Raw genomic sequence first — 57671 nt, 5'->3', positions numbered from 1 at the left:
CCAGCACTGCCGCGCGGTCGAGGCTTGGCCTATTTTCTAAAAGTGTGGTCATTGGTTGGCTTTCTGTTCTTTCTCATACTGTTCGGCCAGACGACGCTGCATTTCCGTTTTCGAGATGCCCATTAAGAGACCGAGCTTGCTCGCTTCGCTTAGGTGCTGACGCATTTCGCGCTCTTGCATAGATGCTTGCAGGCCAGGCTTCTCGGCGACCACGGACCCTTTCCCCTGTCGCGTAACAATCACACCCTCGCGCTCCAGTTCCAGATAGGCCCGCTTGATCGTGATCACGCTGACCTTCAGTTCGGCAGCCAACTCGCGAATCGAGGGCAACTCCGTGCCAGGTGGCAAATCGCCAACCGCCACGCGCCGTTTGATCTGCTCTATCACCTGCAGATACAACGCCCGTGGATCGTTGAGCGAGATGGTGATCCAACTGTGTATTGTCATATACACAGTATACACAGAGACTAAGTACCGGCAAGAGCGCGTTTTGGGAAATTTGAGAGTAAGGGCTTCAATTTAAAACGCAGAGACGCAGAGCCTCGCAGAGAAAACCAGTTGGTATCCTCTGCGATCCTCCGCGTCTCTCTGCGTTTTTAATTTGCTCCGGACTAGCTGAGTATCAAAATTCCCAACTACCTTTGCACGCTGCGCCATCCAGAGGCGTGAGGTCGGTCGATAATTGGGTTAGCAGGTGCTGAGCGGCTGGGGACAGCCGCTCTACATGTCAATGCGTAAACTCGGACATGTCGACCGGTTCGGCTGCTGGCTCTTTGGGTTCGAACCAGCGGTAGATGGTCGGCAGCACCAGCAAGGTCAGCGCCGTCGAGGTGAACAGGCCGCCAATGACCACTGTGGCTAGGGGTTGTTGAACCTCGGCCCCGGAACTCGTCGACAAAGCCATCGGAGTAAAGCCCAACGCGCCACAAGCCGCTGTCATGAGCACCGGCCGTAGACGATCCATCGCTCCACTAACAACCGCGTTTCGCTGACTATCGCCAGAGTGCCTGAGGTGCCGCACATGTTCGATCAACACCACGCCATTCATCACGGCAATACCGAAGAGCGCAATAAAGCCTACGCCGGCAGAGATGGAAAAAGGCATGTCACGAAACCATAGCAGCATGATGCCGCCAGTGGCGGCGATCGGTACGTTCAGGTAGATCAACAGCGCTAGCTTCACTGAGTTGAACGTCATATACAGCAGGGCGAAGATTAGGATAAGCGCAACGGGTACAGCTATGGCCAGGCGTTTACTGGCTTGTTGCAAGTTTTCGAACTGGCCTCCCCAGCGCAGCGAGTAACCAGCGGCCAGTTTGACATCGCGTTCTACTACTTCCTGTGCTTCGGCGACGAAGCCGGCCAGATCGCGACCATTCACATTGCACTGCACCAGAATGCGCCGACGAATGGAATCACGGCTGATTTCTACCGGGCCTTCTTCTACGAAGATCTTGGCCAACTGGGAGAGCGGGATTTGCCGCCCCTCGGGATCTTCGACTTTCAGTTCCTTGATTTGTTCAGCTTCCTCGCGCCACTGGGATTTCAAGCGCACTTGTAACGGAAAGCGGCGTTGGCCTTCGAACACTTGCCCTACTGGCATACCACCCACAACTGAGACAGCATCCAGGACTTGCCGCGCGTTGATGCCATACAAGGCCACTGCATCTCGATCTACCACGATACGCAGGTATGGCAGACCGGCGATCTGCTGAGCCTGCACATCCGCCGCCCCAGGAACCTTGTTTAACGCCGCTACCAATTCGTCGCCTTTGCGTTTGAGTTCATCCAAATCATCTCCATACAAGCTCAAGCCAATATCCGAACGCACGCCTGCGACTAACTCTTGTACACGCAGTTCAATCGGCTGAGTGAAGCTGTACGCATTGGCCGCAACCTGCTCAGTCAAGCTGGAGCGCATCTGCTTGACCAACTCTGATTTGGTGAGCCCCGACTTCCACTCATCGACGGGTTTTAGACGCACAATGATGTCCGTTTGGTAAACTCCCATCGGGTCGTTGGCAATCTCTGGACGTCCGGTTTTCGATACAACTGTCTCCACTTCCTCGAATTCCATCAGGCAGCGCTCGATGGCTTTGGTCATCTCGATCGAGGTTTCCAGCGAAACGCTCGGCAAGCGAGTGGCCTGAATGGCAATGTCGCCTTCGTCCAGTTTCGGTACAAACTCGACTCCAAAACGAGACGCTGCCACCATGCTCAGTGCAAACATGATGACCGATAGGCTCAGCATCAACGCAGGCCGAGCCATGGCAAATGCCAACATGGGTCGATAAGCCAGTTTGATCCAGCGGACTAGAAACGTCTCGTGCTCTTTAATGCGCCGTGCCAGAAACAGCGAGGCCATGACGGGCATGACTGTCACCGCCAGAACCAAAGCCGCAGAAAGTGCAGTCATGAATACGAAGGCCATCGGGCGAAACATTTTGCCTTCCATGCCTTGCAAGCTGAGAATCGGAATGAAGACGATGATCACGATCAGTCCGGCGAAGAGAATTGGTTTGCCAACCTCTTTGGCTGACTCGCGATACACGCCCAGGGGTACGTGATCTTGCTGATGCGTTTTGCGATAGTGCGCAGCCCGCCGTACACAGTTTTCAATCATCACGACGGCACCATCGACGATGACGCCAAAGTCCACTGCGCCCATGCTCATCAAATTGGCAGACACTCCCGCATAACGCATGGCAATCAAGGTCGCCATCGCGGATAGCGGAATAGCTGCTGCCACAATCAGCCCCGCGCGCACGTCGCCCAAGAGCAAAAAGAGCATAATCACGACCAGCAGGACGCCCAGTCCAATATTCTCGGCTACCGTGTGAATCGTCTTCTCCACCAATTCAGTTCGGTCATAGAAGGTTTCGATAACCACACCTTCAGGCAACGACTTTTGAATTTCGGCGATCTTGTGCTTCACATCTTCTACGACTTGCCGCGAGTTGCCTCCCATGATCATCATGACCATCCCGATCACTGCCTCGCGCTCCCCATCCCGCGTAACGGCACCTTGACGCAGCATGGGCGCGAACTGCACATCTGCCACATCGCGCACGCGGACTGGCACCCCGTCGTTATTGGCCAGAATGATCGAACTGACATCGGACAATGAACCAATCAAGCCTTCGCCACGGATCAAGCGTTGTTCGGCACCATGCACGATATAACCACCGCCAGCGTTTCCATTGTTCTCTTGCAGCGCTTGGAATACATCGCTCAGCGACAGGTTGTAGTCCTGCAACTTGATAGGGTCGAGTTGCACTTCGTAGGTTTTGAGTTCGCCACCGAAAGTATTAACTTCAATTACCCCGGGCACGCTACGCAGCTGAAAAGCGAGTTGCCAATCGAGAATCGTGCGCAAGTCCTTCAGCGAGTGATCAAAACCTGGCTCGGCGCGGACCTCGAACTGATAGATCTCGCTCATCCCGGTAGCAATTGGACCAAGCTCGGGCGTTCCCATTCCCGGCGGGATCTCCTCCTTGGCTCGCAGCAGACGTTGACTGACGATATTGCGCGCCCAGTAGATGTCTGTTCCATCATGAAAACTAACCGTCACCGCGCTCAGTCCGAAACGACTGATCGAGCGGATCTCGTCGACGTCCGGTACGCCGCTCATGGCGTTTTCAACCGGGAAGGTAATGAACTGTTCGACCTCAATGGGTCCAAGTGCCGGCGCATTGGTGAGTATCTGCACTTGCACGTTGGTGAGATCGGGCACTGCATCCAGTGGAATGGTGCTGGCAGCAAACGCACCCATACCCAACGTAACGATGGCCAGCAACATGACTATAAAGCGATTGTTCAACGACCATTCTATGATGTGGTTAACCATGATTCTTATTCCTCACCCAGCAGGCCTTCGAGCATCTTCGACTTAAGGATGAACCCGCCGGTGGTCACTACGGAGTCCGTCTCGTCTAGCCCCATCTCAATGACGGTTCTACTTGCGTTCTTAGGACCGAGTCGAACGTCGCGTCGTTCGAATTGATTGTCGCCCAGAGATAAAAAGACGAACTGTTGACCTTCGTGCTCCATGACGGCATCGTTGGGGACTTGTAGAACCAGTTCGTCACTCGGGCCCGATTCGAATTCAACTTGAACGAACATGCCTGGTTTCAATAGACTGTCGACGTTAGGCGCCACGGCCCGCAAGGAGACGGTGCGCGTCTTCTCGTCCATGATTTCACCCGTGTAAAAAATCTTGGCTGCGAATTGACGATTCGGCCAAATTGCATTCCGAACTTTCAGAGTCTGGTCTTTCAGCGCGTCGAGAAGCGGTAGATCTTTCTCGTAGATGTTGGCTTCGATCCAAACGGTCGATAAATCGGCGATGGCCATGATCTGCGTATCAGGACGCAGTTGTTCACCCAACACAACATCTTTGCTGATCACGGTGCCCTTAAAAGGCGCGCGAATCAGATAGTCCGACACGGCTTGCTTTTGTTGCTTGGGGTCAATGTCGGCGATGTCTTCTTCGCGACAGCCCATGATGCTCAAGTTTGTGGTGCTGACTGCGACCCGCGTCTCTGCTTCCCTGACTAGCTGCGAGGCTTGCAGTAGAGACGTCTTGATCTCATATTCGACTTGTTCAATTCGTGCCAAGAAAGTGGCCAGGTCAGCATTGCGGGTCGACTGCGCCCAGACCAACTGCTTTGATGAAATAGCGCCTGAGTCGGCGATACCCGAGAGCCGCTGGACATCGGCTTCGGACTTCACATAGCTCGCATAGGCTTGCAACAGCTTTTCACGATAGTCACCCATCGACCGTCCGGAGAATTGCGTCTGAATTTCCGCAATCTCTTCTCTTTTCCGCAGTGCATCGAGCAGTGCTTTGGTGTTGCCACCCAATTCTTCTTGCAACTTGAATTTCAGCGTGGCTAGCTCGAGAGCCAGCTTAGCTTGAAACAGATCTAGTTTGGCTGTGCCCACTTCTCGACTGTGCACAGCCACCAGCAAGTCACCTTCGTTGACCACGTCGCCCAGTGCAACTTTTACACTTTCTACCTGCCCGCTAACGATAGGATAAATGTGTGCCAGCTTCTCTTCATTGAGAGAAACTCGCCCGGTCAGGCTGATCTGAATCGCGAACTTGTCTTTGATGGGCTTGCCAGTTTGAATGCCTGATCTTTTGATCTGTAGCGGGGAGACGGTGAGCTTGGGCATCGGAGTCGGCAGAGCCTCAGACGGCTGTGATGGCTCGCCCGGAGCCTGGCCCACAGCGGCCTGTAAGCCGATTGCTACCGACATCAACCACATCATCACGAACATGATCTGTCGGGTACTAAGCCTATCGGTCGAGAGAGAGTCAAAATTGCGCTGAAGTGCATGCATGATTCGTTGAGCTTGCAAGAGAGTGAAAGTAATGCTTAGAGAGATTCGCCGTAGCGGAAACCGTCAAGGCTTTCGTTAGCGACAAGTTTGATCCGTAGCGGAAGCCGTCAAGGCTTTCGTGGGCGACACGTTTGATCCGTAGCGGAAGCCGTCAAGGCTTTCGTGAAATCAGGTGTCCGAAATGCTTGACGCATTCCGCTACCCTGGAGGCGAAGATCAACACGTCCAAACGCAGAAGCGAATGCGTTGGCAGATTCCAGGGAAGAGATTGAAGTTTGGTGAGCCCTGCAACTGGCCGATTGATCGGTCTTCTTCCAGTACTTCGTGCGGGCTGAGGCCAGGCGTCGCAGGCAAGTCCGCTTGGCAAGTCGTCGTTGGCCACGAGGACGACTGAGGAGATGACTGAGAAAGCGCCAAGTCATCGCAGCCATCGATCGGCGAGGAACTCGAAGGCCGAGGTACGAGTGTCCAGTGGATATGGGGTTGGTCAAATGCGACCTCAGCCTGAAGGTCGGTGTGCTGAGCAAGCATATGTCGCGCGAGCACGTCGGCACTCACGCCGGCTTGTCCCAGCTCAGCATGCGAGTGAACCAGCGGTCGCGGGAACGGGCACGCAACAATCCACAGCAGTAGCCAGCCAAGCCAAGGCATCTGTCGTCCGCGCTGGTGCGATCGAAAGATCATTTGACTTGTGTGCCCCTTTGGTGTGAAACTATTCTGAAAACCTGGACTCAAACCCTCAGCTTACTTCAATACCCGTGCAATGTCGAGCGCCACCTCGCCTGGCGGCTAACTCGTTTAACCCGCAGCCGAAGGCGAGGCAATCGCAGGAGTTCACGTCCACGACCAAGTAACCACCTTAAGCCACCAGATGCTCAGGTAGATGCAGAATTGGTTAGAGGGTGCGGCCTCGCCTGGCGGCTAACTCGTTTAACCCGCAGCCGAAGGCGAGGCAATCGCAGGAGTTCACGTCTACGACCAAGTAACCACCTTAAGCCACCGGATACCGAGGTAAACGCAGTGTTGGGTTAGAGGGTGCGGCCTCGCCTGGCGGCTACGGGTTAAACGAGTTACGCCGAAGGCGAGGCGAGCGCAGGAGTTCACGTCTACGACCAAGTGACCACCTTAAGCCACCGGATACTGAGGTAAACGCAGTGTTGGGTTAGAGGGTGCGGCCTCGCCTGGCGGCTACGGGTTAAACGAGTTACGCCGAAGGCGAGGCGAGCGCAGGAGTTCACGTCCACGACCAAGTGACCACCTTAAGCCACCGGATACTGAGGTAAACGCAGTGTTGAGTTAGAGGGTGCGGCCTCGCCTGGCGGCTAACTCGTTTAACCCGCAGCCGAAGGCGAGGCGAGCGCAGGAGTTCACGTCTACGACCAAGTGACCGCCTTAAGCCACCAGACGCTCAGGTAGATGCAGAATTGGTTAGAGGGTGCGGCCTCGCCTGGCGGCTACGGGTTAAACGAGTCACGCCGAAGGCGAGGCGAGCGCAGGAGTTCACGTCCACGACCAAGTGACCGCCTTAAGCCACCAGACGCTCAGGTAGATGCAGAATTGGTTAGAGGGTGCGGCCTCGCCTGGCGGCTAACTCGTTTAACCCGCAGCCGAAGGCGAGGCGAGCGCAGGAGTTCACGTCTACGACCAAGTGACCGCCTTAAGCCACCAGACGCTCAGGTAGATGCAGAATTGGTTAGAGGGTGCGGCCTCGCCTGGCGGCTACGGGTTAAACGAGTTACGCCGAAGGCGAGGCGAGCGCAGGAGTTCACGTCCACGACCAAGTGACCACCTTCAGCCGCCAGATACTGAGGTAAATGCAGTGTTGGGTTAGAGGGTGCGGCCTCGCCTGGCGGCTACGGGTTAAACGAAGTTATTCCATCGCACTTAGTTCGAGCCAGCGTTGTTCGGCCAGGCCAAGATCCATTTCGACGGCTTTCAGTTCGTTGTGCAAGCGTAGAGCTTCTTGGGGATCGGTGGCTTGCATCAGTTGATCGTTGATCTCGCGGCGCTGCGCGTCGAGGCTCTGCACTGACTTTTCCAGTGCCTTCAGTTCCTTTTGGAGTTTCTTATTTTCGGCTGCGGATCGTTCGGGTGGACCACTGTTTTTTCCATCGCTGGGTGGCTTGGTCTTAACTGGGCCGCGTTCACGTTCGCCGTCGTCGATCTCTTTGTTAACGTAGTACAAGTAAGCTGCATAGTCGCCATTGTAATTGCGAGCACAGCCGTCGCGAACTTCCACAATGCTCGTGGCCACGCGCTGCATGAAGTGTCGATCGTGACTGGTAAAGATAACTGTACCTTTGTATTCCAGCAGCGACTCAGCCAGCGATTCAACCGTTTCCACATCCAAGTGGTTACCAGGTTCATCCAGAACCAAGACGTTGTAGGACCCCAGTAACAAACCCGCCATGCACAGTCGAGCTCGCTCACCGCCAGAGAGCACTTGAACTTTCTTGCGTATATGGTCCCCGCGAAACAGGAGCGAGCCAGCCACGGCCAAGATCATTTGATTGGTGGTGCCGACAATCGCTTTGGATTCCAGGTATTCGAGCACCGTTTGTTTCGGCTCTAACGAACTGTATACGTGCTGCGCATAAACACCAACTTCGCAACCATGGCCCCAGCGCACTGTACCGGATAATGGAGTCAACGAACCGACTAGCGTGCGCAACAGGGTGGTCTTACCTTGGCCATTGTCGCCCACGATCGCCGCGCGTTGACCATGCTCGATTTCAATGGTGATATCATTGGCCACGGTTCGATCGGGGTAACCAATGGCGACATCAATCGTACGTACCGCGGGACCTTTGCGTGGAGCAACGATCGGGGCGCGAATGGCCGCCGTTGGCAAGTCAGCTTCGATCTCGACGGTCTGCAGTTTGTCGAGCATGCGGCTCTTCGATTTCGCGCGACTGGCCGTACTGGCGCGGGCGCGGTTCTTGTCGATGAATTTCTGCAGCGCCTTCTGCTTGGTCTGGATCGTGGCATTCTCGCGCTCGTCGTGCATGCGACGTTCGGCTTGAAACACCAAGAACTCTTCGATCTTGCCGGGATACATGGTCAAGCGCCCGCGAGTCAAATCTAGCGTGTGATCGCAAGTGGCTTGCAGAAAAGCGCGATCGTGCGACACGATCAAGGCGGCTTTGTTGAAACCTCGCAAAAAATGCTCGAGCAGAATCTGGGTGCGCAAATCTAAGAAGTTGGTCGGTTCATCCAACAGCAACAAATTCGGTTCGTGCAGCAGCAACGCAGCCAGCTTGACGCGTGTTTGCCAACCACCCGACAACTCCGCGATCGGCCCGTTGAGATACTTGCCCTTCAGTTCGAACTGTCCCGCTACTTCGCCGCACTTCCACTCCGGTTTCTGGCTGTCGCGGATGAGAAAGTCCAGCGCCGACTCACCTGGCAAGAACGGGTCATGCTGCCGCAGATAGCCGACCTGCAGTTGAGGGTGACGGATAACTTCACCCTTTTCTAACTCTTCTTCACCTAGCAAGACACGCAACAACGTCGATTTGCCCGCCCCATTGCGGCCGACAAAACCAACTTTGACATTGTCGGTTATGGTAGCGTCGGCATCGTCCAGCAAAACTTGATCGCCGTAGCTCTTCTCGGCCCCTTGAATCTGTAAGAGTATGCCCATGGATGTCGTTGTTCGCTGTTCATTCGAGTGGCTGAGCCGCTGCCGGCGTAAATACGTGAAGTGGTATTTTAACGTCGATCGAATTTCTCAGAAGGGCAGTAGATTTGCCTCCACTGACCTCGCGTCAGTGGAGGCACGACTCGTTGGCTAGGGACAGCTCCTGCCCAATGCCCCGCGCCCTTGCGCTTACGCCAGGGTTGCGGCTGGGCGAAAACCATTTTCAGGGTTTGCCGAACCAATTGCCGTATGGAATTTTGGGCGAGACTCCTCGCCGCCTCTGCGCGTCCCCAGGGATCGCTCGCGGTACCACACCCTGAAGACTACCTGGCTCTGCATCCCACACTCATTCCGATTTCGACGGCGAACTGATCTGGCATTACGGTCTGTTTGCTTCAAAAAACGGCCCCTAAGCTCGCAGACAGTCTTTCGATTCAAACCCTTCTCGCTGAAGCGATTCGCCATGGACCTTGATCCCCGCGACGAAAACTTTATTGGTGAAGCAATTCACAGTGAAGAAGCAGCTCTGCGGTATCTCAAGACAAACTGTCTCTCGGCTGCACAAACACAGCGAGCGTATCTGCGGAAAAAACTGGCCGAACGATGCTGGAGTCTTAAGGCCTGTGCCAATTCCTTAAACTGTCGGACCAGCGAATTCGTATTGCAGCTTGAAAACGCCGGCTTTGGTTACTTGGTTCATCAACTTGTGCTCGTTTTTCCCAAGAGTTGCCAATCAGAAAAACCACTGTTTATACGCCAACGCAATAATCACTCCGCAGCTTGGATGCAGTACAGCATGCTGCCTGAGCGGATGATCAGCCGGTTTTCCACGACTGCGGCTGCGTATAACACTTGTCCAGTCGGGGCGCTGTCGCCGGCGGCTTCCGTGGGCAGAGGCCAAAGGACGTTATCTGCAAGCGACTTGCCGGTTGAAAGTGAAACTACGGAAGTCGTACCTTTCTGACCAAACAGATACACGTGGTCGCTCGATACGATGGGTGTCGCCCAAATGCTGCCCGACTTGACACGCTCGGCCGATAGTTCTTCTCCAGAACTGGCATCCAGTTGATAGAGTACGCCAGCCCGATTGACAAAGATGGCGCGACCGTCAGCGACTACCGGACTACCGAAGCTGCAGCTCGCTTTCTTGGCCTGCCACACATAGGCAGCTTCGAATTTATTGTCCGCGTTCAAGGTGACTTTGATCACACCGTTCGATGCTATTGATTTTCCGGCCGATGCTTCGCCACGCCCTTCCGAAGCCCCGATCAGAAAACGATCTTCACCCAGTGGTATCGGCGTGCAGGCAGTGTTGTTGGCAATTCCTGTAAACTCCCAAAGCCTGTTTCCAGTTGCAGGCTCAAAGCCAACCAACTTGCCGCTGGCGCTGCAAACCAAATGCTGCGCGCCACCGACGGTGACCAGCCTGGGTGAACACCAAGTCGTAGCTCCCAGCCCCACCGACTTCCAAACATTCTGCCCTGTTGCTTTGTCGATGGCCAAGACATACGGCTCTTGGCTGCGCTCAACCCATACAAACAAGAGCTTCTCGTTTTGCTCCAGCGAGGAAGCCAATCCATGCCGCGCTTCGATGGGACCATATTCGGCCACCAAATCTCGTTGCCAACGTGGATTGCCCTGGCGATCAACGGCGACCACTAGTCCACCTTCGCAAAATGCATAGTAGCCTGCAGCATCGCAGGTAGGCGATGGAGCTGCCCGGCTGACATAGTTGTTGTTTTCGGCTTTGGTTGGATTGGTGAAGTCGCGCTGCCAATTCTTGTGTCCATCGTCCAGGCGATACGCACTGATGTGAAACTGCTCTTTGTTGTCGCCGCTGACCGATGTCACGATCAGTTGATCGCGATCGATGATGGGCGACGATTGGCCGTACCCAGTGATGGGAGACTTCCAAGCAATGTTTTCCGTATCCGACCATTGCAGTGGCAGCTTAGGGGAAGCTGCGAGTCGTTGACCACCATTCTGAAAGCCGCTCCACTGCGCGGCATCCGGCTCGGCACCATTGGCGCTTCGGTAGGTGGCAGTCGACATGCAGCAAATGCACAGGAAGGTGACTGCTAATTTTGAGTTCATGGAATTGATACCCATCATGGAGGACAAAAATTGTGCAACGAATCGAATTTGGCGGTCAACAACCACTGCTCTTGGCGTTGACATCTCCTTCTACACTGAGACTTTGTCTCAACTAGTTTAGCCATTCAACAACCCCAAGCAAGTCGAACTGCCGCTTGGAAGGCAACCGTATCGTCACTTTCACCGGTTGTCGATAAATGCCAGGGAAACGTGGCGATTTCTGGGAAGAAGCGATGCCAGTCTTCTCGAAATTTTTTCACAGTTAGCGCATAGATTGCTGGGCAGTTCGCCCCTCATTTCACCCACCCAAGCCCAGCATCAGGTCCGTCGCGAGGCGCGTTTGCAACTTTTTCACATCGCCTATTGACAATAATCTGCAGCCCAGGTCTATTGTTGAGACTGATTCTCATCAGCACCAAGCGAGCCATTGCGGCAGGTCAAAAGGGCCTGTTGAAGCCAGCCAGGTAGAAGTCGTTCAAAGAGCGTTTTGAGCTGATCGCCGGGCGTGGCAGTATGGCTACGTTCAGGCGAGCGGCTCTCCAGTCTTCTTCTTGGAGTTGGGCAAATGTCTAGTGTTGGTGCTCGGTCGTTGCGTTCGGCCTTCACTTTAGTCGAGCTACTGGTGGTGATCGCCATCATCGGCATTCTGGTTTCCTTGCTATTGCCGGCAGTTCAAGCGGCCCGCGAAGCGGCCAGGCGAATGCAGTGCAGCAACAATCTCAAGCAAATCGGTCTGGCCTTGCATAACTACGAAAGTAGCTACAAGGTTTTTCCCCCCGGTTCGATCTATAGCAACTTCATCAGCGGCTTTGCTTCGATTCTGCCTCACTTGGAACAGGGCAACCTGGTTCAGTCGTACAACTTTAGTTTGTACTATACCCATCCAGTTAACGTGGCGGTCAGCCAGCAGAAGATTCCAACCTACATTTGTCCCTCGGTGGACTTTCATCGCGAAGTACCTTCGAGCGTGCTGAGCGCAAGTGGCAGTCCTGTCGAAGTTGGCTCTGGTTCCACGTATCTGCTCAACGAAGGCACGGGCGATTACATGACCAACAGCGATGGCATTTTTGGTGCCGTGTGGGGAACTCTGGGTACAACCGTTTACTCCAACCGTCCGATTCGCTTTGCGGACGTGACCGATGGTACGTCGGGCACAATAGCCGTGGGCGAAACCACCTATGACTTCAAAGACTACCTATGGAGCGCGACGACTCCTGGGGGTTTGGGAGGCACACCGCGTTGGGGTACCGCGCGGTGGATCGTCGGTTATCCACGTATCGCGATGGGCTCGACCAAATATCCTCTAAACGTACACGTGATGCCCAATATCGGCGGCTACACCAGCATGCATGTGGGCGGGTTGCATTTCAATTTTGTCGATGGCAGTGTTCGCTTCTTGAGTAACACGACCAATGGAGACATCGTCAAAGCGATTTCGACGCGCGCCGGTGGAGAGGTTCAGTCCAATGACGCTGGCCTCTAAGTTCTGTGTTGTGCTGGTAGTTGGTTGTTTACTGGCTGGCTGTGAACAGTCAGTGCCGACCTATCCAGTCAAAGGCATGATCAAGCTCGATAAGAAACCAGTTAAGAGCGCTGTCGTCGTGTTCACTCCCAATCCCGCCACGGAGGGCGCTGCGGGGGCGAGCGTACTAGCGCAAGACGGCCAATTCGAGCTTGACTCTAGGGCCGGCTTGGCCGCTGGCCAATACAACGTAACGGTCAGCGATAATAAGCCAGAACTGGAAGAGTTCGAGGCGCGGCGATTTGCCGGCAAGCCGCCCATACCGCGAGCGCAGATACCTCTGCGTTACTCGCGCGCTAATGAACTGCGCGTAACTATTGACGGAGCTCGCAGCGACGTACAATTGGAACTCAAGAGCAAATAAGCCCTCCTCAGAAGCTGCTTCAGATCGAAACACCCAGAGCTTCTTGCGCTGCGAGGTAGCCCGGAGAACTGCGCCCAAACTGGCTGGCGGTGACGCGGGCGAGCGCCACCAGTTGATTCCAGCGAAATGCCGGACGGAGCGTGGCGAATTCAGTTGTTGCGGTATGGAAATACTTCTCGGCGTGCAGCGCTCCATCTTCGCTGGTCGCAAAACGCAATAGCAGTTCCATCAGCGGTTGTTCAGAATGACCTAGTTCGCCATAACGTTTGACCAGTGCAGCGCTGCGCATCTGGTCTTGGTTACGAATCGCCATATTGGTTTCATCGAGCAACTGCTTGATCGACTCGCCACGGACTTCTGCCAGTTGCTCCGAGGTAGGAATGGGCTGAGCGCTGGAGTTTCCGGTTTGTCCGGCCGTGTGAAAGGCGGCCACGATCAGAGCCGAAACAGCTTGAGGTTGATTGCACACGCAGACGATATTGCGCCACGCGTTGGCTGCGTCCGAAGCATGGACGCCAATCGAGTCACCATGGCAACTGCCGGCTGGCTTCTCTGCGTTGGCCCATTTTTCAGGTCGTCCCTTATCATGCAACACCAGCTTGTTGGCTGCGATCGAGATGGCCTGACAAATCTCATCGGCCGCAAAGCCATCACGGAAGGCTTGGGCAACAGCATCGGCCGCTTGCTCGCGACTGCTACTGAATATGGTCGTGGCCAGCTCTTCCATCCAAGTATCATCGCCACTACGTGTACCTGCTGAACGTCCCAGCAGTTGGTATTGGTCGAGCAACCTGGGCAAGATGTTGCGAATAGCCGAAGGAGTTCGGTTGTTCGCCAATATTTGTTGTTCGGTGCTGGCGCAATAGCGCACCGATTGTCGCAACATACAATTTGCCCACTTGGTCCCGGCGATATCGAGTGTATCCATCGCCCGCCAGGCCAGTACGACTCGGTGTACATCGACTTCGTCGTCAACTTCCATCATCAAGTGATTGAAGGCTTCGCCCTCAGGCAGATCTCTCATCGAACTGAACACGCGATCCGCGCGCTCGATGTCACCGGTTCGGGCAACGCTACGCAGAAATTCACCTGCGTTCTGGTTGGCTGGAACCGGCTCTGGTGTCACGGCATGGAGGACTTCATTGGCTCTGCCACCTTGAGCTTGGATGCGTACTGCGTTGCGATGCAGGACTTTCAAAATCGGTAGAGCCTGTTTCTCGGTCGGTAATTGCCTGGCCATACGATACGCCGGAGCCAAAGCCATGAAAGTATGAAAACCGATATAGTCTTGGCCACCAAAAGTCCGCGCATTGGCCAAGGCGCCCGCAGTTAACAGAGTAGCCAGGTTCTCACCTCGTCTGATACGCTGCGCGAGCTCGCGCACGAGCGCATCAGGTTCAGTTGCTTGCATCAATTGCACGAGCGGTTCAAGATCGCCAAAAGTTAGAGCTTCTGGTGTTTCGTCAGCCAGGCAAAAGCCCAGTCCTAATTCGCTGGCGCAAACTGTGCCCACGCCTGCCACGATCATCCCTTGTCCCACTTGCTTGAGAAGCGTCCGCCTGTGAATCGACATCTCTGGCTCCTTTGGTGTGCGAGGTTTAACGCATTGCGATACGAACGCTAGTCTATCGCTGCCAGGAGCTGCTAAGCAAACACTTTGTTTGATTGGCAGTCAAATAGTCTCCTTTCGCTCCGCGAAAGGCACAGATCCTTTTGCGGAGCAAAAGCAGACATTTCACTCCGGCATCGATATCGGAAAGTGGCGCATGAGTATGTGGTATAACTGAGTGAACTGCTTGGTCTCCATTCGCTCCGCGAACGGCCAATCCTTCGGCGGAGCGACTCTACTTTTATTGGCGACGAAATTAGGCTGGAATTGAATGGTGTATAACTGGGTGAATTGCCTTTGTCTCCTTTCGCTCCGCGAAAGGCAAACCCTTTTGCGGAGCAAAAGGAGACACTGTTCATGGCTGGCCGTGGGGTTGTCGCTTTGTCTAAACGCCTTGGTGATAGCCGATATCAAGGTCGAGACGGAAGTTTCGCGGTCGTCTGAGTGGTTTCAATTCCAACGCATCAAGTTGCCAGCCATCAATGATGTAGGGGCCCAAGCCAAGTGGTCATTGATTCGCGGCCGAGCGGATGAGAATTCAGGCAAACCCCATGTCTTAAATGACGGCCAGATCCCGGCGACGGAAGATGCGCCTCGCGAGAACTTCTTTCTCTCCGCCGGCAGTGACGGTGGAGTGTTGCTGGCCGACCTCGGCTCGCAAGTTGATATCCAGGAAGTGGTCAGCTATTCCTGGCATCCCGGTTCGCGCGCTCCCCAACGTTACAGCTTGTATGCCGCCTCTGGTCTCGACGAAGGATTCTCTGACTCCAAAGTAGACGCACAGAACCCGTTGAGCGGCGGCTGGAAATTGCTGGCCGAAGTCGATACACGTTCGGTTGGTGCAAAACGTGGTGCAGTGGGCGCTACGCTCGGCGGCCAGCATGCGGCGGCGATTGCCAACGGCTCAGCCGGCCTGGGGAAATTTCGTTATCTGCGGTTCGACATCCAAGCCACCGATGCCAACGATCGTTTCAGCCACACTTTCTTCAGCGAAGTCGACGTTTACTCGCAAGAGGATCGTCAAGTACAACCTATAACCGTTCCGGAAAATCAAGCGCTCCGTTTCGCAACCGCCGATGACCAATTTCAATTTATCATCGATGCCACGCATGCGCCCGACTTAGTTGATTGGTCCGAAACGAAACTGAAATTGGTCATCCAAGCTTGGTATCCGAAGATCGTTCAGATGTTACCCAGTGAAGGCTATGTAGCGCCCAGGGAAGTTACGTTTCGTTTTTTGCCGGGTGAACGCATGCGCGGCATTCCGGCTTGGGCTCAGGGTTCGACGATCTCCATGAACGCCAATTGGTTTCGAGGTGAACTCGATCGCGAAGCCCGCGGAGCGGTGGTCCACGAAATGGTTCACATCGTGCAGAACTATCAAGGCTCGCAAGGTCGAAATTCGCGGCGACGACAAACGCCGGGGTGGTTGGTAGAAGGTATCCCCGACTACATCCGTTGGTTCTTATACGAACCTGAAACCAAAGGCGCACTCTTGAACAAACCGACTCTGGCTACCGCCAAACATGATGCCAGTTACCGCGTCTCCGCCAACTTCATCGACTTCGTTGTACGCAAATATGATCGCCAAGGCGACCTGATCTCGAAATTGAATGCGGCTCTACGAGATGGCAACTACACACCTGACACCTGGAAACAACTGACCGGCAAGTCAGAGTCGGAACTGGCCAAGGAGTGGCAATCCCAGTAATCAACCTTGCGTGTCGGCTGCACCTCAACCAGGTAGCGGAATGCGTCAAGCATTTCGATATGTGTGCTGCAGCGGAATGCGTCAAGCATTTCGAAATGTGTAGACCTCGCAGAACCGAAAGCCTTAACGGCTTCCGCTACATGTCGCGCGGGTATCTGACAGCCGTAGCTAAGGTGCGCCGCGATTGAAGAACCCCCCGCGGACTTGGGAGATCGTCAAATCGAACTCGCCTTCGATGGTCTCTTCGGGTTTCAAGCTAACTTTAGTGAGAGTAAGTGTGCCGCTAACGGTCCGACCACCAAAGGGTGAAAATGGAGCACCAGGGCGAACGTCATCCATGAATGAGCCATCAACTTCAAGCGTTTTACCGGCGCTTTTCTCTAGCACATCTAGCGGTATGGGCAGGACAATTTGAAATCGGCCAGCGTTGCTGGTCTTGATACCGCTGAGCATGATGTTGCCGGTGGGTTTCATGGGAGCAAACGGTCCGCCAAAGCCGGGGAATCCACTACGCGGTGGTGGATTCACGGTTGCGCCCATCTTTTCAATCTCAGCGATGCGCCCATCCAATTCGAGGTTTAATGTCACTTGACCAACTGTGCTGATATCGTTGGGCGGACGGTCTGACCAACTGGCGGTAAAGCTGCCTATGGCTTTGCCGTTGTGAACGATGTACATCGGTTTGCGAGGGCGCGGCGCAGCAGTCACTGGCCAGTCTTGCAGTTCGCTTTGAATCATCTTCTCGCGACGTTTGATAAACTGGCGCATGGACTTCATTGCCCGCGGAGCGCCCATCTGCCGCGCATGAAGATGAGGCGTCAAGACCTGCTCCAAGTCATCGATCGTCTTGATCAAGTCATCTTCTTTCCAGAGTTCCGTCAGTATCTTTTCCAGCGTTTGTTTATACCGAGCCGCAATCCTCTCGTCGTGATACAGACGGTTGGTGAGCATACTCTCGGTGTAAACCGACAGAGGTCCGCGTGGACCAAAGCCAGGAAAACCGCCCGCCATAAAAGTCGCATCCGCACCCCAAGGTATGAAATAGAATTTTCCGTTGCCCGGATCCTCGTACAGCCAGTAGTTGTTTTGGTTGTTGCAATATCCATCCCAAAAGCCGATCAGGCTTTCTATGGCCCAGTAGTTCAGGAAGTTGTCGATATCCACTATGTCACCGACCGCTGCCACATCCAGTGGCCCTTCAGCGGCGAGCAACTCGGCTAAACGCGTGAGCTTGGAGCTATCGTGATCTTTCTTGTTGGACTTGATTTCTATTCGATCAATGGCCTTGGGATAGAAGTCGGCCAGCGTGCCTTCGTAGAGATTTCCATTGGCCTTGCCAAAACGCCGTTTGAGAAAGGGTTTCCCGATCGACTCGACGTTACTGTAGACACCCAAGTACACGCCGTTGACAGTAACTCGCGCAAAATTGCAACGCGGAGCGTGTACCGACGCGGCGTTGAACAACTTGTAGGTGAGGAATTGAGTGACCAGCGGCGCGTCTTGTTTGTTGTTGTTCAGCGTCAAAACATCAACACCGGCCATCGGCTTTTGATCTTCGTATTCGTCGAACTTGACCTTCAACGACGGGAAGTGATCATCCAGCGAGCCAATAAAGCCCTTCTTCCGCAGTCCCACTGATTTTATAGTAGTGCCATCAATCGTGATGTCCGCTTTGAAGTACGTGAAGGGGTCCTCGATCTTGCCTGCGAATACTTTGCCGGGATCGCGAGTCTGCGCACACAACAGCTTCCAGTCTTCGTCAGCGACTCGAATTGAAACTTCAACGATCCGCTGCTCGTTATAGAAACGATCGTCATTTAGCTCTTGAGCGGCTGCGGGCAACGCATACGCCAATGCCAAACACATTCCAGCCCAACAAGCCGCCAGGCGAAAAAACAAATCAGATTTAATAGCGGTCATAAGCACGTGGACGCGTCCAATTCGGGATTAGGGCACACTTCGCCGGATCCGATATCATCGAGACTAGGCACACCGTGAGCAAGACCACGTCACCTCTCCAAGGCTTTGCCTTGGGGAGGTCGAATCGAGCGCTAGCAAGATTCGGGAGGGGCCACAGCATCTAGCCGATCTCGCCAGAGATTGGAAATTGATCGGTAACGCATCCAAAGTCTGGCGACTTCGGCTACAGGACAGTCCCCTCTCCGAGGCTGTGCCTTCCTACTCCTACTCCTACTCAAGTACAACTTTCAGATAGGCCAGGCTCTGGGGCTTCGATGCCGACCGCAAAATCTCGGAAACTCCAGCCGATCCACCCGCAGTCGATCAATTCAACGACAAACTGTGGGTCTGGGACTTGCAGTAAGCTGCCACCTCTCCATGCGCAGCATGGGGAGGTCGAATCAAGCGTAGCAAGATTCGGGAGGGTCGAGTCCTGGGCTGTAGCCGAAGTCGCCAGACTTTGGACGCGTCACCAATCAACTTCCCATCTCTGGCGAGATCGGCTACACGTCAAGACCCCTCCCGAATCTCGCTATGGCTCGATTCGACCTCCCCAAGGCGAAGCCTTGGAGAGGTGACTGTCACCTCCGCCAGCGAAGCGCACGCACATGTGACGAAGTACGTTGCTCAATCGCTCTATCCTGGATACGATCGTCACTGGGCCGATGATCTTTTTTGGTCATCATTTCACAGAAGAGTTTCTTAGATGTTGCGATTCGAACGCAATCCCTCGCCGGCGCTGGGGTGGGGCATCTGCCTGACCATTCTGGCAGTGTTCTTGGCTGATAGTTTTACGGCTCTGGGTTTCGCGGAATGGGTGCTGTATTTACTGCCCGTGGCGATGAGCCTCTTTTTGTGGCGACCCTCGCATGTCGCTGCGGTGGCCATCGTCTCGGGCATGCTACTGATGCTGGGCCTCCTGACCAGTCCCAATGGGGTCAGTTCAAACGTTGCACTCACCAATCGCAGTCTGGGATTGGTAACCATCGTGATAGTGGGTGCCGTTTGTTATCACTCTGTTCGTCAGAAACTGTCCGAACGTCGGCAAGAGTGGTTGCAGGAGGGGCAGGTACACTTGAGTCGCAAAATGGCCGGCGAACAAACGCTTGAATCACTTGGCCGTCACGTACTGAGTTTCTTTGGAGAGTACGTCAATGCAACCTGTGGTTTGTTATACGTGCGCTTTGGCCAACAATATCAATTGGTCGCCAGCTATGCAGTTCCTCCTGGCTGCACGCCGCCGGCGACAATCGAATCGGGACAAGGGGCCGTGGGCCAAGCCGCCCGCGATGAACGCACCTTTCATTTGAAGAATTTGCCCGATGATTATTTACGAGTTGGCTCGTCGCTGGGCGATATGGCGCCGCGAGCTGTACTGGTCTGTCCAATCATCACCGACGGCATCGTCTTGGGCGTACTGGAACTCGCGTTTGCTCAATCGACCTACAACACGGACGAGGAACTGCTAAAACGCGTGTGTCCTTCGATTGGTGTGGGCATCAAGGCTTGCCATTATCTGCGCAGGCAACAAGAACTACTCGAAGAAACCACTCGCCAGAGTGAAGAACTACAAGCTCAAAGTGAGGAATTGCGAGTAAACAACGAAGAGCTAGAAGAGCAAAGCCGGGCACTTAGAGAATCTCAAGCCCGGCTTGAGTTGCAGCAAGCCGAGTTGGAACAAACCAATTCGCAACTCGAAGAACAAGCATCGTTACTCGAAGCTCAGAAGAATGATTTGTCGCGTTCCAAAACACAACTCGAAGCTCAAAAAAGGGAACTCGAACGTTCCAGCCGCTACAAGTCCGAGTTCCTGGCGAACATGTCGCATGAACTGCGCACGCCACTGAATTCATCGCTGATTCTCTCTAAATTGCTCTCAGACAATAAAGACGGCAATCTGACAGCGGAACAGGTCAAGTTTGCGCAGACAATCAATAGTGCCGGCAACGATCTGCTGACTCTGATCAACGACATTTTGGATTTGGCGAAGATCGAATCTGGTCGCCTGGATATTCGTCCAGTCACTGTTTCGCTCAACACCGTAATTGATGGACTGCGTACCACATTCGAGCCCATTGCAGTTCAGAAGAGTGTAAGGTTGCGAACCGAACAGTTGACTACATTCCGCCAGATTCACACTGACGTGACGCGTTTGGATCAGATCCTCAAGAACCTCTTGTCCAACGCCTGCAAATTTACTGAGCATGGCGAAGTTGCTCTAATCGTTCAAGATGGCCTGAACGGCAATCTTGAGTTTCAAGTCCGCGATAGCGGTATTGGCATCCCAGAGAATCAACAGGAGATCATCTTCGAAGCATTTCGCCAGGCCGACGGAACTACCAATCGCAAGTACGGCGGCACGGGATTGGGACTATCGATATCGCGTGAGTTGGCCAAATTGCTGGGCGGACGGATTAGCTTAAAGAGCGCGGTCGGGCAGGGCAGCGTCTTCACTCTGACCCTGCCGCGCAAACTGGAAGTGCCGGCGACAAATGGCGAGTCGGATTTCACGAGTCATTTTGCAGCAGTCGAAGTAGGCTCAACTGCGACTGAAGAGACGCCCGCGGATCTTCCTATGAAAACTGACGAAGTGCAGTCAGTGGGACGGACTGAAATCCCATCTCAAACGACACAAGTGAGTTTCACTGGCCAGACTCGGCCCGACCAACGCACGATCTTAGTGATTGAAGATGATCCGTCATTTGCAGAAATACTTGGCGACTTGGCTCGAGAGCAGAACTTCAACTGCTTGAGTACCGCGACCGCCAATGAAGGCTTGAGCCTGGCGACGCGGCACTTGCCGTCGGCGATCATCCTGGACGTTGGCCTGCCAGATCAATCGGGTTTATCGGTGCTCGATCGACTCAAGCACGACGTGCGGACGCGCCATATCCCCGTGCACATTATCTCCGGCAGCGATTACACAGAGACTGCATTGTCGTTGGGCGCGATTGGATACATGCTCAAACCCGTCATGCGCGAACAGTTGGTCCAGGCATTTGAAGACCTGCGCGAGCGGTTGGCCCAGGCCATGCGCCGCGTCTTGATTGTCGAAGATGATGAAGTGCAATTGAACAGTCTGAAGTCGCTCTTGGGTTCGCCAGATGTAGAAGTGATCGGCGTGCGCTCGGCCAGCGACTGTCTGGAGCAACTGAAACATACAACCTTCGATTGTATGGTCCTCGATCTGAGCCTACCGGACGCCACTGGGTTTACACTGCTGGAAACTCTCAGTCGAGAAGATCGATATTCCTTCCCGCCGGTAATTGTGTACACCGGCCGCGATCTTTCCAGCGAAGAGGAACACCGTTTGCGTAGGTATTCCAAATCTATCATTATCAAAGGAGCACGATCCCCCGAACGGTTGCTAGATGAAGTCACACTGTTCCTTCATCAAGTCGTACAGGAACTGCCGGCCGAACAACAGGAGATGCTTCGTAAGGCTCAGAGCCGCGAGAGTCTTTTAGAAGGTAAGCGCATACTGGTGGTCGAAGACGATGTACGTAACGTGTTCGCCTTGACCAGTATTCTCGAGCCCAAGGGCATCGCGGTCGAGATTGCTCGCAATGGTAAAGAAGCGTTAGTGTCATTGGAAAAATCAGCCAAGGGTCCGGTCGATTTGGTCTTGATGGACCTAATGATGCCCGAGATGGATGGACTGACTGCAATTCGAGAAATACGTAAGCACAAAAAGTGGTCGAGCTTGCCAATCATCGCTCTAACAGCTAAAGCGATGAAGAACGATCATCAAATGTGCTTGGAAGCAGGGGCCAATGATTACATGGCCAAGCCTTTAGATGTGGAACGGCTGATCTCTTTGATTCGGGTATGGATGCCGCGGTCGACTTAATTACTGAAGGAATCATCTCAGACAATGGCGAGGGATACCGAAGAGATCGAGATTCACCTGCTCCTAGAGGCGATATTCCAAAGATATCACTACGACTTTCGCAGCTATGCCATGGCTTCGCTCAAGCGCCGGCTGAAGCAAGCGTTGGAGAGATTTGGGTGTGCCAGCTATTCCGGTTTACAAGAGCGACTCCTCCGCGATCAATCGCTCTTCAGTGAGCTGCTGTCTTATTTGACCGTGCAAGTCAGCGAGATGTTTCGCGATCCGATCTACTTCCGGGAGTTGCGGGATAAGGTTGTGCCGCTGTTGCGAACCTATCCATCGATCAAGGTTTGGATCGCTGGCTGCAGCGCGGGCGAGGAAGTCTACTCGCTAGCCATTTTGTTTCGGGAAGAGGGGCTGGAATCTCGAACCATTTTCTATGCGACTGATATCAACTCGCATTCATTGGAACAGGCACGCTTGGGCATTTACTCGCTGGATCGGCTGGCTGGATTCAGTGCTAACTATCAACACTACGGGGGCCGAGCGTCGCTGAGCGACTACTATACGGCGGCCTACGGTGGCGCCCGGTTCGATCCCAACTTGCGAAAGAACGTAGTGTTCTCCGATCATAGCCTGGTAACCGATAGTGTATTTGCGGAGGTGCAATTCATTTCCTGTCGCAATGTGCTAATCTATTTCGATCGCCCACTGCAGAGTCGCGTGATCGGGTTGTTTAAAGACTCGCTGGCGCGTCGTGGTTTTCTCGGATTAGGCAGCAAGGAAAGCCTGCGATTTTCTGATCACGCAGATTCGTTCGAGGAATTCTCTAAACCATCGAGGATCTACCAAAAGGCGGGCAGTTCGTAATGGATGCTCAAGTCGATGTGATCCTCGGCAAGCTGCGTACGCAAAACGTGCAACTGGTGTGTATCGGCGCATCGGCCGGGGCCATCGAATTGCTGATGAAGTTGTTGCCCGCCATACCCAGTCAGTCGAAACTGGCGATAGCCGTGCTGGTGCATCTGCCAGCGGACCGAGAGAGTTTGTTAGTTTCGCTGTTTCAAGCTCGCTGCAGCCTGCCAGTTGAAGAGGCCATCGACAAGCTGCCCATTGTCCCAACGCATATTTACTTTGCCCCACCTGCCTACCACTTGTTGATTGAACGCAATTTGCAGTTTTCGCTCTCGACCGACGCAGCGGTTCACTACTCACGACCATCGATCGATGTCCTATTCGAATCGGCCGCCGATGCGTTAGGTCCTCAAGTCTTGGGAATCGTTTTGACAGGTGCCAATCAAGACGGCGCCAGTGGACTGCGGGCGATCTATGACGAAGGGGGCCTGGCTGCGGTGCAGCGGCCTTGCGAAGCCGAAGCGGCCATGATGCCCGAAAGCGCCTTGGCCAAGTGCCCAGCTGCTTTCTCGTTGTCGATGCGCGAGTTGGCTGAATTATTCCAGAGCTTCTGATTGTTATTGCAAGAACACGCTGAGTCGATATGGATGTTATAAAACTATTACTGGTCGACGATCTCGAAGAGAACCTCATGGCGCTGGAGGCAGTACTCCGCCGAGAAGGTATTGAGTTGATCCAGGCACGCTCCGGCAGCCATGCGCTGGAGTTACTTCTCAAACACGATTTCGCCCTGGCGATCATCGATGTCCATATGCCCGATATTACCGGGTTTGAATTGGCCGAGATCATGCGAGGCACGGAACGCACCCGACGAATTCCGATCATTTTTTTGACTGCGGGCGTCCCCGATCACAGTCGGCAGTTTCGAGGTTATGAATCCGGCGCTGTCGATTTTCTGTACAAACCCTTTGACCCCCAAATTCTGGTTTCGAAAGTCAATGTCTTTATCGAACTGGCCAGGCAACGCCAGGAGATCGTGCGGCAGCGCGATGCGATCCACGATAGTGAAGAACGTTTGCGAATCGCCTTGGAAACAGCGGAACTATCGCTCTGGGATTGGGACTTGGCTGACGACCAAATCTCGTGGCCCCAGCAAGCGGCGGTCACGCGTGACGCCTCATCTTGTTGCGTGTCATCGGCCACTAGCTTCTTTGAACTGATTCACCACCATGATGTGCTGAATGTCAAACGCGCGATCGCCGAGTGTCTGGATGCAGGCGAGCGATTGCGTTGCGAGTTTCGCATCATGCGTGCCGACGGTACCGTACGCTGGGTACTGTGGATGGCCAAGCTGGAACGCAATGCCCAAGGCCAGCCTCTTCGGATGATGGGTGTGCAACGCGACATCACCGCCGAGAAAGCTGCGGAAGAGGAGTTGCGAAGTCTCTCCGATAACTCGCCGAATGTCATCGCCCGCTTCGATCGAAAACTACGCCATGTGTTTGTCAGTCGCTCCATTGAACTGATCACGGGCCTCAAGGCTAGCGTCTTTCTAGGCAAGACCAACCGTCAACTCGACATGCCTCCGGATCTATGCGACCTTTGGGATTCCGCGTTAGAACGAGTATTCGCGACCGGCAAACCTCAAACGGTTCAATTCAGCTATGAATCGATCGTCGGGCCTCTGCGCTTACAGTCGCATTTGGTGGCCGAAGTCGATCACTCCGGTTCAGTCGACTATGTATTGTGCGTCACTCGCGACACAACCGCGGAATGGAAGGCCATCAAGGATTTGGAACAAGCCAAGCTGTCAGCCGAATCGGCGAACGCAGCCAAGGACCGCTTTCTGGCAGTCCTCAGTCATGAACTCCGCAATCCCTTGGCACCAATTCGCATGTTGACCACGCTATGGGAGATGGAAAAGAAGCTACCGGCCGAGTATAGCGAAGGGCTCGACATGATTCGCCGCAATGTCGATCTGGAATGTCGACTAATCGACGATATGCTCGATATCAACCGTATCGCCCAAGGCAAGCTCGAGTTGAAGTACGAGACGGTCGATGTGATCGATCTGATTCGAAATGTCATTCAAATTATCGAGCCAGATTATCAACGCAAACGTATTCGCTTTGAGTTTCGCAACCAGGCCGATGCAAGCACGGTCCACGCCGACGCAGCTCGCATTCAGCAAGTATTCTGGAACTTGCTCAATAACGCAGTTAAGTTTACACCCAAAGATGGCCGCATCGAACTGACGGCCCAAAACACTTCAGATGGTATGTTGCGTGTGAGCGTGGCTGACTCCGGCATCGGTATCCAACCTGATCTACTGCCAGTTATATTTGATGCCTTTGAACAAGGTGGTCAGTCGATCACGCGCCAGTTCGGCGGCTTGGGCCTAGGGCTGGCCATCAGCAAAGCGATCGCAGAATTGCATGAAGGTAAGCTATCGGTCGTAAGTGCCGGACATCAGCAAGGAGCCACATTTACCTTGGAATTGGCTACGACCAAGAGCTCAGATAGCGCGACGAACGTGCATCCGCGCAGCAACTTGATTGCAGCGCCAGGTTCGGCTAAGCGCCTGAACATCCTACTGGTCGAGGACCAGCGGGCTTTCGCCAAGCTGACCGAAAAACTGTTACAAAAAATCGGTCACACCGTTACAGTCGCCGGATCGATTGCCGAAGCGTGTCGCTCCTGGCATGACGGTCAATTCGATCTGATCATTAGCGACTTTGGATTGCCCGATGGCGATGGTAGTCAACTGCTCAAGCACATCGCCCCGACAGTCGATGTACCCGCCATCGCGCTAACCGGCTTCGGAATGGAAGAAGACATCCGCCGCGCGATCGACTCCGGTTACAGCTTGCACTTAACCAAGCCTGTAAGCTTTGAGCAATTGATTTCGGCCATCGATCGATCCATGATAGTCACCTGAGGCAAGATATTTGGCGAACCTAAGTAGCCACCGCTGCCAAGCGGTGGATTTCATCGTCACAAGAGTCCAGCGTCTGGCGACGGTGGCTACGAAGCGACAGTGGCTACGAAGTGCGCTGTCCAACTAACTATTTGACTTCGCGAATGGTGGCGACCAGGTAACTACTATCATCAGCCGACGAACCGCTGACCAAAGTTGGAGTCCCTGGTTTCAATTGCAGCTCAGTGGTGATATTAAACGTGGTGACCTCAGGTGGGTCGTCTTCCGATTCGACGTCTTTGACTCGCGCTGCCTCGTATTTGAGCGTCATGTGGACCAGTGAATCACTGATTGGCCGGGGTGACACTTGCACCATCGTACCGACCTGCATGTCGCGCATATTCTTGGTTTTGCCAAATTGCGATTGCGTAACGCCCATGACTATGTGCACTGTTTTTCCGACGGAAACCGTAGAACGAACGCCCGAGACGGCTGTCAGGCGCATCGACTCCAGACGCTGAATGCGATCGGTTTTCTCTTGCAGCAGTTTCAAAATCGCGGCGGAGGACAGTTCGGTATCGGCTTCTTCCTTTAGCGAAAATTCTACCAAGTCAAGTTGATATACCACCTGAGGCGAATCACTAGTCTCTTTAGTGTTTTGAACGCCAGCAGGCGACTCTTCTTGTGCAGATAGCAGTGACGCGCAGAGCAAGACGACGCAAACTGGAAGACAGCAGTGGCGCATGGTAAGAGTCCTGGTTGCAGGGAAGGGTGATAGAAACTTAATCCTCATCTAGGCTTGCGGGTCGAACCGTTTTCGAATTTCTTCATAGATGGCTTCACGACTCGCATCGGCTGATAGCGCTGTATTGCTTTCAATACCGTAAGCGATTTCAGCCAGTTCCTTGTCCTTGATGATACCCGAAAACCACTGTGAGTAGTCGTGATTTTCTCGATGAAACTCCCACGTTCCGTCATCGATGCCTTCGCCGATCTGCATAAAGATCTTTAAGTTTTGAGCTTCCAGCTGCAGTTTTCTATCTGGGCCGCGGAACACGAATCGCTGCGGCTCGTCCATATCGCCGTCAAAGTAGCTGTGCTTATGACGCTGGGAATCGCTTTTTGAAACCATGCGTTTGAACCAGGCGGGCTGGTCCTCTCCACGGCGCCAGGCCACCGCATATTCACCTGGTTCTCCGCGAGGTGTGGTTATACCCTCACACGAACGCTCTAGCAGTTGACAACACTGCTGCAGGGCATCCTGGGGGTCAGCAGCGATGGAAACCACCGTGTCAACGCTTCGCATAATCACGCTGGAGAGCCGTTCGTGATAGGCACTGATGAACATAACTCCGCGCAATTGATGAGCCGACCAATTCTCGGCTGGTTGCCATTGGCTCGGTGCAGCATAATGAGCTTCGTCGACAATGATCCAGTGTGGTCGGCCTTTCTGACTGCGCATTGAAGAGAGCTCGTGCAGTAGCCGATCGAAGTACTTGGGGCGCTCGTCTTCTGATACGCGGAAGAAGCTAACTACGAAGTGACCCGAAGGTTGGTCCAGAATCCGCATGACCTCTTCGATCTCCGGTGGTCGATCACCAGTGCCCAGGACGATGGAGCCTTCGATGTTTTGGTAGTCGCCTTCTGGATCGAGGATGACGCTCTGGGCGCCACGCTCGCTCAGTTGCTCAACGAAGCTCATCGCAAACTTGCTCTTGCCGCCACCCGAGCCGCCGGTAACCAAAACACTTTCGGCAAACAAATCGATGGTAAATTCCTGACCATCCAGTTGATGACCTATCACCAGTCTCCGCTTCTCCTGCGCATCCAAGCGAACCAAATCGTTGTCGATGATCTCTTCGATTAGTTCTTGAACGCCCGCTCCACGCGGACTGCGCGTAACGACATCCGCCACTTCCTTGACCGTATCGAGCGCATTTTCAACGGCCGCCGACACGCCGCAATACTTCAGCATGGCCAGATCATTCTCAGCATCACCCACGGCCACTGTATTCAGCGATGAGATTCCCAGTTCGTCTAAAGCGCACTTCAGCCCTGCCGCCTTATTGACTCCGGTAGGCAGAATCATCACCGCATCTTTATTGAAGATGATTTGCAGATCAAGATTCAAGCGGCGAATGACTTCCAGCGATTCGATCTCATGCGGTTGCCAGGTGGCCACAATCGCATGACCTGTTTCAACGCGTTGCACACCGAATTCAGCTAGCTGCTGCGTGAACTCTGGTGGAACCGGATCGCACAGCACACGCACTTCACCATCCGCAGGATTGAACAGCACCGCGCCGTTTTCAGCGATAACCAAATTGAAAAGCTTGATAGCAGGGAAAAGCTCCTGCAACGGTTCCAGCCGGCGTCCGGTAACCAGTACCAATTGACGACCAGTAGATTTCAAGCGCTTCAGCGCTTCGACAGTTTGGTCATCGACCAATCCATCATGGGCCAGCGTACCATCATAATCGACGGCCAAGGCATGGAAGTTCAAGGTGCACATCCTTCAAGGACAGTGGTAGCGCTCGGAATCTCAATAGATTCACCTAAGTGCAAACACTGTTCCTGTCGCTTTTAACGCCGACGTCCGACGCTAACTGTCACCTCTCCCGCGCAGCGGGGGAGGTCGCCGACGCGGCGTTTAGCCGTCGTCGGCGGGAGGGGGCACAGCGCCATGCAAGACTCCTGCGGTAATAACCACCTTCACCGCCAAGACCCCTCCCGAATCTCGCAAAGCCTCGATTCGACCTCCCCAAGGCGAAGCCTTGGAGAGGTGACTGTCGCAAGACTCCTGCGGTACTAACCGCAGCGCCGATCGGCTTGATCTTCTGTCAGTGCATAAGACGACGGTGAACTCTCAGGCTCTGCGGAAGTTACTGACAATCCGCCCACTAATCTACCGATGCGCTTGAGATCTTGTACCAATCTGTCACTGGGAGAATGAATACATTGCCGAACATCAGCGTAGTCAAACTCATACAACGCGTCATCAATGCGCAAGAACGCAATGGCATGGGCGTCATCGTAAGCCAAGAAGGCCAGGCCTTCAGACTTGAGACTCATTAACCAATAGACAACTTCCCGGCTCATAGAACGTTTAGCCTGGTGAGCCGATGGATAGGTGGGATATTTGTCAAGCAGTTGCAGCATACCGGCCCATGACACTGCCCGTGCATTTTAGCAGATCCAGTATTAAAAAGTCCAGTACGTTCGAGCGCTCTGAGTGGCCCTGGAGAGCCGCTCTACGTCGAGCCATCTGTAACACAAGTCATTAGCTTAGATGAATGTTTCGTTAGAGAGTTTGAGCGCCCCAGGAGAGCCGCTCTACATAGAGCGTCACATTTTGCCCGATCGACATGGGGTAACTTCTGGCGTAATGCATCAGGAGTGAAAGTCGGACGACCGATGGATAACTTAATCCGACTTTCGGCTTTTCAATCCATTGGTATCACAGGAATCCGGCATGGCGTTTCTCTCCGGTAGCGTAGGCTTTGAGCGATTTAAGGTCACTGGAGTAGACTTCAAACATTTCAAGGATGAACACATCGAGATTCTCGGCCGGCATGCGGCTGGTCCGGCCAATGCCGCCGGCGCTGAATCCGTTACCACCGGCTTTATTGGCGGTGACCACCTATTCGATAATATCTTCGACATCGATAAGAACGTAATCGACAACGCCCTACACTGCGCGATCCGGGTCGATACGAATCAAGTCCCTTCGGCTATCAAAAAGGCTTGGATGCAGATCGAACTGCTCGCGTTGGCCAAAGACAACACCAGCGGTCGCCCCACCAAGGCTCAACGTCAAGAAGCTAAAGAATCCGTGGAAGCTCGCTGCGAAGAAGAAGCTCGATCGGGCAAGTATCACAAGATGTCCGAGTTTCCAATCCTGTGGGATGCTACTGAGCAATTACTGTACATCGGCAGTTCGAGCAGTTCAGCGATTACGCAAACCGCGGACCTCTTGTCGCGCGCCTTTGAGCTGGAATTGTCACGCGTATCCGCAGGCACACTCGTCAACGATTGGGCGGACCAGAACGACAAGCGCTCGATGCTGGATGATCTCTCGCCCTCCCAATTCCACCCAGACTACGCGCCGGCCGATAGCGTGTGGCTGAACGAGTTCGCCGAAAGCTATGACTATCTCGGCAACGAGTTCATGATGTGGCTGTGGTGGTACTTGGATACACAATCCGACACTATTGAACTGGCCGACAATTCCGAAGTCACCGCCATGTTCGCCCGCTCGTTATCGTTGGAATGCCCACTTGGGGAGACTGGCAAAGAATCGATCTCGTCAGAATGCCCCACCAGGTTACCCGAAGCTCTGCAGGCCATTCGCACCGGCAAAATGCCACGCAAAGCCGGACTGACTCTCGTCCGTCACAACCAGCAGTTCGATTTGACCTTGCAAGCCGAGACGTTCGGTATCTCCGGTGCCAAGATCCAAGCCGATGAAGCCGAGGACATCCACGAGATGCGCACCAATCGCATCGATTCAATCCGCAACTTGGGTCAAACCGTCGACCTGCTTTTCAAAGCGTTCTGTGATCGTCGCATCAACAAGAAGTGGACTAACGAAGTTGAACAACTGAGCCGCTGGCTACAAGGCGACGTCAACAAGAGCAAGAAGCCCGCCGCCTAACTACGTAGCTGATCTCGCCAGAGATTGGCTCTGCCTCCGTGGCTGATCTCGCCAGAGATTGGCCCGGCCTCCGTGGCTGATCTCGCCAGAGATTGGCCCGGCCTCCGTGGCTGATCTCGCCAGAGATTGGCTCTGCCTGAAACGTCCGGCGCCCAGTGCATGTTGAGTCGCTACACTGGGTGCGCCTCGCCTGGCGGCTACGGGTTAAACGACAATAGACGACTCACCGGCTATGGGCAACCAGATTTCGATGGTGCCCAAGCCGGTTTGCGGGTTGAAGTCTGCGCCATAATATTCAAAGCACGGCGCGTCGAGCAGTTCGACTTCGGCTGTGGGTACCCAGTTGGCGTAGATGGCGCACATCGTTTGGAACATCTGGGATACAGGTCCGCGATGCGTAAAGACGACGTACTGGCTGGCTGGCAACACTACCAATGTTAAGTCATCGGGCACGGCTGCATCGGAGCTGACGGCTACTCCAGCCAGGTAATAAAAACCTCGGCCTTTGTTGTTGTTGCGAATGACGCCATAGGTTTGATGACCGCTCTGATGCGGTACATCGCCAATCCACTTCGCAAAGCGCTGCCACAACATAGGAATGTCAGGCCGCGTTTCCGCTGTGAAGTGTTTGGCGAGCCCCACGATCATCAACTCACCGCAGCTTTCCACACGTGGTGCCTGGAGTTCGGGCAACTGCGGCGCAGCTGGTGGCGAACTCGGCGTCGAACTCTGTGGCAAACTTTCTGGCGAACTCTCACTCATCATCGCACTCTGCGGTCTTATTAGCGTGTTTGTACTTCTAGGCCTCTGGCAGGTTCGGCAATTCCAAAACGGGTCGAACTTCGACGGTACCTTTGCGAGCACCCGGAATACGACTGGCAATTTCGATCGCCTGGTCCAGGTCACGAGCTTCGATCAAAAAGTAGCCGCCCAATTGTTCGCGTGTCTCCGCAAATGGACCGTCGGTCACCAAGCGTTTGCCTTCGCGTACGCGTACACTAGTGGCCGTAGCCACCGATTGTAAAGGCGACGCAGCCAGATAATGCTGCTTGGCCGCCAAATCGTGTGCTAATTGTGTCGATTCGGTCCTGTATTGTCTCCTTTCGCTCCGCGAAAGGCCGTGTGCCAATTGCGATAACAACCACAACCAGAATCCTTTTGCGGAGCAAAAGTAGACTCTGGTCGGTTATAATCAATTGCGGCGTCCTACCCACCGTTGCTTCCAGTTCAGCACCCCACCGGCCACCGATACCCCCGAGCCATGCGTCACCCATTGTCGACTATTCTGGCCTCCGCGTGTTGGCTGATGTGCCAGTTCGCCTGGGCAGAGGACCCGGTTGATTTCGTGCGCGACGTGCAACCGATCTTCCAGCAACACTGCGTCCAGTGCCATGGCGCAGACAAAGACGAATCAGGCTTGCGTCTGGATATCAAGGCCAAGGCGCTAGTCGGTGGCGATAACCGCGGGCCCGACATTGTGCCCGGCGAGCCTCACAATAGCCCGCTGATCGAACTGGTCGTTTCGACCAATAGCGACGAACGTATGCCGCCAGAGGGTCCTGGCCTCAGTGCTTCCGAGATCGATATTCTGAAACGCTGGATTGCGCAGGGAGCCAACTGGCCCGATGGAGTTGATCTGGCGCAATTAAAAGACCTACGCGATCATTGGTCGTTTAAGCCTTTGGCCGTTGATGGAGCCCAAAGTTCGATCGATCGATTCATCGATCAGCGTTTGGCGGCCGCTGGCCTGCAACGCGCCCCGCCTGCGCTGCCGGTTGCCTGGCAACGACGCGTATCCTTCGATCTGGTTGGCTTGCCACCAACACCCGAAGAAGTCCGCGACTTTCTGAACAGCCTGGATGCAGGGGCAGGTGAAGAAGCGTACACGGCCGTGGTGGAACGTTTGCTCTCATCGCCACGCTATGGCGAGCGCTGGGCGCAGCATTGGCTGGACGTTGTGCGCTATGCTGACACGCATGGATTCGAAGTTAACACCGAACGCCCCTATGCCTGGCCTTATCGCGATTATGTCATCGATGCCTTTAACGAAGATCGACCCTACGATCGCTTTATACAAGAACAGATCGTCGGTGATGCGCTGGGGCAAGACGCAGCGACCGGTTTCTTAATCACCGCCTCAGTCTTGCTGCCTGGCCAAATCGGTAAAGACGCACCATCCATTCGTTTAGCGCGCCAAGATGCGCTGGATGAAATCGTTAACAACATTGGTCAGACTTTCTTGGGACTGAGCATTGGCTGCGCCCGCTGCCATGATCACAAGTTCGATCCTATCTCCAGTCGCGACTATTATGCGATGCAAGCCTTTGTGGCGGGTGTCGAATACGAAGATCGCGAAATGCGCACGCCCCAGGCCGAAGCACGCAAGCAGCAAGCGATCCCGCTGCGCGCGCAGGTCAGTCAGATCGATCGCCAGCTGCTTAGCTACGTGCCCATCGCCAGCCCGGGATCAACACAAGTTGCTACCGATCCCAAAGGCAACGACGAGACGTTTGAGCCGCTGTTGGCCAAGTTCGTGCGCTTTACGATTCATGACGCCAATCTACATCCATCGCTGGGCTTGATCGAACCATGCATCGACGAATTGGAGATCTTCACTCGACAAGAGCCATCGCGCAATGTGGCCTTGGCCTCTCAAGGCACGAAGGTCACGGCTTCGGGCAGCCGCACTTCCGACATTCACAAACTCGAACACGTCAACGATGGTCAACTCGGCAACGCCCGGAGCTGGATGTCCGACACCGCGGGTCGAGGTTGGTTACTATTCGAACTGCCTGCAGCCACCGAGATTAATCGCATCGTGTGGAGTCGTGATCGGCTGGGTGAATTGGGTGACCGCTTGCCAACGGCTTACCGTATCGAAGCCGGACTGACTCTTGACCAACTAACCACCCTCCGTGATGTACCTCCAGTTCGTCCGGCGGTCAATCGGCGACTAACTACCGATCGCATCCAACCGACGCTGGCCCGTCGTTTGCGATTCAAGATACTTTCGACCAACAGCCTCGAACCGTGTATCGATGAGTTAGAAGTCTTTACCAACGATGGCCGCAATGTAGCGCTAGCCAGTGCTGGCACGATCACCAAAACTTCGGGTGACATTTTGTCCGAGGATCGGCATAATCCAGCCTTCATCAATGATGGAGTTTATGGAAACTCGCGAAGTTGGTTAGGCAATCAGCCGGGGGGAGGTTGGGTCGAATTGACCTTTGCCCAGCCGCATGAAGTGGATCGCATCTTGTGGAGTCGCGATCGCGATGGCCCATACGAAGATCGTTTGGCGACCGACTATACCATCGAAATCTCAGCGGAAGACTCAAGCGATGATTGGCAACTGGTAGCCGATAGTTCAGACCGGCGCAAGTGGATCGCGGGCATGGATCTTGGTCCTCAGTTTGTCCTGGGCGGCCTGACCCCTGATGAAACATCCCGCGCCACGCAACTATTGAATGAAAAGAAGAAACTCGAAGCTCAAATCAAATCGCTCGAGGCCGGCCAATTGGCGTTCGCAGGTAAATTCCGAGCGCCCGATGAAATCTACCTGCTCAAACGTGGTGATCCCGAACAGCCTGGGCCAATTGTAGCTGCGGCTACACCTGGTTCGTTCGAGCCGCCGGTCACGGTCGAATCTTCCGACGAACAAGCCCGCCGCACAGCCTTGGCCAAGTGGATCGCCAGTGACGCCAATCCACTTACAGCACGCGTTATGGTCAACCGCATCTGGCAAGGCCATTTCGGTTCAGGAATAGTTGATACATCAAGTGATTTTGGGCACAGCGGTACACCACCCACTCATCCTGAACTGCTCGATTGGCTGGCGACACAATTTATTCAGTCGGGCTGGAGCGTCAAGAGCATGCATCGGCTGATCGTGATGTCTGGCACGTATCGCCAAGCTTCGCATGTCGAGAACTCGGGCGCAGCGCAACAGGATGCCGATGTGAGATTGCTGTGGCGGTACCCGGCCCGGCGATTGGAGGCGGAAGTCATTCGCGATTCCATTCTGTCGATCTGTGGTCAACTGAATACACAAATGTATGGCAGCGGTTTCGATTTGTTTGATCGGCGCGGTGGTTTAAGTGGTTTTAAGCCGGTCGAGTCTTTTCAAGGCGATGGGCTTCGCCGAATGATCTACGCACATAAAGTACGGCGCGAGCGCGAAGCAGTATTTGGAGCCTTCGATTGTCCTGATGCTGGTCAGAGTACTTCACGGCGGCGCGAATCGACTACGCCCATTCAAGCTCTCAATCTCTTCAATAGCGTCTTTGTGCTCGAACAGTCTGCTGCGATGGCCGAGCGGCTGCGCAGTATATCTGCAGACTTGCACAGTCAAATCGAACTGGCCTATCAACTGACTTTCTCGCGCAGCCCTACGCCCGACGAACTGGACGATGCCACGACTGCCTGCCAACAATTTGGTTTAGAGCCCTTGTGTCGCGCGCTGCTCAATAGTAACGAGGCCTTGTTTGTGCCATGAAAAGACAGCCCCACTTGCTCTCGCTAGCTGGCCATCAACTGCTCGATCGCCGTCAATTCTTGAATAATAGTGCCACCGCCCTTGGGTCGATCGCATTAACCAGTTTGATGCACAGCGATGGTGTGCTGGCTAGCGATAAGTCGACACCACAGATCGACCCAGCTCAACCCTACGCGCCGCGTCCAGCTCACTTTCCAGCCAAAGCCAAGAATGTGGTGGTTATCTTTTGCGCTGGCGCAGTCAGTCAATTGGAAACCTGGGATTACAAACCGGAGCTGATCAAGTGGGATGACAAACCTTTGCCCGGTGGTCCATCGGTCACGTTCCAAGGTCCGGCCGGCAATCTGGCTCGGCCCCAATACAATTTTCGGCAGCGCGGCCAGACGGGCAAATGGGTCAGCGACATGATTCCGCACATGGCGGAATTGACCGATGACATCGCGTTTGTGCATTCGTTGACCAGCAAGTCGAATACGCATGGACCAGCTGAAAACTTTTTATCAACCGGTTTTGTGCTCGATGGTTTTCCAAGTTTAGGTTCGTGGGTTACCTACGCGCTGGGTAGCGAGAATCAAGACTTGCCCGCGTACGTAGCTATCCCTGATCCGCGCGGCGTTCCGCAGAATGGATCCAACAACTGGGGACCCGGATTCTTGCCAGCTGCCTTCCAAGGTACGACGATGAGTTCGCTCGAGCCGGTGCGTCACTTGCAAGCACCCGGCGTCTCCGCCGATCTCGATCAGACTGCACGCTCGCTGTTGCAACGCATGAACCAGCGTCACCTGGCTGCCAATCCTGGCGATGGCAAATTAGCGGCTCGCATCGCCAGTTACGAACTGGCAGCCCGAATGCAGTTGAGCTTGCCAGAGTTGAATGACCTGTCGACAGAGCCCGAACATGTTTTACGCATGTATGGGGCAGATGATACCAAGAACAGTGACAAAGCGGCTTTCGCCAAGAACTGTATTTTGGCTCGTCGTTTGATCGAACGCGGCGTGCGTTTCGTGCAATTGTTCAATGGCGCGTATGCCAGCGCAGGCAAACTGAACTGGGACGGTCACAATGCACTTAAAGAACAATACGATGTGCATGCCGAAGTTCTCGATCAACCGGCCGCCGCCCTGATTCGCGATATGCGTCAGCGTGGCTTGCTGAACGATACGCTGGTTGTCTGGTGTACAGAATTTGGACGCATGCCGTTCTTTCAACGCGGCGCCAAAGGCCGTGACCACAATCCCGATGGCTTTACGTGCTGGATGACCGGTGCTGGCGTCAAGCCCGGCGTGAGCCATGGCGTCACCGACGAACTGGGCCAACGCGCCATCGAGAATATTCATCCGCTATACCACTTCAATGCCACGATCTTGCACCTGCTGGGGCTTGATTTTCATCAGTTGAGCTTTGAACACAACGGCATCGATCGCCGACTAACCAACGTCGAAGGCAAAGTCATCCGCGAGATCTTGGCATAAACCTTTGGAGTGCTGCGGCGCAGCCATAGCTTTGATGTAGAGCGGCTGTCCCCAGCCGCTCAGCACCCTCTAACCCGAGTCTCTTCAAACAACTGGTCGAGATGCACAGAGCAGTGCTTCCTTTGGAGTGCTGTGGCGTAGCCACAGCTTTGATGTAGAGCGGCTGTCCCCAGCCGCTCAGCACCCTCTAACCCGAGTCTCTTCAAACAACCGGTCGAAATGCAGAGAGCAGTGGTTCCTGTGGAGTGCTGTGGCGCAGCCACAGCTTTGATGTAGAGCGGCTGTCCCCAGCCGCTCAGCACCCTCTAACCCGAGTCTCTTCAAACAACCGGTCGAAATGCAGAGAGCAGTGGTTCCTGTGGAGTGCTGTGGCGTAGCCACAGCTTTGATGTAGAGCGGCTGTCCCCAGCCGCTCAGCACCCTCTAACCCGAGTCTCTTCAAACAACTGGTCGAGATGCACAGAGCAGTGGTCGTCCAGGCTGCGGTACAGTTGGTTATCACATCAAAGCTGTGGCTAACGCCACAGCACTCCAAAGAACGCCACAGCACTCCAAAGAACGCCACAGCACTGCAAAGAATGCCGTTCAGCGTTGATAGATCGGCAGTAGACCGTGGTCCAGCTGAAGCATGATCAAGTTGCAAGCGGTTGTGTAAGTGGCGTTGACAATGCCGTTCCATGATCCGTCGCTCGCCTGTTCCGACACGATGCGCTGGTACAAGCGATCGCGGAACGGTAGCCACTCTTGATCGCCTTGTCGGTAGACAACCTGACTGTAGTAGAGATAGGTGTAATGCCAATGACCGAACGTGGAGGCTTCGTCATTGAGCGGGTGCAATGTTTGCCGAGTGTACTTGAGCATTTCGGGCACATGCTTGCCGTCATACTGGCCAGCGTTGTACAGAGCGGCTAAAGCGGCGGCGGTGATGGCTGGTCGAGATGTGCCTTTTTGATTGCTCGAGTAGCTAATGCCGCCGTCTTCGTTCTTGCAATCGTAAATGTATTTGATCGCATGTTCGATAATTTCGCCGGGAACAGCTACCCCTGCGTTGCGACACGCGCGCAATCCTTGCACTTGCGTAATAGTCGTCGAGCCCTCATCGAAGTTCTGACCATCGCGTGCGCTGACGTAGCCCCATCCGCCAGCGGGAGTTTGGGCGTTGCCACTAAACTCGACCGCTCGCTTTAGTACATCCAACAGCTCCGTGCGTCGATCTCGATCGCCTTCTTCACCCAGTACCTGGCTGAGAAAGAGCATCGAAAAACCATGGCTGTACGTGTAGTGATTGTCCTCATGAGGATCACCAATCAAACCGTTGCCGCGGCTCTTGCTGATCAGGTAGTCGCTGCAGCGCGCGACCGCCTTGGCGTAAGGTCCTTGCGTGGCGGTCGAACCGGAACAGAGCAGGGCGGTCCCAGCCAGAGCGGCGATGGCCACTGGATAAGGCGGTGCGTTCCACATTCCACGCGAAGATTGCGACCGAGCCAGATAGTCTAGCCCCGAACGAATCGCCGGTTGCCAGCTAGGCGACTGGCGACTTGCAATTTGATTCGCAGCAGCGGTTATGTTGTAACCTGTTACCACCGCAGTGGATAAAGCCAACTGTTGCAAACATTCTCGTCGGCTCAATCGCATTGTTCTTACTCGCTCGTCCTATATGTCATTTTTCAATCCCTGCACCCTAGTCTACCACGAAATCTGCCCACTCTGCAAAACACTCAGCGGACCGCGTTAGCCGCTTAGCGTTTTCTCTGCGGGCTCTGCGCACTCAGCGTTTTAAATGCATTGTTTAACGCAGAGACGCAGAGGATCGCAGAGTGGAAACCGAGGCTAACGCCGGCTAACGCCTACGGCTTAGGAACCGAGGCTAAGGGTGGATGCGTTGGCCGGCGATGTAGGTCATGACAACCTGGCAGTTCTTAATTTGGTCAGGCGGGATGCTCAGCAGGTCATGCGAGAGTACTACGAAGTCCGCTAGCTTGCCAACGCTGAGACTTCCTTTGACTCCTTCAGCGAATTCCGCTGTGGCGGAACCTAAGGTGTAAGCCGTAATCGCTTCTTCAATGCTGATCTTCTGCTGGGGCACCCAGCCGTCGGGATGTTGACCATCCAGCGTCTGACGAGTTACGGCCGCCGCGATGCCTTGAATTGGATCCAGCGGGGCCACATTCCAATCGGAACCAAAAGCCAGCGTAGCCCCCGAGTCGAGCAAGGCACGAAAGGCGTACGTCACTTGGGCTCGATCGGGACCGATCCGCTTCTCTGCCCAGCGTCCATCGTCGGCGCAATGATACGGTTGCATCGATGCGATCACTCCAGACTTGGCAAAGCGAGCGATGTCGCTCAGACGCAAGTGTTGAGCATGCTCAATCCGCGGTCGTCGATCACGCGGACCGTTGTGAGTGATCAATGTCTCATAGATGGTCAAGATGTTATCGTTGGCTCGATCACCAATGGCATGAATCATCAGTTGCAAGCCAGCGCGATCGGCAGCGAGCGCGCGCTCCAACATGGCACCCTCGGGATACATTTCGTCACTGGCCAAGCCGCTGGTGCGCGCGTCATCGGCATAAGCTTCAAAGAAGAACGCGGTGGTCGATCCCAAACTGCCATCGGCAAAGCCTTTCAGGCCACCGCGACGCAGCATGTCGTCACCCACAGCCGCTTTCAGTCCGAGCGCAGCTGACTTCTTCCACGCAGGCAACGGAGCGGCTGCATAGATGCGCGTCTTCAACTTACCCAAGCGCTGCAACTGTTGATAGATGATGATGTCGCCGTCGCCCGACATATCATGCACGCTGGTTACACCCAGCGAGGCGGCATGATTAGTAGCCGCCTCAGCGGATCTTAATCGCTCTTCGATCGAGAGTTCTGGCTGAGCGGCAAACAGCGGCGACATGGCTGCGTCCTTGACAATGCCTGTCGGTTCGCCTTGCCCATCGCGCACAATCAGCCCACCTGCCGGATCTTTGGACTCTTTGGTCACACCCGCCAACGTTAGCGCCAACGAGTTGGCCAGGCCCATATGACCATCCAAGCGGCTGATAAATACCGGGTTGTCCGGTGTTACCGCATCGATCCACTGGCGCATCGGCAACTCCGCTCCTGGCCAGTTCTCGTGATCCCAATCGCCACCGGTTATCCATTGCCCTTTAGGTGATTTGGCAGCGAACTCGGCGATACGCTGAACGAACTCAGCCGGGGTGCGGGCATCGCGCAGTTGCACACTAGAGAGCTGTTTACCACCAGACAGAAAATGCACGTGCGAATCATTGAAACCCGGAACAACCAACCGCTGCTGCGCATCGATCACTTCCGTCGCCGGCTTGCTGGTGCTGATATAAGCTCGAATCTCCTCCGTGGTACCGACCGCTATGATCTTGCCCGCTTTGATCGCCATGGCTTCAGCCAACGGACGCTGAGCATCAACCGTGAATAACTTGCCATTGATCAGCACCCGCTCCGCTGGCTCGGCCGACCAGACGCTCTGACAACAGAGCATCAGCAGAATCGCAAGGTGGCATAGGCTTATGTGGCATAGGCTTCCAGCCTGTGTCTTCCTGTGGCATAGGCTTCCAGCCTGTGTCTTCCTGTGGCATAGGCTTCCAGCCTGTGTCTTCCTGTGGCATAGGCTTCCAGCCTGTGTCTTCCTGTGGCATAGGCTTCCAGCCTGTGTCTTCCTGTGGCATAGGCTTCCAGCCTGTGAACAAAGACCACTAACACACGCCATCAGCTTGCCCCGCATTTCATCTGAGATCGCCCAGCCATTAACTGTCGGAAGGCAAGGGCTTTACCGAACCCGCCAAAAGCTTCGCATGACGTCAGTCTCCTACTCCTACTCCTACTCCTACTCGAAATATCAGGCGAGCGCGCCCATCGAGTAGGAGTAGGAGTAGGAGTAGGAGTAGGAGTAGGAGTAGGAGTAGGAGTAGGACACAGGCTAGAAGCCTATGCCACATCCCTGCTGGAAGCCTATGCCACAGTCTTACTTGTTACACCAACGTGAACTTGGGTAGCTCTACGAGCTTGCCACCTTGTTCGGTGGACTGGTGAGCGCAGATGCCGACGCAGGTCCAGTTGGCGGATTGAACGGCGTTGGGCCATGGGTCGCGATTGCCATCCAGTGCGCTCAGGAACTCGTTAACCAGATGTGGGTGCGAGCCGCCGTGGCCTCCGCCTTGAATAAACGATAAGTGATCTGCATCTTGAATCGATTGTGTGAACATGCGAATCGGTTCGGGCAGCAGATGGGCAAAGTCGGGCACTTCGATCTTGCTGGCGATCTCGGGTTCGGGTTTCTTGGCCGTGTGCAACACGTGAGGTTCGTTTTCCACCAGCGTCCACTCAAAGCTCTTCTTCGTACCGTATACGTCAAAGCTCTCGCGATACTGCCGCGCGGTATCGAACAAGAAGCGCCAAATGTGGGCCGCTACGTCGGAATCCTTGATCTTGATATGACAAGATTCAACCGCGTACTTGTTACCCGACTTCTTGGCCAGATCTTCGCGGATGGTGCCTGAACCAAAGCAACTGACATACTCAGCGCGACCATTGACCAGTCCCAGCACGGGACTGACCACGTGTGTTGCGTAGTGCATCGGAATCATGCGTTCCCAATACTCAGGCCAGCCATCCATGTCTTGCGGGTGCGAAGCGGCCATGTACTGGATCTTGCCCAATTCGCCGCTTTCATACATCTGTTTGATGAACAAGAATTCGCGGCTATACACCACGGTCTCAGCCATCATGTACTTCAGCCCGGTATCCTGAACCAGTTGGCAGATCTGCTCGCACTCGTCGATCGAGGTCGACATGGGTACGGTACACATGACGTGCTTGCCAGCCTTCAAAGCTTCGATCGACATCCAACCGTGGTCGGGTATCGGTGAATTGATATGTACAAAGTCGATATCCGGGTCCGACAAAACCTGACTGTAATCGGTATAACGTTTGGCAATCCCAAAACGATCGCCGACAGCATTCAGCTCAGTCACATTGCGACGACATATCGCTTCAACGCTACCCAACGGATGCCGCTGATAAATCGGAATGAACTCGGCGCCAAAGCCAAGACCGACCATGGCTACGCGATACTTTTTACTCATGCTTGTTTCTCCGTGGACTGGGATTGTAGGGGTGGGTAGGTTGTCAGCGCGATTCGATCGTCATGGCGACCACGATCGGAGCTGTGCCGTCGGTGCCTTTGACTAGTTCGATACTCTCAATCGCCGTCGCTTTGGCCGGCACAATTTTCAAATAGCGTACCTGCTGGCCACGGAGTTGAAAGGCCAGTTCGGATTCGGGGACAGCGATTTGAGAATTGATATAGTCGGCAAAGTGAATGCCGTCGAGCAAACGATGATCTTCGGTAGTTCCATCTTGATAACGGATGCGAACGGTCATCGTTAGCGACTTCCGCGGCTGACCACCCGTGTAACCCCAACCGCTGATACCGCTGAGCATGTGGATGGCTGCTGCCGGCGAACTGACGGGCAGTTTAACAGATTTGGGCATCTTGGGTGGTGCGACGCCGTTAGGGCCATGCAGCATGATTACGTTCGGAATGCGCTCACCCTCCGGATCGACTAGTGTGAACGGTACCCCTTCAAAGGTCTTCGGTGTCCAGTCTGGGAAAATCAAACGTTCCGCTTGCCCTTCTCCTTCAAAGAACATGTCTTTTGTACTGATCGTGGTGGCGACTTTGCGCAGGTCGAGCGGAAAATATTTGCCGCGAGCGGCCAGAAATTCCAACAGGTCCGCCATGGCTTCCGGATTGAGCTGCTTTTCAAATCCTTCAGGCATCGTCGATTTGCGGCTGGTCGAAATCTGTTCGATGTCTTCGCGTTGCAACGTGTGACGTTTGGACTCAGCATCCAAGATCTCGATCGCCGTCCGCGTTTCGTTGGCCATGATACCGTTGATGACTTGGCCATTGGTCGTCAGCACGGTATAGGTGCGGAAGTTACCTTCCACACTGCGGCTAGGATCGAGAATGGCAGTCAGCAACTCGAGTTTCGGATGAGCCGCCATGCCGGACAGATCGGGTCCAAACTTCTTGCCTTCGCCGTTGTGCATGTGGCAGTTGGCGCACTGAGCTTTGAAGAAAGCTTTGCCGCGCTGAGCATTACCACCTTGCATTACGATTGGTGCATATTTATCGATCACACTTTGCCGATCTGCATCAGGCAACCCGCCTGAACGTTTCAGCAACTCTTGAGCACGCTTGGAAATCGCTTGGTTCGGATGAGCTGCCAGCGATTGCTTCTGATCCAGTGGCAAATCGGAGATCTCGAGCTGCCCTTTCTCGAAGCAATCCAGCAAGTCCGTGGTCCAGTCCGCGCGTATCAGCATGACACTCAATACTTTGGGACGGGTAGCCGGAGTCAAACGATTGAGAGCACTGCCCAATTGCTCTCCCAAACCAGCGGCCGTTGAGGCTTTGAGAGATTGCACAATCGTATCGACTAGTTCGGGTTGCGAACGAGCTCCCAACAACTCCACTAGCGCAGTGGCCACATCCGCGTCATCGCGACGAAATCGAGTCAGCTCTTTCACAGCAGTGATGCGGGCCTCGACTTCCGCATCGTCAGCTTCAGAGGATGCCAAAAGCTCTTTGGCCATGGCATCGCCCTGGTCCTTGAGGCACTGGCTACCCCAACGCTGTGCCAAGGTGATCACGCGAATCTTGCCTTGCAAGTCGCTACTATCATGGAGCTTGACCAGCGCATCTTCCAAGCGACTGGATAACTTGGGGCGCCGATCTTCGCTCATGCCGGTCGAGAGTCCGCCGATGATGGCAGTGGCGACTTGAGGCTGGGTATCGGCCAGGCTCGACAAGAGCGTCTCGAGCGAATCCACGTTGTCACCGCGTGCGAAATGCTCAGCCACGCGCCCGATGACCGCAAGGGCCTCTGCATTCAGTTTGGACTCCGTCTTGGCATCCGCGCACGCTTGCAGGAAAGCCAGATCATTCTTAGCCGCGGCCGAGGTCAGGGCATCGGGCAGCCAGCGATCCTCGGTGGTGCCCGGTAGATTCAAAGCAGCCAAGAGTGCGGGGCCCGCGGCTTCGGCCGCTTGTGCATCAGCGATCGCCAAACACGCAGCCAACCGCACATGAGCATCTGCGTCGGCAAGTAGCCCAGCTTCGACGATGCGGACCACCGAGTCGGATACCGGTGGCAATGACAACGCAGCCACGCGGCGTACACCCGCCGCCGGATGTTTGAGCGCTTGACTCCACTTGGCCAGCACCTTTGCATCGAGCGTCAACTTGGCGTTCAATCCTTGCAGTACGCGTAGCGCATGGATCGCTCCGACATTTAATCCCAATTCATCGACTTGAGGATCAGCTAACAAGCTTAAGAGAGCCGGCACAATATCGGCCTGGCCGCGTTCGACTAACAAGCGCTGCGCCTGCAGTCGCCACAACATGTTGCTGTGCGCGAGTGCCTTGACCAGCCCCTCTGCGTTACTGATATCCAGCTTTGGCGCAGGCTCGATCGATGTATTGGTGGTCGAGACGATGCGATAGATGCGTCCACGCTGCGTGTCGCGCAAAGGCGTTTCATAAGCTCCCCGCGCACCGGTTTTGAAACCATTGGGCGTGGGATTATGCTGGACGACAATGTTGTACCAATCGCTGACCCACACATTCCCATCGGGACCGACATCGGCTGCAATCGGAGCACACCATTCATCATCGCTCGCGACCAGGTTACCACCGTAGTTGGCAACGAAATCTGTTCCCTCACGTGTGAGATCCAAGGTCGCCACCAGGTGGCCAGTCGGATCAGCCACAAAGGCCGTCTTGTTCCAGTAGGCTGGCGGATAGTTGCGAGCAGTATATAGGGCATGACCAGCAGCAGAAGTAAAGCCACCGAAGAAGTCGACTTGACGAACCTTATCTGTGATCGGGTAAAAGCGAAAGCCAGGAGCAATGTTCTCCAATACGCTCGAACTCCAGCCACGCACCAGTTCATAATGTCGATTGGCAATCGGCGCATAGACGCTTGGACAACCATTGGCAGTTGAACCAAACACCAATCCTTCTTCGCTGAAGCCTAAGCCCCAAGAGTTGTTGTTGGTACTCCGCACGAACTCCAGCTTCGTTCCGTCGGCTTTGAAACGCACGATGCCTTGGCCGAATTGGTGATTCTCTCCACCAACCTTTCCGCGAAAGCCTGAATAACCAACGATGGTGTATAGCCAGTTATCATGACCGTATCGCAGATTGCTGGGACCAGCATGCGTATCGAAAGTGCCCCAACCTGTGAACAAGACCTTGGTGGAATCGCACTTGTCATCGCCATCTTCATCTTTGAGAAACAAAGTATCGGGCGCTTGATGCACAACTAAACCGCCATTGGCCAGAGCCATGCCGGTCGGAATGCTAAGCCCTTCGGCGAACACGGTGAACTTATCGGCACGGTTATCACCATCGGTATCTTCGCAGATCTTGATGCGATCGCGTCCTTGACCACGCGGCTTGAGGTCGTTGGGATAGTCGATCGTCTCTGCAATCCACAGCCGACCGCGATGGTCCCAGGTCACACACAAAGGTTTGCCAATCTCGGGTTCGCTGACAAATAGTTCAGCTTGGAATCCTCGTGGCAAACTAACCCGCTTGGCGGCCAGCTTTGGTGGCAGCGGCTTTTGGATCTTGCGAATCGTGTCGCCGGAGCCTTGTGTATGGCGATAATCGGGCAGACCTTTACCTTCGTCGGTCTGATACTCAAAAGGGGTTGGACCGGCCAGCGGATGAGCCGTGCTGTCGTAGATGTCCTTTTCGCCCGCTGCCCAGCGAATGCCGCGTTCCAGCAGTGCATGAAAGCCAGGGTTCTCCCAGGTACGATGATCGTGACCGTAGGCGGTATAGAAGATGCGTCCTTTTTCGTACTTGCGAATCCATGTCCACGGTTCGTGGCTGCCGCCTTGCGGACGTGTTTGCAGAACCACGCGATCTTGATCGTTGTGCAGGTGATGTTCGTAGGTCTCGTCCCAAGTTACAAAGGGCATCAACCCTTGAGTGATTGGGTGATTGTCAACTTCGACCTGCGTGGCGAAGTCGTCTGTGCCATGTTTGAGAAACTGAGCCCCGCAGAGCGCGACGAGTTTCGGTTGATTGCGAAAACAATACGAAGCGCAGTGGACTGGCACATAACCACCACCGCCGGCTACGTACTCCACGATCGCTGCGGCTCGCTGATCATCCAAGTTATCGATATTGGCATACACCAATAGTACGTTGAACTGTCTTAAGTTGTCGACACTCAACTGATTTAGGTCGTCGGTGTATTGCACATCGATCCCCGCGCGAGCCATAACCGGTACCAGCTGTCTGGCTCGCTGAGCAGGTTGATGATGCCCCTGGTCGCCGAGAAAGAGAACTTTCAGTCGGGCATCGTCAGCCGCAGCGAATTCAGCATGCAACACTCCCAATAGTGCTGCAGCGATGACCAGTACCAGCATCCGCGCGACAGTCCACGGGCGGGGTCGGCACTCCAAATTCCTAGGCGTCTTCATCGATTGTGACACTCCGTCGGTGGGATAAGAGGATTTTTACAGCTGGGGCTCGCAGTTTTCCTTGCAAAATTCTGGCTTAATTCCAGAATAGTGTGTTCAGCGGCGGCTGGCCATGAGATTTTTGTACATGTGGCATGAGGTTTTTTACGCTCGGGCGAAACGTAGCTGAAGTCGCCAGACTTTGGCCCGTAGCTGAAGTCGCCAGACTTTGGCCCGTAGCTGAAGTCGCCAGACTTTGGCCCGTAGCTGAAGTCGCCAGACTTTGGCCGCGCCAACGCAACGCTTTCCAATCTCTGGCGAGATCGGCTACGAGTAACGCTTTCCAATCTCTGGCGAGATCGGCTACGAGTAACGCGCTTTCAATCTCTGGCGAGATCGGCTACGGCATGCATCCACAACGCTCCACATTTCGAGTAGCACTTCTAATCGAAACGTCCAACGCCTATGCGCGGGGGCTGTTGAGCGGCATTTATTCGTATATCCGTGAACACGGCACTTGGGCAACCTATTTTCCGGAACAGAGTCGCGGAGATCTGCCGCCGGAAAGTTTGAAGCATTGGCGAGGCGATGGCATTATTGCCCGCATCGAGAACGAGCAAATCGCACGCATCGTTTCGCGGTTGAAATTGCCAGTGGTCGATGTCAGCGCTTCGCAAGCTCTGCCTGGTGTACCGTGGGTCGAGACGCACGACGAGTCGATTGCGCAACTGGCCGTCGATCACTTGCTGGAACGGGGCTTCAAGAATTTCGCCTTTTGTGGCGATGAACGATTCGCCTGGTCACGCTACCGGGGCGAAGGCATGCAGAGGCTGGTGTCGATGGCCGGTTATGAATGCCATGCCTACCGTCCACGACCCAACGATCGCGGCGACGAGGAAAGACAATTAACTCGGTGGCTGTTGAAGCTGCCCAAGCCCATTGGCGTCTTGGCTTGTTACGATCTGCGGGGACGACAGCTGATCGAACTCTGTCAACGCAATGGCCTGGCTGTACCCGAGCAAGTAGCAATTCTGGGTGTCGACAACGATGAACTAGTCTGCAACCTGGCAGAAACACCGCTATCCAGCATTATTCCCAACGCACATGGCGCAGGCTATCAAGCAGCGTCGTTGCTGAGCGAGATGTTGGCTGGTAACAAAGTGGCCCCGACGGCTCACCTGCTGAAGCCACTGGGTATTGTGACGCGACTTTCCACCGACTCGCTGGCCATCAACGATGAAGAACTGATCAAGGCAGCGCGCTTCATTCGTCAATATGCATGTTCGGGCATCAAGGTCGACGATGTCCTGCGCGAAGTTTGTTTGACTCGCCGCGTACTGGAAAGCCGCTTCAAAAAGTACTTTGGCCACTCGCCGCATGATGCTATTTTGCGAGTGAAACTCATGCGGGCCGAAGAGCTGCTGAAAGAAACCGATTTGCCCTTGGCCACCATCGCTGACCGTTGCGGTTTCATGCACACCGAATACTTCAGCGTCGTTTTCAAGAAAGCCAAAGGCATCGCCCCCAGCGAGTTTCGCAGCTCCTAGCGCCGTGTCACCTCTCCAAGGCTTCGCCTTGGGGAGGTCGAATCGAGGCTTTGCGAGATTCGGGAGGGGCGAGTGCATGTAGCCGATCTCGCCAGAGATTAGAGATCGATCGGTGATGCGTCCAAAGTCTGGCGACTTCGGCTACGGTTCAGGACTCGCCCCTCCCGGAGCCTAGCTAACGCTGGCTCCGACCTCCCCATGCTGCGCATGGAGAGGTGACGGCCACCTCTCCAAGGCGCAGCCTTGGGGAGGTCGAATCGAGGCTTTGCGAGATTCGGGAGGGGCGAGTGCATGTAGCCGATCTCGCCAGAGATTAGAGATCGATCGGTGATGCGTCCAAAGTCTGGCGACTTCGGCTACGGTTCAGGACTCGCCCCTCCCGGAACCTAGCTAACGCTGGCTCCGACCTCCCCATGCTGCGCATGGAGAGGTGACGGCCACCTCTCCAAGGCGCAGCCTTGGGGAGGTCGAATCGAGGCTTTGCGAGATTCGGGAGGGGCGAGTGCATGTAGCCGATCTCGCCAGAGATTGGAGATCGATCGGTGATGCGTCCAAAGTCTGGCGACTTCGGCTACGGTTCAGGACTCGCCCCTCCCGGAACCTAGCTAACGCTGGCTCCGACCTCCCCATGCTGCGCATGGAGAGGTGACGGTCACCTCTCCAAGGCTTCGCCTTGGGGAGGTCGAATCGAGGCTTTGCGAGATTCGGGAGGGGCGAGTCAACCGAGGCTAACGCCTACGGCTTAGCCGGTGGTGCCTAGTCCACTAGCGATGGCGTTAACGGTCAACAGCAACTGCGGGATGAGGTCTTCAGCGGCTTTGGGTTGCTGCATGCGATGGTAACTGCGCCACATCTTTAGCAAGCCAATCTGTTGATAGTGCAATACGCGCAGCCCGCTGGAACGCAAGTTCATCATGCGCTGAATGTTAGGACGTCGCTCCGACAGCGGGCCACCATAGATTTCTTCGATCATCGAATGCGTTAACGCCAACTCGGCTTCGATGCTAGTCATAAACTTGTCACGCAGCGGCTTATCTTCCAGCATATCGGCATATGCGCGCATGATCTCTAGATCCGTCGCCGCCAGGCTGGTAGCGACATTGCTGAGCAGATAGTGCGAGGGTGCCCATGAGTTCATGGTCGAGCCCAAGGTTGCAAAGGTTTGCGGATCAGCGGCTTTCAATTGCCCCAGCGCTGTGCCGACGCCATACCAGCCTGACAAAAAGAACCTCGCTTGGCCCCAACTGAATACCCACGGGATGGCGCGCAGGTCAGCCAAGGTTTGTTGCCCCGTGCGCCGCGCGGGTCGCGATCCAATCCGGCTTTGTTCAATCGCATCGATTGGTGTCGCCCCGCGGAAGAAACTCACAAAACCTTCGGTATTCAGTAGCGAGGTGTAACACTCGCGGGCCCATTCCGATAGTTGAGTTAATGTCGACTCGAGCGGATGCTCGACTGGGTCGCTGCTGCGATCGAGCAATGTCTTGCGTGTGACTCCCGCCAAAAACAGTTCCAGGTTATAGATGGCCGTCGACTGGTGAGCATACTTTTGCGGAATCGTTTCCCCCTGTTCAGTCACGCGCAAGTCACCGCGCAGTGTCTCGTCCGGTAGCGCTTTGATAAAGCGATGCGTCGGGCCCGCTCCGCGACTGATTGTACCGCCGCGACCGTGAAAGAATCGCACCCGGACTCCATGCTGGCGGCCTACCTGGCTGAGTTCACGCTGAGCATGACGGAGATTGACCAGGCTGGCCAGAATGCCGCCATCTTTGTTGCTGTCGCTATAGCCCACCATCACTTGGCCCACGGGATCGGGTTGCCGGCGGCGCTTTTGAATTGCTACCAGGCTGCGTTTGGTAATTGGATGATTGAGAAACTGCTCATAGATCCCCGGACTGGCGCGCAGATCATCGACCGTCTCGAACAGCGGCACGACTGGTAGTGGACACTCCAAGCCATCGGCCGTCTCTTCCGTCAATCCGACTTCGCGGGCTAGCAAGTAGACGACCAACAAGTCTGAAACATTGCGAGTCATGCTGACGATCAATGACCCCAAGCCATCATCGCTGTAAGCCGTGCGGTATTCCTTCAGCACTCGCAGGGCTGAGAGAGCCGCATCCGCTTCGTACCCTAGCGAGACATCAGGTCGAGCGAATGGTCGCTTCGAAGCCAGCTCGCGCTGCAGCATCTCCATGCGTTCTGCTTCGGACCACTGCGAAAAATTCGTGCGCGCAATACCCGCAGCCGCCAAGAGTTGTTCGACAGCGCGGTCATGAAAGGCACTGTTCTGACGCACATCCAACACAGCCGAATGAAACCCAAACGTTTGCACGATCCGCATCAACGGCTGCACAGCGTACTCAGCGGGCCGGCGCAGGCCGGTGGCGACCATGCTGTCATACAACAAACGTAGATCAGCCAACAGCTCAGAGGCTTGTTGATAGGTTGGCGCTGGCTCGTGCACGATCTGATCGGAATTGGGATCAACCTTGGGTAACCTGGCCAGCATCGTATTGATGAATTGCCGCCATGGTTCGTTGGGATTGCGATCAACTGCTTTCTTGCCTTGAGCTCCCAATTGTTCAGCCGCGCTGGCCAGAGCTTGTAGAAATGCCGGATTGGGTCGCTGCCAATAAGCGGACAAGCTGAGCAGTCGCGCCAACTGTTGCAAATGACGTTGAATCAAGCCGAGGGCACTACGGCGCATTTCTAATAAACTCTGCCGTGTCACATCGGCCGTTACCAGCGGGTGCCCATCACGATCACCACCCACCCAGGTACCGAATGTCAGCTTGGGGAAAATCAATGGATCATCGAAGACCGAAGTATCCAGTCCTACATCCGTCCACGCGCGACGCAAGCGTTGATCCAGTGGGCGCAGCACCGAAGGGAAGACGTGCGTTAAGTAGTCGAGCACGTTACGACGTTCGGATTGAATATCAGGCTTGTCCAGGTAGATTTCGCCCGTGCGCCACAGGATGGCCAGCAGTGCTCGCACGGCAAAGTCGTTTTCTTCTTGATAGGACTGCGTCAGCGCATCCTGATCGCTTTGTATTTGTCGATACAGTTGAAAACGCTCGTACAATCGACGGTGATGGGCTAACACTGTGGCGCGTTTAGCTTCTGTCGGGTGCGCAGTCAGTACCAGTTCAACTTGCATGCTCGAAAGTTGGCTGGCAATTTGCTGCGCCGACCAGCCTTTATCTTTCAGTTGCTTCAAGCACTCGCCCCAGAGCGCGGGCAGCGCATCCAAACCGCTCTTGCGCTCAATCGCTTTGCGAAATTGATCGGCCGCGTTTTGCTCCGCCATTCCCAGCAACTGGAAGGCGATCGAATAGGCTTGCGTCAAATGAACCGAGTCGCTCAGCGAGCTAGCGATCTGCGGTGCCGTGTCGGCCATCGGCAAACTCTCAGCCAACTCGTGTTCGCCCGACTCATTCAGCACATCTCGCAAGCACTCCAGAATCCAATGCCACTGGTTTGCCAAACTCTCTTCGTTTAGTGCCAACACGCTCTCAGGAACCATCGAATCTCGCTTTCGTGCAGATGAGCTGCCTGTTGAAGTTGCGTCCTTGGTGTAGGTAGCCTAAACGTCCGCGCGATGCTCCGCTACAGGTGATGAAACACCAAAATCGCAATGGCAGAACTCAAGCCATCCAGCGTGGCTTAAGGGCAACGCTGCGTCACCTCCACCAAGCTCGGGAGATCATCCAGCTTTTAAGTTGTTTGGGTGGCACTAGCAATGCGCAGCATAGCCAGTGCCACCCCGAGGCGTTCGAGCCGAAATTTGCGGGAGGGAGCTCTGTACGTAGCCGATCTCGCCAGAGATTGGACGAACATCGGCTACGCGTCCAAAGTCTGGCGACTTCGGCTACTGGCTCCGACCTCCCCCAAGCAAAGCTTGGGAGAGGTGACTGTCACCTCTCCCGCGAAGCGGGGGAGGTCGCAGACGAGGCGTTAGCCGAAGTCTGCGGGAGGGGGCATGGAGAGGTGACTGTTACTTGCTCAACTCCACGCAGATACATTCCGCGTCGTTGCGAACGTACATGCGGGTGCCGGCGAAGGCCGGTGCGCACCAGACGACTTGGCGACCGAACGCGTTGTTAGTCGGTTCGATTACTTTGGCGCGATCAACCACTGTCACACCTTGCGGCGAAAGTTTGGCAATTACCAATTCGCCTTTCTCGTTGAACATAAAGAAGCGATCCGCCTGTTTGACCATAAATGCTGATTCGCTGCCTTGCGAACGAGCCCCCATCACATCGTTGTTGGTCCAGAGATGTTCACCATCAGGCAGACGAAACGCGACCATGTCGCCTTTTTGATCCATGCCGTAAACCACATCGCCATCGACAAACGGTTGCACATTGACCGGCGAGACAAAGCGTTTGGACTTGTCCCGAGCCACTTCGGTTACGCCGGGTTTATCTTGATTGAGCTTGAGCAACAAGTTGTGATTGGAGTATCCGCCAATAAACAAGTAATCGCCGACGACAACTGGCGACATGATGATCGAGCCATTGGTGGCCGCGTAAGGCGTGGTCCAGAGCTCTTTGCCGGTCTCTGGTTCAACTGCATTGATGGCGCTGGGGTTAGCCAATATCAACTGACGCACGCCGGCAGCTTTGATGATCGTCGGTGGTGAGTAACCTTGTTCGGTCGCCGTACCGTAACGCCACAGTTCTTTACCGGTGGTTTTGTCGAACGCCACCGTGTGTGTTCCTTCGCCACCGACCAGGCAGATCAATCGGGGACCATCAATTAGAGGATGGGCTGCGTAACCCCACAGGGCTGACTTGGTATTGTATTCCTTGGGTAAATCTTTTTGCCATACAACCTTGCCACTATCAGCCGCCAGGCAGAGCAAGTTGCCCTCGGCACCCAGCGTGTAAACTTTACCTGAGTCGACCACGGGCGTGCAGCGCGGACCAGCTGGATAAGAGATCGCGTAACTGACCGGGTATTCGTACTTCCACAGTTGATCACCCGATGCGGCATCCAGACACATGACGCGCTCGGTGCCAGAGAGCGACTTGCGATCAAAGTTATCGACCTTCGCATTCCCTGACGAGACGAAGTCGGTGATATACAGTTTGTTACCAACGACAGCGGGCCCCGAATATCCGCCAGCCACAGGTGCGCGCCACACGATCTTGGGACCGCCCGACGGAAACTTGTCGAGAATGTTGTCGGCGCTCCAGCGATTGTCGCGATTTTTTCCCATCCACTGAGGCCAGTCTTCAGCCCGTGTGTTAGCTGTTGCCAGGCAGAGCATGGCCACGCATAACGTAGCCAGACACCGCAGTATTGTTCTCGAACGCATCGGTTGTTCCTTTATTGTTTTTATGCAACGAATCGCAGGATGTGCTTTGTTGGACGGATATGTTTACGTAGCCACCGCTGCCAAGCGGTGGATTTCGTCGCCCAGTCCACCGTCTGGCGACGGTGGCTACGTGACGCCCACCCTCTGGCGACGGTGGCTACGTTAGTAACGAATGAGGTTGGACGCTTCATCATTGGGGCGGACAATTTCTAAAACTTGCGTAGCTCGTTCGCTCATGAAACGCAGCTCGCTGCCAATGGCGATGAACTGCATGCCCTGGGCAGCGCGGCTCAGGGCGACTTGCGGATCCATGACATGCATGCCGGTGGGCGTGCTAGTTTTCTTGCCCGCAGCGATGATGCTGGCCAAGGCAGCTTCGAATTGTTCGTCTGTGGCTTCGGTACCATCCGAAGCGCGCATCTGAGCGCGTAGATCGACTGGTCCTACAAAGATCGCGTCGACGCCGGGCAAACTATAGATCGCTTCGGCATTAGCAATACCGCGTGGGCTTTCCGTTTGCAACACGACCAGGATCTCATCGTTAGCACGCTGCATGTACTCAGCGGAATTGGTATCGAAGTTCAAAGCCGCGTGACTGCCACCCAAGCTGCGATTGCCCGTGGGCGGATACTTGGCCGCAGCTATGGCGGTGCGAGCTTGCTCAACTGTATCGACCATCGGAACCACAATACCCCAGGCTCCAGCATCCAACACTCGCTTGATCAAGTGATGATTGCCTTCGGGTACGCGGGCCAGAGGCACACTGCCGGCATCGGCAATAGCGCCGAAGACTGCGGCTGCTTGCGACCAGTCGATTGGCGAATGCTCCAAGTCGAGCGTCAACCAATCGAAGTTCATGCGGGCTAAAACGCGGGCTGCTAGCAGATCACCAGTCGATAGCCACGTACCGAACACCGGCTGGCCAGCTTTCAATTTATCTTTGACGCGATTATGTCGCATTTCGTTTCCAGTTCCACGCAGATTCCAGCGAGGCATTCACCAGGCAACCCTCGTCCACGCCTCGACCACAGTACAAGTTCGCAATACACTCTGCGGCCAGTTTGCCCATGGCGCGCACGGATTCGTAATCCAGGCCAGCGGTGTGAGGAGTTAACAGTATATTGGGCAAGTGTAACAGACGATTATCTTTCACTGGTGGCTCAACCGCGAAAGCGTCCAAGCCCGCACCCCACAAATGCCCACTCTCTAGCGCATCGGCTAAGGCAACCTCATCCACCAGGCCGCCGCGAGCCGTATTGATCAGGATCGCGCCGTGCTTCATTCGGGCAAGTGTATCACGATTCATGATATTGGTCGTCGCGACTGTGCATGGCAAATGCAAACTGACGATATCCGAACCCTGCAATACATCGTCAAAGCTGACCAGACGCACACCATGTCGCTCAGCAAAGCACTCGTCCGGCACGGGATCATAAGCGATGATGTGCACTCCCAACGCTTTGGCGCGCGGGATGACCTCTTTACCGATGCGTCCTAAGCCCAGCATGCCCAGCGTTTTGCCTTGCAGTCGCCCCAGCGGTGGACGAATCCAAGTGCCATCACGAACCGTTCGGTCTCGGCCCGGGAAACCACGCATTACACCTAGAATCAATGCCAACGTGTGTTCAGCAACCGATACTTGATTGGTGCCAGGTGTGATGGTCACCGCAGTGTTTTGCGCCGTAGCAGCCGGGATATCGATGGCATCATATCCCACTCCAAACCGCGCGATAACTTTCAAGTTCGATTGAGCCAAGACACGCGCCGACAACGGTTCCATGCCAGCCAGCATCGCATCGATTCCTGGCAAATGCGCGATCAATCGATCTTCGTCGTACAAGTGAATACCTACCGGCGGATACACGATCTCCAGGCCCGCAGCCTCGAGCACCTCCTGCGCAGGTTCGTGCTTGCGCACCAATTCGATAGGCGTAACCAATACGCGTGGCTTGGCAATGATGAAAAACTCCCCAACCAAAGTAGTTGCCAGTCTGCTTATGAAAACAGACAGATTATACAGCTGAATGTAGAGCGGCTGTCCCCAGCCGCTCAGCACCCTCTAACCAAATCCTCGACCGACGTAGAACGGCTGTCCCCAGCCGCTCAGCACCCTCTAACCAAATCCTCGACCGACGTAGAGCGGCTGTCCCCAGCCGCTCAGCACCCTCTAACCAAATCTTCGACCGACGTAGAACGGCTGTCCTCAGCCGCAAAGGTCCTCCTAAACCAAACACCGCGCGGAAGGGGAGAATCTGTTTGCAGCATAGAAACGACGCTGATGCCGTCGGTAGAGAATTGGTTAGAGGGTGCTGAGCGGCTGGGGACAGCCGCTCTACGTTACGTTATCATGTTAAACCATCTCCCACCTATTGCGTTCAATGGTAACCTACCTATGACTGCCCCTGCTACGCTTGCCGCACCACCAACTGCCAATACTCCTGCGGCAACTGAAGAGCGATTGTTGTCGCTGGATGCTTATCGCGGACTGATCATGGTCGCCTTGGCCTTCAATGGCTTTGGGCTGGCCGAGACTGCCGAGATGCATTTGGCATCGCAGCCCGATTCTAGCTTCTGGAAACAACTCAACTTCCAGTTCACGCATGTCGAGTGGCGCGGAATTGCTTTCTGGGACATGATCCAACCATCGTTCATGTTCATGGTTGGCGTCTCGATGGCTTACTCCTACGTCAAACGCGAGTCGCGCGGTGATAGTTGGGGCAGTATGTTTTGCCATGCCATCGTGCGTTCGTTGGTGCTGATCCTGCTAGGTGTCTTTCTGAGCTCTCAGGGTTCAAGCATCGTTACGACCAATTGGGCCTTGATGAATGTACTTACTCAAATTGGATTAGGTTATGCATTCCTGTTCTTGATGTGGCGTCGACCACTGGTTGTGCAATTGATTGTGGTCGCCTTGTTATTGGCAGGCACTGGGTTGGCTTATACCAGCTATCCAACCACAGGCATCGATTTGGAGAAAGGCAACCCCGAAGTTGGCATTAAGGCTGAGTGGGCTCAGGAACATTTAACCGGTGTGCCAGCTGCCTGGCATAAGAACGCGAACCTTGGCCATGCGGTCGACCGCGTCGTGCTGAACTGGTTCCCTCGTCCTCGAGTCGCCAAAGAGGGTGACGATGGCCAGCCGACCGGAGAGCTGGCCATTGTGCCCTTCGAATACAACGGCGGCGGCTACCAGACGATCAACTTCATTCCGTCACTAGCCACCATGATTTTGGGACTGATCTGCGGCGAGCTGTTGCGGTCGTCGCTTGGTCGGCTTCCAAACTCTGGCGAGTCCAGCTACGAGCGGCATCCAAACTCTGGCGAGTTCAGCTACGGTGGGTGGCGCAAAGTCGCAGTGCTGGTCGTGATGGGTGCCGTGCTGTTTGGGCTGGGAATCGCCGGCGAGCGCTTGGGTTGGCCGATCATCAAGCGCATCTGGACACCCAGTTGGGCATTATTCTCGACTGGGATCTGTTGTTGGATTTTGGCTACGCTCTATGCGGTGATCGACGTGCTGGGTTGGCGATTATGGAGTTGGTTCTTTGTGGTCGTGGGTATGAACTCGATCGCCATTTATATGATGGGCCAGCTGCTGCGGCCGTGGACCGAGCGGCAATTGCGCGTCCACTTCGGCTCAGGCATCTTTAACTTCCTGGGCGAAGCCTATCAGCCGATGCTAGCCGCCACTTGGGTAGGCCTGGTGTTCTGGCTAGTCTGTTACTGGATGATGCGGCAGAGGATCTTTGTGAGGGTCTAGAGGGCCAAGTGGCTGGGGCATGCAAAATAACCACCAAATTGGGTTTGGCAATCGGCAAGCTACGCCATTAACCCTACCGAACCTTAGGGGTGGTGACTATACTGGGCGGACTGCCGCCCGTAGGCAGCATTGTGGCACCGCCCGATGGCTGGTGTGCGTTCTAGCTCTATCACCTGAAAGTTAATGAAAGAATATGTCCAGCAGCTACATTTTTTCTTCTGAAAGCGTTGGCGAAGGTCATCCTGACAAGGTTTGTGACACCATCTCGGATGCCATTCTGGATGCCTGCCTCACGGTAGACAAAAAAAGCCGCGTAGCCTGCGAGACATTTGTCAAAAGCAATATGGTCGTAGTGGGTGGAGAGATCACCATCCCCAAGCTTGGCCAGAAGCCCATCGGCGAAGCCATCAACATCGACAAAGTTATTCGTGATGCTGTTCGCGGTATCGGCTATGTCAATGACGATGATGTCTTTCATGCTGATCGTATCTTCATCAACAACTACCTGACCACCCAATCGCCCGACATCGCGCAAGGTGTGGACGCCAAGAAAGCGGACCACAAAGATACTGCCGAACAAGGCGCTGGCGACCAGGGCATTATGTTCGGTTTCGCTTGCAACGAAACTCCGGAACTGATGCCAGCTCCCATCATGTTCGCTCACCGCCTCGGTCGCGAACTGACCCGCGTTCGCAAGAGCGGCAAGGTCAAGTGGTTGCGGCCTGATGCCAAGAGCCAGGTATCGGTCGAATACGTCGATGGCAAGCCCACGCGGATTATCAACGTCGTTATCTCAACGCAACACGCGGCTGATGTTGATCACCCAGAAATCAAGAAATTCTGCATCGATCAAATCGTCAAGAAGGTTCTGCCTAAGAACATGTTGACCGACCAGACCGAATGCTTGATCAATCCCACCGGTCGCTTCGTGATCGGCGGCCCTCAAGGCGATAGCGGTTTGACCGGTCGCAAGATCATCGTCGATACCTACGGCGGCATGGGCCGTCACGGTGGTGGCGCGTTCTCCGGCAAAGATCCAACCAAGGTCGATCGCAGCGCTGCCTACATGGGCC

Annotated in this window: 35 protein-coding genes (2 of these 35 cut by a window edge); 13 read left to right on the top strand and 22 right to left on the bottom strand. The window is 54.8% G+C overall.

Annotation, left to right across the window (positions count from 1 at the left end; all coding sequences use genetic code 11):
- From SH573x_RS12150 to SH573x_RS12120, 7 genes are all read right to left on the bottom strand, one after another.
- A protein-coding gene (locus tag SH573x_RS12150) for an ABC transporter ATP-binding protein (protein WP_479355361.1) crosses the window boundary here: on the bottom strand, positions 1–52 show its start. Its footprint begins 872 nt before the window's first position; only the first 52 of its 924 coding nucleotides appear in the window; its start codon is at positions 50–52; its stop codon lies beyond the left edge, outside the window.
- Positions 49–447 carry a GntR family transcriptional regulator gene (locus SH573x_RS12145; protein WP_479355359.1) on the bottom strand — a complete coding sequence of 133 codons (399 nt, stop codon included), beginning with the start codon at positions 445–447 and terminating at the stop codon, positions 49–51. The genes SH573x_RS12150 and SH573x_RS12145 overlap by 4 nt, the downstream gene beginning before the upstream one ends.
- Before the next feature lie 280 nt (positions 448–727).
- Positions 728–3847 carry an efflux RND transporter permease subunit gene (locus SH573x_RS12140; protein ID WP_479355357.1) on the bottom strand — a complete coding sequence of 1040 codons (3120 nt, stop codon included), beginning with the start codon at positions 3845–3847 and terminating at the stop codon, positions 728–730.
- Between the two features lie 5 nt (positions 3848–3852).
- Positions 3853–5346, bottom strand: a complete 1494-nt coding sequence (locus tag SH573x_RS12135; RefSeq protein WP_479355356.1) for an efflux RND transporter periplasmic adaptor subunit — start codon at positions 5344–5346, stop codon at positions 3853–3855.
- 216 nt (positions 5347–5562) lie between these two features.
- A complete protein-coding gene (locus SH573x_RS12130) occupies positions 5563–6030 on the bottom strand; it encodes a hypothetical protein (protein ID WP_479355354.1) in 468 nt (155 codons plus the stop codon).
- A 1186-nt stretch (positions 6031–7216) separates the two neighbouring features.
- Complete coding sequence (locus SH573x_RS12125) at positions 7217–8989, bottom strand: ABC-F family ATP-binding cassette domain-containing protein (RefSeq protein ID WP_479355353.1); 1773 nt, start codon at positions 8987–8989, stop codon at positions 7217–7219.
- Positions 8990–9754: 765 nt separating this feature from the next.
- Entirely contained in the window at positions 9755–11080 is a 1326-nt protein-coding gene (locus tag SH573x_RS12120) for an outer membrane protein assembly factor BamB family protein (protein WP_479355351.1), read from the bottom strand.
- A 565-nt stretch (positions 11081–11645) separates the two neighbouring features.
- Between SH573x_RS12120 and SH573x_RS12115 the strand changes: the two genes are divergently transcribed.
- Together SH573x_RS12115 and SH573x_RS12110 are read left to right on the top strand one after the other, a co-directional pair.
- On the top strand, positions 11646–12563 hold the full coding sequence (locus SH573x_RS12115) for a DUF1559 family PulG-like putative transporter (RefSeq protein ID WP_479355350.1): 918 nt from the start codon (positions 11646–11648) through the stop codon (positions 12561–12563).
- On the top strand, positions 12547–12966 hold the full coding sequence (locus tag SH573x_RS12110) for a hypothetical protein (protein ID WP_479355348.1): 420 nt from the start codon (positions 12547–12549) through the stop codon (positions 12964–12966). Before SH573x_RS12115 ends, SH573x_RS12110 begins: the two co-directional genes overlap by 17 nt.
- Positions 12967–12985: 19 nt before the next feature.
- Here SH573x_RS12110 and SH573x_RS12105 read toward each other — a convergent pair whose 3' ends face one another.
- A complete protein-coding gene (locus SH573x_RS12105; RefSeq protein ID WP_479355346.1) occupies positions 12986–14539 on the bottom strand; it encodes a hypothetical protein in 1554 nt (517 codons plus the stop codon).
- 403 nt (positions 14540–14942) lie between these two features.
- Here SH573x_RS12105 and SH573x_RS12100 point away from each other — a divergent pair, with 403 nt between their 5' ends.
- Positions 14943–16286 carry a basic secretory protein-like protein gene (locus SH573x_RS12100; RefSeq protein ID WP_479355344.1) on the top strand — a complete coding sequence of 448 codons (1344 nt, stop codon included), beginning with the start codon at positions 14943–14945 and terminating at the stop codon, positions 16284–16286.
- Between the two features lie 168 nt (positions 16287–16454).
- Here SH573x_RS12100 and SH573x_RS12095 read toward each other — a convergent pair whose 3' ends face one another.
- Positions 16455–18206: a CotH kinase family protein gene (locus SH573x_RS12095; protein ID WP_479355343.1), complete on the bottom strand. Its 1752-nt coding sequence runs from the start codon at positions 18204–18206 to the stop codon at positions 16455–16457.
- Positions 18207–18951: 745 nt separating this feature from the next.
- Here SH573x_RS12095 and SH573x_RS12090 point away from each other — a divergent pair.
- Genes SH573x_RS12090 through SH573x_RS12075 form a run of 4 tightly spaced genes read left to right on the top strand, consistent with a single transcriptional unit; the run spans position 18952 to position 25870 of the window.
- Complete coding sequence (locus SH573x_RS12090; protein WP_479355341.1) at positions 18952–22095, top strand: response regulator; 3144 nt, start codon at positions 18952–18954, stop codon at positions 22093–22095.
- Between the two features lie 24 nt (positions 22096–22119).
- Positions 22120–22947, top strand: a complete 828-nt coding sequence (locus SH573x_RS12085) for a CheR family methyltransferase (protein WP_479355339.1) — start codon at positions 22120–22122, stop codon at positions 22945–22947.
- On the top strand, positions 22947–23546 hold the full coding sequence (locus SH573x_RS12080) for a chemotaxis protein CheB (protein ID WP_479355337.1): 600 nt from the start codon (positions 22947–22949) through the stop codon (positions 23544–23546). Before SH573x_RS12085 ends, SH573x_RS12080 begins: the two co-directional genes overlap by 1 nt.
- Positions 23547–23575: 29 nt before the next feature.
- Positions 23576–25870, top strand: coding sequence for a response regulator (locus SH573x_RS12075; RefSeq protein WP_479355335.1), 2295 nt, complete (start codon positions 23576–23578; stop codon positions 25868–25870).
- A gap of 127 nt (positions 25871–25997) precedes the next feature.
- Here SH573x_RS12075 and SH573x_RS12070 read toward each other — a convergent pair whose 3' ends face one another.
- The 3 genes from SH573x_RS12070 to SH573x_RS12060 form a co-directional block, all read right to left on the bottom strand.
- Complete coding sequence (locus SH573x_RS12070; protein ID WP_479355333.1) at positions 25998–26594, bottom strand: secretin GspD/PilQ domain-containing protein; 597 nt, start codon at positions 26592–26594, stop codon at positions 25998–26000.
- 48 nt (positions 26595–26642) lie between these two features.
- Positions 26643–28352, bottom strand: coding sequence for an HAD family hydrolase (locus SH573x_RS12065; RefSeq protein WP_479355331.1), 1710 nt, complete (start codon positions 28350–28352; stop codon positions 26643–26645).
- A 305-nt stretch (positions 28353–28657) separates the two neighbouring features.
- The gene (locus SH573x_RS12060) at positions 28658–29008 is read right to left on the bottom strand and encodes a hypothetical protein (protein WP_479355330.1); all 351 of its coding nucleotides are present in this window, start codon (positions 29006–29008) and stop codon (positions 28658–28660) included.
- Between the two features lie 313 nt (positions 29009–29321).
- Between SH573x_RS12060 and SH573x_RS12055 the strand changes: the two genes are divergently transcribed.
- A complete protein-coding gene (locus SH573x_RS12055) occupies positions 29322–30503 on the top strand; it encodes a hypothetical protein (protein WP_479355328.1) in 1182 nt (393 codons plus the stop codon).
- 204 nt (positions 30504–30707) lie between these two features.
- Here the strand turns inward: SH573x_RS12055 and SH573x_RS12050 are convergent, their stop codons facing one another.
- Together SH573x_RS12050 and SH573x_RS12045 are read right to left on the bottom strand one after the other, a co-directional pair.
- Positions 30708–31268 (bottom strand): GyrI-like domain-containing protein, encoded by a 561-nt coding sequence (locus tag SH573x_RS12050; protein WP_479355326.1) that lies wholly within the window; start codon positions 31266–31268, stop codon positions 30708–30710.
- 34 nt (positions 31269–31302) lie between these two features.
- Positions 31303–31632, bottom strand: coding sequence for a YciI family protein (locus SH573x_RS12045; RefSeq protein WP_479356717.1), 330 nt, complete (start codon positions 31630–31632; stop codon positions 31303–31305).
- Positions 31633–31764: 132 nt separating this feature from the next.
- Between SH573x_RS12045 and SH573x_RS12040 the strand changes: the two genes are divergently transcribed.
- Together SH573x_RS12040 and SH573x_RS12035 are read left to right on the top strand one after the other, a co-directional pair.
- Positions 31765–34998, top strand: a complete 3234-nt coding sequence (locus SH573x_RS12040) for a DUF1553 domain-containing protein (protein ID WP_479355325.1) — start codon at positions 31765–31767, stop codon at positions 34996–34998.
- On the top strand, positions 34995–36470 hold the full coding sequence (locus tag SH573x_RS12035) for a DUF1501 domain-containing protein (RefSeq protein ID WP_479355323.1): 1476 nt from the start codon (positions 34995–34997) through the stop codon (positions 36468–36470). Before SH573x_RS12040 ends, SH573x_RS12035 begins: the two co-directional genes overlap by 4 nt.
- A 585-nt stretch (positions 36471–37055) precedes the next feature.
- On the opposite strand, the gene SH573x_RS12030 is transcribed toward SH573x_RS12035, so the two are convergent.
- The 4 genes from SH573x_RS12030 to SH573x_RS12015 all read right to left on the bottom strand — a co-directional run bounded on the left by SH573x_RS12030 (position 37056) and on the right by SH573x_RS12015 (position 45992).
- Positions 37056–38105, bottom strand: a complete 1050-nt coding sequence (locus tag SH573x_RS12030) for a prenyltransferase/squalene oxidase repeat-containing protein (protein ID WP_479355321.1) — start codon at positions 38103–38105, stop codon at positions 37056–37058.
- A gap of 232 nt (positions 38106–38337) precedes the next feature.
- Entirely contained in the window at positions 38338–39972 is a 1635-nt protein-coding gene (locus tag SH573x_RS12025; RefSeq protein WP_479355320.1) for an amidohydrolase, read from the bottom strand.
- A gap of 490 nt (positions 39973–40462) precedes the next feature.
- Positions 40463–41575 carry a Gfo/Idh/MocA family protein gene (locus tag SH573x_RS12020; RefSeq protein ID WP_479355319.1) on the bottom strand — a complete coding sequence of 371 codons (1113 nt, stop codon included), beginning with the start codon at positions 41573–41575 and terminating at the stop codon, positions 40463–40465.
- 43 nt (positions 41576–41618) lie between these two features.
- Positions 41619–45992: a PVC-type heme-binding CxxCH protein gene (locus SH573x_RS12015; protein WP_479355317.1), complete on the bottom strand. Its 4374-nt coding sequence runs from the start codon at positions 45990–45992 to the stop codon at positions 41619–41621.
- 386 nt (positions 45993–46378) lie between these two features.
- On the opposite strand from SH573x_RS12015, the gene SH573x_RS12010 reads away from it, so the two are divergent.
- Entirely contained in the window at positions 46379–47518 is a 1140-nt protein-coding gene (locus SH573x_RS12010) for a XylR family transcriptional regulator (protein ID WP_479355315.1), read from the top strand.
- Between the two features lie 742 nt (positions 47519–48260).
- On the opposite strand, the gene SH573x_RS12005 is transcribed toward SH573x_RS12010, so the two are convergent.
- The 4 genes from SH573x_RS12005 to SH573x_RS11990 form a co-directional block, all read right to left on the bottom strand.
- The gene (locus SH573x_RS12005; RefSeq protein ID WP_479355313.1) at positions 48261–51044 is read right to left on the bottom strand and encodes a phosphoenolpyruvate carboxylase; all 2784 of its coding nucleotides are present in this window, start codon (positions 51042–51044) and stop codon (positions 48261–48263) included.
- Between the two features lie 471 nt (positions 51045–51515).
- Complete coding sequence (locus SH573x_RS12000) at positions 51516–52841, bottom strand: outer membrane protein assembly factor BamB family protein (protein ID WP_479355311.1); 1326 nt, start codon at positions 52839–52841, stop codon at positions 51516–51518.
- Between the two features lie 162 nt (positions 52842–53003).
- The gene (locus tag SH573x_RS11995; protein ID WP_479355309.1) at positions 53004–53801 is read right to left on the bottom strand and encodes an HpcH/HpaI aldolase family protein; all 798 of its coding nucleotides are present in this window, start codon (positions 53799–53801) and stop codon (positions 53004–53006) included.
- Positions 53791–54819, bottom strand: coding sequence for a phosphoglycerate dehydrogenase (locus tag SH573x_RS11990; protein WP_479355308.1), 1029 nt, complete (start codon positions 54817–54819; stop codon positions 53791–53793). The genes SH573x_RS11995 and SH573x_RS11990 overlap by 11 nt, the downstream gene beginning before the upstream one ends.
- A gap of 414 nt (positions 54820–55233) precedes the next feature.
- Between SH573x_RS11990 and SH573x_RS11985 the strand changes: the two genes are divergently transcribed.
- Together SH573x_RS11985 and metK are read left to right on the top strand one after the other, a co-directional pair.
- Positions 55234–56598, top strand: coding sequence for an acyltransferase family protein (locus SH573x_RS11985; RefSeq protein WP_479355306.1), 1365 nt, complete (start codon positions 55234–55236; stop codon positions 56596–56598).
- 193 nt (positions 56599–56791) lie between these two features.
- Positions 56792–57671: the 5' portion of a methionine adenosyltransferase gene (gene metK, locus SH573x_RS11980; RefSeq protein ID WP_479355304.1), read on the top strand. Its footprint extends 323 nt past the window's final position; 880 of the gene's 1203 nt are visible here — the first part of the coding sequence; its start codon is at positions 56792–56794; the stop codon falls past the right edge of the window.

The organism is Rania fehmarnensis (genome assembly GCF_056494185.1).
The sequence above is the reverse complement of the archived record's forward strand: the minus strand, read 5'-3'. Positions and strand labels throughout refer to the sequence as shown.

Coding starts and splice junctions, on each gene's coding strand:
- SH573x_RS12050 (WP_479355326.1), bottom strand. CDS start 31,268: ATGATGAGTGAGAGTTCGCCAGAAAGTTTGCCACAGAGTTCGACGCCG.
- SH573x_RS12085 (WP_479355339.1), top strand. CDS start 22,120: ATGGCGAGGGATACCGAAGAGATCGAGATTCACCTGCTCCTAGAGGCG.
- SH573x_RS12005 (WP_479355313.1), bottom strand. CDS start 51,044: ATGGTTCCTGAGAGCGTGTTGGCACTAAACGAAGAGAGTTTGGCAAAC.
- SH573x_RS12035 (WP_479355323.1), top strand. CDS start 34,995: ATGAAAAGACAGCCCCACTTGCTCTCGCTAGCTGGCCATCAACTGCTC.
- SH573x_RS12145 (WP_479355359.1), bottom strand. CDS start 447: ATGACAATACACAGTTGGATCACCATCTCGCTCAACGATCCACGGGCG.
- SH573x_RS12015 (WP_479355317.1), bottom strand. CDS start 45,992: ATGAAGACGCCTAGGAATTTGGAGTGCCGACCCCGCCCGTGGACTGTC.
- SH573x_RS12125 (WP_479355353.1), bottom strand. CDS start 8,989: ATGGGCATACTCTTACAGATTCAAGGGGCCGAGAAGAGCTACGGCGAT.
- SH573x_RS12120 (WP_479355351.1), bottom strand. CDS start 11,080: ATGAACTCAAAATTAGCAGTCACCTTCCTGTGCATTTGCTGCATGTCG.
- SH573x_RS11985 (WP_479355306.1), top strand. CDS start 55,234: ATGACTGCCCCTGCTACGCTTGCCGCACCACCAACTGCCAATACTCCT.
- SH573x_RS12095 (WP_479355343.1), bottom strand. CDS start 18,206: ATGACCGCTATTAAATCTGATTTGTTTTTTCGCCTGGCGGCTTGTTGG.
- SH573x_RS12060 (WP_479355330.1), bottom strand. CDS start 29,008: ATGCTGCAACTGCTTGACAAATATCCCACCTATCCATCGGCTCACCAG.
- SH573x_RS12040 (WP_479355325.1), top strand. CDS start 31,765: ATGCGTCACCCATTGTCGACTATTCTGGCCTCCGCGTGTTGGCTGATG.
- SH573x_RS12055 (WP_479355328.1), top strand. CDS start 29,322: ATGGCGTTTCTCTCCGGTAGCGTAGGCTTTGAGCGATTTAAGGTCACT.
- SH573x_RS12000 (WP_479355311.1), bottom strand. CDS start 52,841: ATGCGTTCGAGAACAATACTGCGGTGTCTGGCTACGTTATGCGTGGCC.
- SH573x_RS12110 (WP_479355348.1), top strand. CDS start 12,547: ATGACGCTGGCCTCTAAGTTCTGTGTTGTGCTGGTAGTTGGTTGTTTA.
- SH573x_RS12105 (WP_479355346.1), bottom strand. CDS start 14,539: ATGTCGATTCACAGGCGGACGCTTCTCAAGCAAGTGGGACAAGGGATG.
- SH573x_RS12130 (WP_479355354.1), bottom strand. CDS start 6,030: ATGATCTTTCGATCGCACCAGCGCGGACGACAGATGCCTTGGCTTGGC.
- SH573x_RS12075 (WP_479355335.1), top strand. CDS start 23,576: ATGGATGTTATAAAACTATTACTGGTCGACGATCTCGAAGAGAACCTC.
- SH573x_RS12140 (WP_479355357.1), bottom strand. CDS start 3,847: ATGGTTAACCACATCATAGAATGGTCGTTGAACAATCGCTTTATAGTC.
- SH573x_RS12025 (WP_479355320.1), bottom strand. CDS start 39,972: ATGCTCTGTTGTCAGAGCGTCTGGTCGGCCGAGCCAGCGGAGCGGGTG.
- SH573x_RS12090 (WP_479355341.1), top strand. CDS start 18,952: ATGTTGCGATTCGAACGCAATCCCTCGCCGGCGCTGGGGTGGGGCATC.
- SH573x_RS12070 (WP_479355333.1), bottom strand. CDS start 26,594: ATGCGCCACTGCTGTCTTCCAGTTTGCGTCGTCTTGCTCTGCGCGTCA.
- SH573x_RS12010 (WP_479355315.1), top strand. CDS start 46,379: ATGCATCCACAACGCTCCACATTTCGAGTAGCACTTCTAATCGAAACG.
- SH573x_RS12115 (WP_479355350.1), top strand. CDS start 11,646: ATGTCTAGTGTTGGTGCTCGGTCGTTGCGTTCGGCCTTCACTTTAGTC.
- SH573x_RS12080 (WP_479355337.1), top strand. CDS start 22,947: ATGGATGCTCAAGTCGATGTGATCCTCGGCAAGCTGCGTACGCAAAAC.
- SH573x_RS12020 (WP_479355319.1), bottom strand. CDS start 41,575: ATGAGTAAAAAGTATCGCGTAGCCATGGTCGGTCTTGGCTTTGGCGCC.
- SH573x_RS12135 (WP_479355356.1), bottom strand. CDS start 5,346: ATGCATGCACTTCAGCGCAATTTTGACTCTCTCTCGACCGATAGGCTT.
- SH573x_RS11995 (WP_479355309.1), bottom strand. CDS start 53,801: ATGCGACATAATCGCGTCAAAGATAAATTGAAAGCTGGCCAGCCGGTG.
- SH573x_RS12030 (WP_479355321.1), bottom strand. CDS start 38,105: ATGCGATTGAGCCGACGAGAATGTTTGCAACAGTTGGCTTTATCCACT.